The following is a 57,243-nucleotide window of genomic DNA, read 5'->3' on the forward strand; positions in this document are numbered from 1 at the left end:
GTGCTTTTGCTCCGGGCCCGGCGCGTCCTTCCTGGCCCAGTGCCCGGGGCGGGAAAGCATGCGCGGCAGCCGCGTGGCCCAGGTGCCCCGGGCTGAATTGACCTGCGCCTGGGTGAGGAAGAGCGCGCCGGAGAGGTCGGCGTCGTCGAGCCTGGCATCGCGGAGGTCGGCACCCAGCAGGTCCACGTCCGTGAGGTCCGCGCCCCGCAGGTCGGCGGCGATGAGGCAGGCCCCGCGGAGGTCTGCCCCGCACAACTGCCCGCCGCGGAAGTTGGCACCTGCCAGGTCTGCACCGGGCCACAGACCTGTGCCAGTGCTGTCTTCCCCGCCGAAATAGCCGGCCCGGACCTCCTCGCTGACCTCGCGCAACATCCCGCCCGTGCGCTGATGGAGGGACTCGAGGTCAAGGTCCAGCAGGTCCTCCACGGGGCCGTCGGCCGCGGCCTGGAGGATGGAGCGCAGCCTGTGGACCTCGTCCGCCGAGTCCGGGCTGAACGTCCGGGCTTCAGCCTCGGCAAGGTGCCAGAGCATTTCGTGCAGCTGTTTCATGGTTTTGAAGGAAGCGAACATGGTCTGCTTGGACTCCGGCGCCTCCCGCCAGCTGATGCCGTTGAACAGGCGCTGGCTGACCGCCTGGCCGGCACCGAAGCAGTCAAAGACGGTACAGCCGCGGAAGCCCCTGGACAGGAGCCGGTCATGGATGGTGCAGGAAAAGTCCGTGGCCAGGTTGGGGCACGGTGCGGCGGGCGGCTTGTCGATGGCGAAGTCGGCCGAGCGGGTAAATCCAAAGGCGGTGCAGCAGAGCGCGAAGCAGCTGGAGCAGTCAGGGCGCAGCGCATCCTGTTCGAGGATGGGTGCAGCTGTGCCGGGGGTTGGGTGGGCGTTCATGGGGTCTCCCGAAAGTGGTTCCGATGCTGGTGCGGGGAGGAGGGGAACCCGTGGTCGGGTTCCCCTCCTGGGCACGCGGAATCACCGCTCCGGTGGGGAGCGACGGGAACTGCGGAAGGCTGTGGGTCACAGGCAGGATATGAACGTCACTGCCACCAGCGTAGCCTCTTGCGCAGCCGGCCGTCAGGCCTCTTCAGTCTCTTCCGGGGACGTGGTGCGGGGCGGCGGGACACGGCGCGTGCCGGTGGCCTCAAAGGCCGCGGCCAGCTGCAGCAGGTCGGCATCGCTGTAGGCCCTGCCGGCCAGGGTGAGGCCCACGGGCATGGCGATGTCCGCTGCCATTCCCAGGGGAACGGTGACGGTGGGGATGCCCAGGTGGCGGGGAACCAGATTCCCGTTCGCCACCCATACCCCGTTGCGCCACGCGAGGTCTGCGGAGGCCTCGTTGCGGTCCGCGTCGGCGGGCGCCACGTCGGCAACCGCCGGGAACACAACAGCGTCCAGGCCCAGGCCGTCCATCCACTCTTCGAGGTCCACGCGGCGGGTTTCTTCAAGTCCGTTGAGCCCAGCATTGAGATGCGGGATGTCCGTCAGGGACGGGACCCCCTCCCTCCGGATCCAGGCGGGATAGTCGCTGATGTCGTCGTCGAACCCGTGATAGCGGTCCGGCAGCGATCCGTCCGGCGCGGGGAAGATCGCGGCGCCGTCGACGTCGGCCAGGCTGCTCAGGTGCGGATCCCCGTTGGCGTCGAGGAAGTCGTTCCATGCCCAGGCGGACAGGTCCACGATTTCGCGGCGCAGGTACTCCGGTGATACCAGGCCGCGGGTGGCGATGGTGGGCGCGCCGGGACGGTCGCCCTCGTAGTTGGAGACCACCGGGAAATCCACCTCGATGACCTCTGCCCCGGCGGCTTCAAGGTCCTGCCTTGCCGCGTTCCACAGCCCGATGATGGAGTCGCGCGTCCGGATGCGCTGCCCGGTGGGTCCGCCGATGCCGGGACTGCTTGCCGTACCGGCGTCCGGGTCCGCGTTGATATACATCCGCGGAACGCCCACGCGCTTACCGGCCAGCACGCTGACAGCCGCGGCCCGGTCCGGAACCGCCAGTTCCACGTAGGAGTCAGGGCGGATTTCGGATGCCTTGGGGAGCGGGACCCAGGGCTGGACGCGCCAGAAGTCGCCGCGGGTTTCGGCGTCGTCCGCCACCACCACGTCCAGGACTTCCAGCATGTCGTCCATCGTCCGGGTGTGCGGAACCACCACGTCCATGGTGGGGACCAGCGGCCAGTTGCCGCGGACGGAGATCACGCCCCGTGACGGGGTGTAAGCGCAGAGGGCATTGTTCGACGCCGGCGCACGGCCGGATGACCAGGTTTCCTCCGCGAGGCCGAAGGCTGCGAAGCTGGCCGCGGTGGCTGTTCCGGACCCGTTCGAGGACCCTGAGGCGAAGGCGGCCGTGAGGTAGTCGGCGTTGTAGGGACTTTCCGCCCGGCCGTAGACCCCGCGCTGCATGCCGCCGTTGGCCATGGGCGGCATGTTGGTCAGCCCGATGAGGACAGCGCCGCCGGCCCGCAGCCGTTCGATGGTGAAGGCGTCCTTCTGCGCCACGAGGTCCTTGAAGGCGGGGGACCCGGCGGCGACGGTGAGGCCCTTTACCTGGTAGCTGTCCTTGGCCGTGTACGGGATGCCGTCCAGCGGTCCCAGGATGCCGCCCCTGGCCCGGCGCTCATCCGATGCCCTGGCTTCGGCCAGCGCTTCCGGGTTCATCACCACAAGCGCGTTCAGGCATATGCCTGATGAGTCATACTTCTCGATCCGCTGCAGGTAGAGGCGCACCAGCTCCTCACTGGTCACCTCACCTGCCTCAAGGGCTGCACGAAGCCGGGCGATGCCTGCTTCCACGACATTGAACGGGCTCACGCCGGAGCTCCCTTCGGTGCGGGCGCGGGCTGCTGCTGGGTGATGCAGTGGATGCCGCCGCCGAAGGCGAAGATGTCGCGGGCGTCCACCAGCTCCACGGTCCGTCCGGGATAGGCGCGTTCCAGGATGCCGGCGGCGATGGCGTCGTTGGGGTCGTCGAAAGCGCACAGCACCACCGCGTTGTTCGCCACGTAGTGGTTGATGTAGGACCAGTCCACGAAGCCTTCCTCGTCCTGCAGGACGGTGGGTGCGGGGACGTCGATGATCCGCAGGGGACGGCCTTTGGCATCCACCTCGCCGGCAAGGACGGAGCGGAGTTCCAGGTAGACCTCATAGTCCGGGTGGGCCGGGTCATCCTGGCGGTGCAGCAGGACGGTGCCCGGGCCGGCGAAGGCGGCCACGATGTCAACGTGCCCGCGTGTTCCGAACTCGTCGTAGTCCCTCGTCAGGCCCCGCGGCAGCCAGATGGCCTTGGTGGTGCCCAGGGCTGCGTGGATTTCTGCTTCAACCGACTCCTTCGTGGCTCCGGGGTTGCGTCCCGGATCCAGCTGGACCGTCTCGGTGAGCAGGACGGTGCCCTCGCCGTCCACATGGAAGCCGCCGCCTTCATTGACCAGTGAACTTGGCCGCACCGGAACCCCGGCCTCCGCCGATACTGCCCGGGCTACCTCCTGGTCATTGCCCCAGGCGGCCCACTCCTGCGCACCCCAGCCGTTGAAGATCCAGTCGACGGCGGCCAGCGAGCCGTCCGGCCGGTGGACGAACGTGGGTCCACTGTCACGCAGCCAGGCGTCGTCCAGCGGGACTTCCACCACGGTGATCCCGTCACCCAGCCACTCTCGTGCGGCGGTGGCGTCGCGCGGATCGGCCAGGACGGTGACCGGCTCGTAGCGGGCGATGGTGCGGGCAACGGTTGACCAGGCGGCCCGGGCGCGGTCGAGCGTGGGGCTGCCCGCTTCGCCGAAGGTTTCGTTGGGCGGCGGAAAAGCCATCCAGGTGCCGTCATGGGTTTCCCATTCGGCAGGCATGGAGCCGGTGGCAGCCGGATCGAAAGCCGTTGCGGCCTCTGCGGGGGCGGGGGCTGGTTTCATCTGTCTTCCTATGTTCTTTCTGGTTGTTTCCGGCTGCGCTTTATGCGGCTGCGGTGCGGCCGGACGCTGCGGCCGTGCCGGCGTCGTACGCTGTTGTGCCGCCCACTACGGTGAGCCGGGCGTGGTTGGTGAGCAGTTGTGAGGGATCTGCCTGGAGCGGGTTGGTGTCCAGGACGGTGAAGTCGGCAAGGTAGCCGGCCGCGATCCGGCCCTGCTGCTCCTCGGCCCTGCAGGAGAAGGCGGCGTCGCGGGTGGCATGGCACAACGCCTCAGCGAGTTCCACGGCATAGTCCGGCAGGTTCGCTTCAAGGGTGGAGTCCAGTGCCGAACGCCGGGTGGAGGCGACATACATGTTGGGCAGCGGCTGGTGCGGGGCGGTGGGTGCATCGGTGCTGAACGCAAGGGTTGCGCCGGCATCCGTAAACTCCGTCCAGGGAAATGCCCGCTCGACGCGGTGGTCGCCAAGGACATTCCGCCAGTTGTCCTGGATGGCCGGGTCCGCGTGGACCGGCTGCATGGAGGCCACCACCCCGAGGGCGGCCAGCCGCTTCACGTTGGCCTCAATGACCGTTTCCAGGTGCTCGATGCGGTGCCGCCGGTCCCGCGGACCGTTCCGGAGGTAGGCCTCCTCGAGGGCGTCCAGCGCGATGTCGGAGGCCTCGTCACCGATGGCGTGCAGGGCTATCTGTAGACCCGCGGCGTCCGCTGCTGCCACCACGGGGGCCAGGGATTCCCGGTCCCAGATGGGTTCGCAGGTTCTGCCGTCGGCGTACGGTTCCTTCATGGCGGCGGTGCAGCTGTCTATGACGCCGTCCACCATCAGCTTGATGCCGCAGATCTGCAGCCACCCGCCGTCGAGCTCGGCGGCGAGCCATGCTGCCTTCGCCACCTGCGCCAGGTTGTCGGCTTCGGCTTCGTGGCGCTCCACCAGGAGGTGTCCCTTGACCCTGATGGGGAGTGTGCCGTTCCGGCGTTCCATGGCGCGGCGGAAGGCGGCAAGGTCATCGTCCTGCACGGCCATGTCCACTGCCCCGGTGACACCCACGGCAAGGTAGTTCGCGAAGGCCTCTTCCAGCTGGGCGTCGCGGTCCTCGTCCGTGAGGTAGCCGGCCAGGGCGGGCCAGACGATCTGCTGGACTGCGGTCTCGTACAGCATGCCGTCGGCCTTCCCGGTGGCCGGGTCGCGGCCGATCCGGCCGCCGATGGGGTCCGGAGTATTGTCATCGATCCCCAGTTCGGCCAGGGCTGCGCTGTTGACCCAGACCGAGTGCAGGTCGTTGGCATCGAGGTAGACGGGACGGTCCGGCACGGCTTCGTCCAGCAGCTCCCGGGTGGGGCGCTGGCCGTCCAGGGAACTGTAAAGCCATCCTGCGCCCAGGATCCGGGGGGCATCGCCGGCGGCAGCGGCCTCGCGGAGGCGGCGCTGCAGATCTTTCGGATCCGCGGCCTCGCGGAGGGGGACCTTCTTCAGGGCCTGGCCCATCATCAGCAGGTGAGTGTGGGCATCGATGAAGCCGGGCAGGACAAAGCCGCCGGCAAGGTCCACTTCAACGGCTTTTTCGCCGGCAGCTTTCCGGGCATCGGCTGCAGTGCCGACGTAAAGGAACCGCGCGCCTTCCACCACGAAGGCCTCCGCAAGGGAGCCGTCGGCGGTGAAGAAGGTGGCGTTGGTATAGAGCGTGCGTGCAGGCAAGGGAGTGCTTTCTTTCAGGAAGGGGCGGGTCGTCAGGCGATGGCTGCTTTGTTGATGTCCGACGGCGGCGCGGCGGCGGCTTCTTCGGTCCGGACGGAGATCCGGGAGATGAGGAGCAGCGGAACCATCAGGACGAGGGTCATCCCGGCCAGGACATAGCCGAGGACGTCGTACCCTGCGGCAGTGGAAACGAAGGTTCCGAAGAACGGCGCGAAGGAGGATCCGATCAGGTAGACGCCGAGCACCGGCGCGGACCAGCGCCCGGAGGCGTCCAGGGCGGCGGCGGTTGCCACGATATAGATGAAGGCCAGGATATAGATGGTGTTCCAGGCGATGATGACCGCGATGTACAGGTTGGGCTCCGTCACGGTTCCGGAAAGCATCTTGAGTGCGGCTCCGGCAAGGAGTGCCACGGCCAGCGGTGCGGTCCGTCCGAGCCTGCGCCCGGCGAGTCCCACCAGCCCGGAGGCGAGCAGTCCGCCCAGGGTGGAGAGGCTCAGGACCAGGCCCATGCCGGTCTCGTCGAGCTGCGCCTGGTCGGCTCCCATGGTGGCCGCGACGGCCCACAGGGAGTCTTCGCTGAGTGCCCAGAGGGCGAAGCAGGCCAGCAGGCCGATGCCCGCCAGGGTGGTGGGCTTTGAATTTTTGGCCGGAGCGGCGACTGCCAGCGGCGCGGCGTCGGAACTGACGGGACGGTCCGGGAGCCAGGCGGTGGTGAAGAGGGCGGCCAGGGCGAGGCCCGCGAGCAGGCCGAAGGCGCTGCCCATACCTGCGCCCAGCGCGGGAATGATGAACAGGACCACCGAAACGATGGCGCGGTTGGCAAAGCCGCTGATGCCGGAAGCGCGGTCAGGGTTGCGGAGGGCGCCGAGCGCGGCGCCGCCTGCCGAAACAGCGCCGCCCGCTCCGAGGCCGCCAATCAGGACGCCGGCGACGACGACGGGTGCGGACGGGATGAACGCGGCGGCGCCGAAGCCTGCCGCCGTCAGGACGAGTCCGGCGCGGGCCACGGTATACCGCCCGTTCGCGGCAGCCCACTTGGAGGTGAGCAGGCAGGCGACGGCGCAGGCGAGCAGCGAGCCGGTCATCAGCGTGCCCGCCTCTGTATCGGAAAAGCCGAGTTCTCCGGTCAGGGCGACGATCATGACGGGCACCAGGTTGGCGGTCATGAAGCCAACAACACTGATGCCGAATACGGAAACCGCCCTGGTGGCGGTGAGCGGAACGCGCCCTGTGTGGTTATCGTCCGGGGACATGGGCTTCTCCTTGCTGGGATGGAGTGAAGGCCGTCACAAAATGAATGACCTTCATTTATTATGAAGATGCCTTGCCGCCAGCACAAGGGTTTTTGTGAAAGCCTTTCAGAAACTTGCTTTTGTGACCGCCCTTATCCCGGCCAGCAGTGTCTCGAGTCCGAAGGAAAACGCGGTGTCCGAACGCTCCGCCGGGGACCCGAGGTCGGCAATGGCCCCGGACAGTGCCGGGAACTGCCCCGGCGGGGGAGACCAGACGACGTCCGGGGCAGTGAGTTCCAGCGCCGAACCAAGGACCAGGTAGTCCAGCGCGGTGATGGCGGGGACGATCGCAGGGGTTGCCAGGCCGGCCTTGCCCAGGACGATGGCCATTTCCTCGTAGATGCGCATTACACCGAGGTCCTGCACGGTCTGGGTCACGAGCAGCGGCACCAGCCGGGGGTGGTCCACCAGGCAGTCGCGGTATTTGTGGGCGAGGATCCGGAGCGCCTCGTCCCAGGGCAGGTACTGGGCATCGAGGGGGTCCCGGGCGGAAAAAACGCGTCCCCGCATCAGTTCGATGATGTGTTCGCGGTTGTCGATGTAGTTGTACAGGGACGCCTGGCTGACCCCGAGTTCCCTTGCCACTTTGGGAAAGCTGAAGTCGCCGGTGGCGTCCACCAGGGAGAGGGCGGCGCCAACGATGGCGTCGACGGAAAGGAGCGGGGATCGGGGGCGCGGCATATGGACTCCTCGGCAGGTGGTCCGTTCAATCTAGCTGGCTGTTGTCCGCTCCACCGCCGCCAGGATGGCCCGGGCCAGTTCCGCGGGCTTGGTGAACTGGGGCCAGTGGCCGGTGGGCAGGTCCACGTATTCCACATCGCGGACGCGGGCCAGTTCGGCAACAAACGGGTGGCCGGCCGCGATCCATTCCTGAAGCATGGCCGAGGGGAACTCGCACGCGATGATGGTGGCCGGCACCTCGTAGCGGCGTTCGTCGTGGAGGTGCTGCTGGTCGTAGGCAACGCCTTTGGGCTGCGGAATGGCACGCGCCCGGAATGCGTCGCGGAGCCGGTCATCGAGGTCCACCAGGTCGGCGTCCTCGAACCCTTCCCACGGCGGCAGCGGAACGTCGTCCCCGTCCGCCGGCAGTTCATCATTGATGACCCCGCCCTCGCCAAGGGGGCCGCTGTCCACGTAGATGGCCCGTTCCACCTTGTTTGGCCGGGCGTCCACCACGGCGTGGATGATGGCGCCGCCGCCTGAGTGTCCCACCAGGACCACCTTTCCCTCGATGGCGTCCACCGCAGCCGTGACGGCAACAACGTGCTGGTGAAGGCCGATCCCGGCACGGTCGGCATCCACGCTTTCAAGCCCCGGCAGAGTCAGGGGATGCGTGCGGTGTCCTGCGGCCTCGAGCGCCGGCGTCACCTCCTCCCAGGAGGAAGCGTCCAACCAGAAGCCGGGAACCAGGATGATGTCCATGACGGAACCCTACTCCGGCCAGCCCAAGGCCGCCCACGGTCCATCGAATCCGGACTGCGGCAAAGCAGGGGTTCCGCGAGGTGGCGGGCAGCAGTAAAGTCCGGAAGTAGTCCGTGAACTCACCTCCAACGCCAGCTGAGAGACCACCGCATGAGCACTTCCTCCCCGGCCAGCCCGGACACACCGGTCAAACGCGAAACCTTCTCCTCCCGCCGGCTCTTCATCCTGTCCGCTATCGGTTCCGCCGTGGGCCTCGGCAACATCTGGCGCTTCCCGTACATTGCCTACGACAACGGCGGCGGCGCGTTCCTGATCCCCTACCTGGTGGCGCTGTTGTCTGCCGGCATTCCGCTGCTCTTCCTGGACTACGCCGTTGGGCACAAATTCCGCGGTTCCGCCCCGCTGGCCTACCGGCGGCTACACCGTGCGGCGGAGCCGCTGGGCTGGTGGCAGGTGCTGGTCTGTTTCGTGATCGCGGCGTACTACGCGGTGATCATCGCGTGGGCACTGATGTACACCATCTTTTCTTTCACGGAGGCTTGGGGTGATGACGCCGAAGGCTTCTTCTTCGGCAACTTCCTGGCAGTCGCCGAGGCGCCGGGCCTCGGATTCGAGTTCGTCCCGTCAGTGTTCTTTCCGCTGCTGCTGATCTGGGCGGCGGTCATCCTCATCATGGTTGCCGGGATCCGCAAGGGCATTTCCCGTGCAAACGCCGTCCTGCTGCCGCTGCTGGTGGTGATGTTCGTCCTCCTGGTGATCCAGGCGCTGTTTCTTCCAGGGGCAGCCGAAGGCCTCAACGCTTTCTTCACTCCCGACTGGTCCGCGCTCGCCGACCCGGGAGTGTGGGCAGCAGCCTACGGGCACATCTTCTTCTCGCTCTCAGTGGGCTACGGGATCATGGTCACCTATTCGTCCTACCTGAAGCGCAGGACGGACCTCACCGGCTCAGGAATGGTGGTTGCGTTCTCCAATTCCGGATTCGAGATCCTGGCAGGCATCGGTGTCTTTGCCGCCCTTGGTTTTATGGCCCAGGCGGCGGGGACCGGAGTGAACGACGTGGTCACCCAGGGAATCGGCCTGGCCTTCGTCGCCTTCCCCACTATCGTGTCGCAGGCGCCCTTTGGAGCGGTCATGGGCGTGCTGTTCTTCGGATCACTGGTCTTCGCGGGAATCACGTCCCTGATTTCCGTGCTCGAAGTCATCGTGGCCGCCGTGCAGGACAAGCTTGGCTGGGGCCGGGTCAAGGCCTCCCTGGTGGTCAGCATCCTGGTGGCCGCCGTTTCGCTGGCATTCTTTCCGACCTCGACCGGCCTGTACCTGCTGGACACCTCCGACGCGTTCGTCAACAGCTTCGGGATCACCCTCGGCGCCTTGGTCACAGTAGTGGTGCTTGCCTGGTTCCTGCGCAAGCTCCCGCTGCTGTCCGCCCACCTGAACCGGATCTCCACTGTCAAGATGCGCGGGACGTGGATGGTGCTGGTGGCAGCTGTTGTGCCCCTGGCGTTGATCTACATGGTGGCTAACGAGTTCATCAGCAAGATCTCCACCACCTACGAGGGGTATCCGGAGTGGTTTGTGGGCGTGTTTGGCTGGGGTATGTCCGGGGCGCTTGTGCTGGTGGCGCTGGTGCTGACCTTCATCCCCTGGAGCCGCAGGTCCAAGGCGCATGACGATCCCGAGTATGACGCCCTGGTGGAGGAAGACGCAAAGGAGGCAGCGCTGTGACACCCATCGCCATCACCATGATGATCATTGCGATCGTGACCGTCTGGGGCGGGCTCGCACTGGCGCTGCTCAACCTGAAGCGGCACCCGGAGGATGAGGGTGCCCTACCGGAAGAGCCGGCGCGGGAACTCTAGGCAGCGCTGGCAATCAGGAAGTCCGCAGCAGTTGGACGGACAACAGGTCACCCGTGCTGCAGCCGGGCAGGGCGTGGACTGCAAACACGAATCTGCCGTCCCTAGTTTGTCCCTCCCGGGATTCCGGCAGGGCATAGTCCGCCACCACCTGGTCCCCTTCCTGCCACTCGTTGGCCGGCTTATCAAGGAGGACGCCGTCCAGACGCAGCTCATGGCCGCGTCCCGGGACCTGCCGGAAACGCACCCGCAGCACTTGTGCCCGCCGGTCCGGATCCTTGAGCACGTAGGAGAACCAGCCGGTGGCGCTGCGCCAATGAATTCCTTCATCACCGCCCGCCCGGGTCGCCTCGCCGGCAAAACCGTGGTCGGATTCGGGCTGTTGTTCGCCGGCGGCCACTGCATCCAGAACCTGCCCCTGTGCGGCCGCAAGCTGGTCAAGGCCACGAAGCTCAGCGCGCCGCCCTGCGGGGTCTCCGGCGGGCCAGTACACCGTGTACCGCTCATCATGGATACCTGAAAAAGGCTCCAGGACCACCGTCCCTGACTTCCCGGCGGCGTCCACCACCGGGAGCTGGACAGTCAGCGCCGCACGGTCCAGCAGCCGGACCGCAGCCCCGTCCGGCACTACTGGTGTCTGTGCCAGTGGCAGCAGTTCCCCGGCCGCTACATGCGCCATCCGTTCGTCCCTAGCTTCAAAGCCGGGAACCCCTTCCGATCCTGCCCGGGCTGCCAGCACCACGGGTCCATACAGGAACGACACCCAGGGGGAGCCGTCGGGCAACGTCTCGGAGCGAAGCTCCGGAGCGAGGCGTATCCGGACCGTGGCCGTGCCGTGCCAAATACGGCTGATGCTGACGTAGCCGCCGCCATCGTCGGTGACGGAACCGCCTGCTTCACCGCCGCCGTCGACCGCCATGTCAGCCGCCCATCCGGGACGGCGAAGGCGGATGGTGGCCTGAACAGGAGCGCTCGCGGAAATGTGCAGCGTTACCAGGTCCGAGTGCGGAAACGCGGTGTCCAACCGCACCTGAAGGCCCTTCTCTGCCCAGTCCAGCGCCGAGGGAATGTACAGATTGACCAGCAGGCCATCGGCGTCGTGGCTGTAGATGAGCTCGCCGTAGCGCGCGTGGTTCTCCAGCCCGGATCCAACGCAGCACCACATCGATTCCTGGGCCCGGGAGTAGACGCGGTAGTGCCCGGGCCGCATCGGCGTGAAATACACCAGGCCACCGCTGGCGGGATGCTGCGACGACAGGATGTGGTTGTAGGTGGCCCGCTCGTAGAAGTCGAGGGCGGCGGGGTCGCCGAAGGCTTCAAAGCGCAGCTTGGCGAGCTTGAGCATGTTGTAGGTGTTGCAGGTCTCCGGGCCCTGCGCGTCCAGCACCATGGGCGTAAAGTCCGACGACGGGTGGAAGTGCTCCCGCACGCTGTTGCCGCCGATGGAGACGGAACGCCGGGAAACTACGGACTCCCAGAACGTGTTGCTGGCCCGGCTGAAGCCAGGATCGCCCGTTTCGGCCGCAAGGCGGGCGTAGCCCACCACCTTGGGTATCTGTGTATTGGCGTGCAGCCCGTCCAGCTGGTCCCGCCCTGCGGCCAGAGGCTCCAGGACACCGCGGTGCGAAAACCGCCGCGCCTCCCGAAGGTACTCCTCCCTGCCTGTGAGTTGCCACAGGATAGCGAAGGCGTCATTCATTCCACCGAACTCGGTGTGCAGGACAGCCTCGAAAACATCGACGCGCAGGCGTGTCGAGATCCCGAGCCACCAGTCCGCCAAGCCGGCGGCGATGGCCAGGGCCTGGTTGGATCCGGCGAAGACGTGGGCATCCAGCAGCCCCGCCAGCGTCTTGTGCAGGTTGTAGAGCGGGACCCACCTGCCGTTGAGAGTGAACAGGTCCGCGTCAACGTCCCCGGCCTTCAGCTGCCTGCCGAGGTCCCGGCCGCCCGGTACGCCGCCCACAAAACCGTCCCCGCCGGCGTCCTGGCAGGTCCCAAGAATCCCGACGACGGTTTCCATCTGCGCCAGCAGCCCCGCATGGCCGGTGGCTGCGAAGAGCCTCGCGCAGCCTGAAAGGTAGTGGCCGCCGATATGGCCGCCCATGCCGTCGGACTCCCAGCTGCCATAGGGTTTCGCGGCAGACACAAGCCCTGCCTCACCGAGGTAGGGGGCACACAGCCGGTCCACGTCCAGGGACAGGATGTAGCGGAGGGAGGTGTCCTGCGCGTCCTTGAAAGCACCCTCGAGGAGACGGACCGTGTGAAGGGGAAAAGAGACGGGGCCGCTTCGTTTGCTGGCGGTGACTGTCACCGTGCTGGGTTCCCGGCTGAGCCCTTGCCATGGACGGGTGGAACCGCAGCGGTGTCTGTCGCGGCCTTGCCGTGGGCGTTCTGGAACACGGCACGCACCAGCAGGTCCTGCCGTATGCCGTCGCCGGCGGGAAGCTCCAGCGTGGAACGGTAGGTGCCTTCGTCCGTCCGCTTAGTCACCGGCTGGATGCCGGCCCGCTGCCAGGAGGCGCCGCCGTCGGACGAAATTTCCCACACAGCTACCGGGCCGGGTGTGCCTGACGCCGTGGCGGTGACGCTGGCGGATGTGGCGGAGACTGTGGCCTTGGGCTGCTTCAGGACTGCCGGCAGCTCCACCGTCTGGTCGAACTCCGGCCAGCCGTCCACCCAGTCGATTTTCTGGAGGCCCAACGTTGGGAAGTAGGGGAGGTCCTGGTTGGAGCCGTCGTAGTAGTGGAAGGCCAGGTAGTCGCCGAAGACCGACTGCCCGCCCGGTCCGGTCACTGCACCATGCGAGTCCAGCACCACCGACCCGCCGCCGCCGAACATGTCCCGCCCCTCCTTGTCCAGGTAGGGCCCTTTGACGGAGGTGGACCGGCCCACCGCCACCTTGTAGGTGGAATCGCCGCCGCGGCAGCAGGAATCAAACGAGACGAACAGGTAGTAATAGCCGCCGTGCCTGGTGATGTACGGCGCTTCGACGGGGTTGCCGGGCATGAACCGGTCCGCGATATTCACGGTTTTCGACTGCCAGTCGGCCACAGGCTTGCCGCTGGGCCACTCGATGGGGACCAGGAAGATCCCGTACCAGAAGGAGCCGATGGCCATGTAGGGGGTGCCGTCTGTGTCCTCTACGATGCCGGCGTCGATTGCGTTGAAGGTCTTGCCGGGGTTGGCGGGATCCAGACCGGTTGCCGGGGACGAAACCACCAGGCCCTGGTCCACCCACTCATAGTCCGGATCATTGGGGTCGAGGGTGGTATTGGTGGCGAGGGCTGTGAGGGAATTGTTCCCGCCAAAGCGCGACGCCGAGTAGTACAGGTAGTAGGTCCCGTTATGTTCGGTGATCTCCGGCGCCCAAAGGTTGCCCGGCAGCTCGCCGCCGGCGAAGTGTTCATCAATCCAGGCAGGAATCTTGTCCCAGACCGTTCCGGTGTAGCCCCAGGTTGTGCCCTGGTCACGCGACGACCAGATCTGGATGGTGCCGCCGTTCTCCCGGTTGACCAAACCTGTGGAGTAGACGTACCAGGTGCCGTCGTCGGCGACGATCAGCGCCGGGTCATGGATGGGGGACGTCTGGCCCACCACCGTTTTGCCGCCAGGAAGATCGGCCGGGACGTTCTGTTGCGCCGGTTTCTGTCCTGCCTGCTGGCTTGACTGGACATGCTGTGGGACATCAGCGCCGCCGGGGGCAGCGGTCGTGGGGAGGGCTGGCGCCGCCAGAGCGATACCCGCCGCTGCTGCCAATCCTGCGGCGCGCAGCGCCCATGGACGTGACTTCATCATCACGTTGTCCTTCCGAAAAGGTGGATTAGGAAAGGTGATCAGCAGCGGGGATGCGCCCTGCCGGCTCAATGTCTTGCAACGTTGTAACGAGAAATATGGCATGCGCCCCTTGTGGAGTCAAGGAAGCCGTCCGGGAGGGAAAAGAATCTGCTTCCGGACCCTTGACGGCAGCTTGAGGGCTGTGTGATCGTTTCTTACAACGTTGCAAAGGTTCCGCCCCGGATGCCGGTCCGCCACCGCGGACAGTGGGGCTCCAGTACCGCCTCAGCCCATACACTTGTTTGCTCCACCCAACCCGGAAGGACTGCGTGATGATGAAGTCACGTCCCATGGCCGCGACCCTGGCGCTTTTTACCGCCGCCGGCCTCATGCTCGGCGGCTGTTCCGCCCCCACCGCCGAGGACAGCGGGGAAAAAAAGCTCACTTTCATGTTCCGCGGAGGTGAAGACGAAAAGAAGGCCTACGAGAAAGCTGTGGCCCAGTTCGAGGCGGACAACAACGTGGACGTGGACATCATCGTCACCACGGCCGACCAGTACGCCACCAAACTGAAGGCCGCCATCGCCGGCAAGCAGGTTCCTGACGTCTTCTACATCGGCCCCGGGGATGTCCAGGCCTACGTGCAGAACGGCATCGTCAAGGACATCACCGAATACGTGGAAGGCTCGGACACCATCGACCTGGACAACATCTGGGAATACGGCGTGGACAGCTACCGCTACGACGGCAAGCGCGTGGGCGAAGGTGCCATCTACGCCCTCCCCAAGGATGTTGGACCGTTCTCCTTCGGCTACAACAAAACCATGCTGGAAAAGGCCGGCATCCCCCTGCCGGACAAGGACAAGCCGTACACATTTGACGAATTCGTGGCTGCCGCCAAGAAGCTGACCGCCGATACGAACGGTGACGGAACGCTGGACCAGTGGGGAACCGGCCTGAACGTCCAGTGGAACCTGCAGCCCTTCGTCTGGTCCAACGGGGGCGACTGGCTGAACGAGGACCGGACCAAGGTCACCGTGGATACACCCGAATTCGCCGAATCCCTGCAGTGGTTTGCTGACCTGCAGAACGTCCATGGAGTCACTCCGTCCGTTGCCGAGGCCCAGACCCTTGACACCTACCAGCGCTGGATGAAGGGGGAAATCGGCTTCTTCCCCATCGCCCCCTGGGACCTGTCCACCTACCAGAAGCTCGGCTTCGACTGGGATGTCATCCCGTACCCTGCAGGTGAGTCCGGTGAAACCGCCAGCTGGATCGGAACATTGGGCATCGCCGTTTCGGAGAGCACCAAGCACCCGGAGGACGCGGTCAAGCTCGTGGAGTACCTCACCGCCAACAAGGAAGCCCAGCAGAGCCTGGTGGACGCCGGAATCCAGATCCCCAACCTGAAGGACATGGCCGAGGCCTGGGCTGCGGACACCACCACCAAGCCTGCCAACAAGGCAGAGTTCCTGGAAATTGTGAAGGACTACGGCAGGGCGCTTCCGGGCGGCAACACCTTCAACGCCGAGTGGTACGACGAACTCTTCACCAACATCCAGCCGGTGCTCGACGGCAAGCAGACGGCCGCCGACTACCTGAAGGAGGCGCAGCCCCGAATGCAGGAATTCCTGGACGCCGCCAACCAGCAGGCCGGCAACTAGGAGCTGTGATCACCGGTATGACAACCATTACGCGCCTACGACGCTCACGGCTTCACCGGAAGGAACACCAGGCAGCGCTCCTCTTCGTTGCCATACCGGTGATCGGCTTCCTCCTCTTTACGCTCTTCCCGCTCCTCTTTTCGGTCTACGCGTCCTTCACCAACTGGAACGGCATCTCGGCGCCGGTCTTCAAGGGCCTGGACAACTACACCAAGATGTTCGGCGACCGCTACTTCCTGAAGTCGCTGTGGAACACGCTGTACATGATGATCGGAATCCCCATCGGGCTGGTCATCTCCCTGGCACTCGCCCTGGCGATGAACCGCAAGATGCGCGGAACAACCTTTTTCCGCACGGTCTACTACCTGCCCGTGATTTCGTCCATCGCCGCCGTCGCCATCCTGTGGCAGTGGGCCTTCAACGGCGACTTCGGCCTGATCAACCAGGGCCTCGCCCTGGTGGGCATCGACGGCCCCAACTGGCTCCAGGACACCGCAACCGTCAAACCGGCGCTCATCATCATGGCCATCTGGAAAGGCCTGGGCTACTCCATGCTGCTCTACCTGGCAGCCCTGCAGTCCGTGCCCCGCTACCTCTATGAGGCGGCAGCGCTGGACGGCGCCACGGCCTGGCAGCAGTTCCGCCACATCACTATCCCCATGGTCCGCCCGGTCACGTTTTTCCTGATTGTCACCAGCATCATCGGCGGATCCCAGATCTTCGTGGAAATCAACATCATGACCCCCACGGGCGGGCCGGAGTTCGAGTCCGCGTCCATCGTTTGGTACATCTGGCAGAAAGCGTTCGACAACCTGCAGATGGGCTACGCCTCAGCCATGTCGGTGGTCCTGGGACTGCTGGTGTTCATCATTACCTTCATCCAGTTCCGGCTCAACCGCCGCAACCAGTTTTCGATCGATTGAGGCAGGCAGCCATGTCCGCACAGAACGTGATCACCACACCGCCGCTGGAACCCACGGACGCCATTCCCGGTGCCGGGCCGTCCCCCCGGCAGGCCGGTCCCGCCAAGGACCCGGGCGGGCGCTCAATCAAGGACCGCACCCGGCTGGGCAACCTCCTCACCACCGTCATCCTGTCCCTGGGTGCGGTAGTGATGATTGCCCCGCTGGCCTGGACTTTTTCGACGTCCCTGAAAACGAAGGACGGCGTCTTCGAACTTCCGCCGCAGTGGATCCCGGATCCCTTTGTGTGGGAGAACTATGCCCGCATCTGGACAGCCGGCCCCCTTCTGAGCGGCATCCAGAACAGCCTGATCGTGGCCTGCTCGGTGACCATCATCGGGTCGCTGACGTCCGCGCTCGCTGCCTTCGCGTTCGCCAAGATGCGCATGCCGTTCAAGAACGTGCTCTTCCTGGGGCTGCTCTCCGGCCTGATGATCCCGTTCCCCACGCTAATGATTCCGCAGTTCACCATCTTCGCCGGCATCGGCTGGGTGGACACCCTGCTCCCCTTGATCGTGCCGGGGCTGTTCGGCAACATCATCATGATCTTCTTCCTGCGCCAGTTCCTGAACAGCGTGCCGGATTCCATCGTGGAGGCCGCCCGGATCGACGGCGCGTCCTACCTCCAGATCTTCTGGAAGCTGATCATGCCCGCCATCCGGCCGGCGCTCGCAGCACAGTTCATCCTCTGGTTCATGGCCGTGTGGAACGACTACCTGGCGCCCATCATCTACCTCAACTCGCCGGAAACGCAGACCCTCCAGCTGGTCATCGCCAACTTCAACGCGCAATACGCCATCCAGACCGACTACCCGCTGATCATGGCGGCGTCCTTCATTGCGCTGCTTCCGGTGCTGATTGTCTTCATCGTCTTCCAGCGCCAGATCATCGAATCCATTGCGCTCTCCGGATCCAAGGGCTGAACCGTGCCGCATCCGGACCTCGACCAACTGACCGTGCAGCCTGAGCTCCTCCCGGCGGAAACCAACGCCGACCCCGCTTCCTGGGGCGCGCGCCACGCGCATGACCCCACCGTGGTGCGCGACGACGATGGCACCTACTACATGTTTTCCACTGACGCCGTTGCCAATTCCACAGATATTCCTGCTGGGGTACATATCCGCAGGTCGCCTGACCTCGTGCGGTGGACCTACGCAGGAACAGCGTTCGACGGCGTTCCTGCCGCTGCCGCTGAATGGTCCGGCGCGAGCGGGATCTGGGCCCCGGAAGTGGTCCGCTGGCCGGGCGGTGGCTGGCACATGTACTACTCCGCCTCGACTTTCGGCTCCAATACGTCCGCCATCGGACTGGCGGTGGCACCTGCCCCCGAGGGCCCGTGGGAGGACCGCGGCATCGTGGTGGCGACCAAGTCCGGGGAACAGACCCAGAACGCCATTGACGCGGCTGTCACGTTCGGCCGGGACGGGCAGCCCTGGCTGAGCTACGGATCGTTCTTTTCCGGAATTTACACCCTGCCGCTGGACCGCAATTCCGGCATGCCGCTTCAGCGCGGCGACCTGGGCACCTGCATCGCCAGCCGCCCTGCCTCCGTGGACCGGGCCATCGAGGGCGCCTTCATCATCTACCGTCCCCATGAGGACCGCTATGTCCTGTTCTGTTCCTACGACTCCCTCTTCAGCACCTACAACATGCGGGTGGCGGTGGCGGACCACATCACCGGACCCTACCGGGATGTCCGCGGACGGTCCCTGACGGACATGGATGTCCCGCCGTCCACCATCGGCACCAAGGTCCTGGGGAGTTACCGCTTCGACGGCGGCACAGGCTGGCTCGCGCCCGGGCACAACTCGGTCCTCACCCAGGACGGCCCGGACGGTACCGAGGAGTATTTTGTTGTGCACCACGTCCGCTTCGCGGATGATCCGAGCCAGCACGTGGTGCAGGTGCGGCGGATGTACTTCAACGCCGCCGGCTGGCCGGTGGTCTCACCGCAGCCGTACGCGGGCAGGGACAGCGAGGTCCTGCAGGTTCCCGTTCCCGTGAACGGGAGCTGGCAGGTGCTCCGGTTCGCTCCTGAATCCACAAAGGTGGTGGAGGCGGTTCCCCTCCGGGTTGAAAGCCGGCAGGATGCCAATGCCGGCCAGATTGTCCTGGACGGGCCGGAGCGGCTGTTCCTTCTCGTGCAGGATCCGGACGTCGGCACCGTGGAGCTGGACGCCGTCGTGTTTCCCTCGTGGGACTGGGCGGGCAACCGCCCCGCCCTGTCCTTCAGCGGTATCGCCGCTGACGGAGCGGTGTGGAGCGGCACCCGGGAGGACTCATGAACGAGGCTCCCCTGGGATGGGCCGGACGACTCATGGACTGGCTGCGGTTCGCCACCAACCTGGTCCTGGTCAACGTGCTGTTTGCCGCCGGAACGCTGGCCGGCCTGGTGCTCCTGGGTGCGTTCCCGGCGGCTGTCGCTGCCACCACGGTCCTCGCCCGGCTGCGCGCCGGCGAATCCGGACACGTGATGCGCGACTTCGTGGCCGTCTACCGCTCCCGGTTCCGGCACGCCAACCTGGTGGGCATTGTCTTCTGGCTGGCCGCCCTGGTGCTGGGCCTCAACCTGCTCACGGCCTCGGTGCCGTCCGGCGCCCAGGCTTCCCCGATGCACACCGTCCTCCTGCTCCTGTCCACGCTGGCCGGCGGGGCTGCACTCCTCGCGGCAGCCATCGCGGTAACCCTGTGCGGACGGTACCGCGACTCCGTCCGAAGCATCTGGCGGACGGCATTTGTCCTGCCGCTTGTTTCCCCTGTCATGACCCTGTCCCTGCTGGCAACCCTGGCTGCCGCCGTCGTCGTCTTTTCCGCCCTGCCGGTGCTGCTGCCGCTGGTCGGCGCATCGCTTCCGCTGCTGCTGTCCGGTTGGCTGGTGGCGCGCCGGCTGGCTGCGCTTGAAACCGTGGATCCCGCGTCCAACCATCCAGTCACTTCTCCCAGCCCAACCAGGTAGCGCTAACTGCCGTTTTGACACGCCATAACGACACTTAGCGCTACCTAGTTGGTATCTACAACGTTATAAAGAAAAGGAAAACCCGTGACCATCACCTCTCCTGCCGCAGAAGCCACCCTGGCCGTTGTGGCGCCCACTGTCATTACCGTCGAGCGTTCGGCCGTGGTGGCCCCCGTCAGCCGCCGCATCTTCGGTTCCTTCGTGGAGCACCTGGGCCGCTGCGTCTATGACGGCATCTACGAGCCGGGCCACCCGACTGCCAACGAGGACGGCTTCCGCCTGGACGTCATCGAACTCGTCAAGGAACTCGGCTCCAGCACCATCCGCTACCCCGGCGGCAACTTCGTCTCGGGCTACCGCTGGGAGGACGGCGTTGGCCCCCGGGACCAGCGGCCGGTACGCCGCGACCTCGCCTGGCACTCGCTCGAATCCAACCAGGTGGGCCTGGACGAGTTCGTCCGCTGGTGCAAGCTCACCGGCTCGGAGCTCATGATGGCCGTCAACCTGGGAACCCGCGGCATCGAAGCCGCCCTTGACCTGCTGGAATACACCAACCACCCGTCCGGCACCGCGCTGAGCGAGCAGCGCATCGCCAACGGCGCCAAGGATCCCTACAACATCCGGATGTGGTGCCTGGGCAACGAGATGGACGGGCCCTGGCAGATCGGCCACATGTCCGCCGAGGACTACGGAAAGCTTGCCGCCCGCACCGCGTCCGCAATGAAGACAGCGGACAAAAACCTGGAACTGGTGGTCTGCGGCTCGTCCGGATCCTCCATGCCCACGTTCGGCGAGTGGGAGCGCGTGGTCCTGGAGCACAGCTACAACTACGTGGACTACATCTCCTGCCACGCCTACTACCAGGAACGCAACGGGGACCTGGGCTCCTACCTCGCCTCCTCGCTGGACATGCAGTACTTCATCGAAACCGTGGTGGCCACGGCTGACCACGTCAAGCACAAGCTCAAGAGCAAAAAGACGATCCAGCTCTCCTTTGACGAATGGAATATCTGGTACCTGGACGAGCACCAGGCCTCCGACGAGGTCAACGAGGAATGGACCCACGCGCCGCGCCAGCTGGAGGACACCTACTCCGTGGCTGACGCCGTGGTGTTCGGCAACCTCCTCATGACGCTCCTGAAAAACCACGACCGGGTTGCCGCCGCGTCACTCGCACAGCTGGTCAACGTGATCGCGCCCATCATGACCGAACCCGGCGGAGCCACCTGGCGGCAGACCACGTTCTTCCCGTTCTCCGTCACGTCCCGGCTGGCCAAGGGCGAGGTCCTGAGGCCGCGGATCGACGCCGGAACCTACACGACGGCGGTGTACGGCGATGCCCCGCTGGTGGACTCAGTGGCAACCACCGACGCCGCCACGGGAGAATCGGCCATCTTCCTGGTGAACCGCAGCCTGACAGAGTCGATTGACGTGACTGTCAACGTCTCCGAACTCAACGCCGCCGTCATCACCGAGGCTGTGACCCTGCACGACGATGACGTGTACGCCAAGAACACCTTGCAGGACCAGGACCGTGTGGGCCTGAAGCAGCTCGACGGCGCCGTCCTGGAGGAGGGCACGCTCACCGTGACCCTGCCGCCTGTGTCCTGGTCCGCCGTCGCGCTCGGCTGACGTGGTCCGGCCAAACGCGTCTCCCGCCGGCCGCCCTGCTGTCCGACTGACAGTGGTGCGGCTGGCGGCGGTGCTGGCCGCCGTCGTCGTGCTGGTCCTGACTGGATGCGGGGCCGTGCCGCCGGCGTCGGACGTTCGCCCGGCCGCTGAACTCAGTGGTGACTTCTTCACCCACGATCCAGCCCTGGTGAAGGGCGGGAACGGCGAACCGTGGTTCATCTACTCGACGGGGAACGGGCAGGTGGCGGACGGCAACATCCAGGTGCGGCGTTCGGACGACGGCGTGAACTGGGAGTACGCGGGTGAGGTGTGGCAGGAGAAGCCGGCCTGGCTCAAGGAAGCGGTGCCGGGCGTGGACAACCTCTGGGCGCCGGAGCTCTACCAGCATGACGGCGTCTGGTACCTGTACTACTCCGCTTCGACGTTCGGGAAGAACCTTTCCGTGATCGCCCTGGCCACCAACACCACCCTGGACCCGGCAGACCCCGCCTACAAGTGGGTGGACCGGGGGCAGGTGATCTCCTCGAAGGGGGAGCGGTTCAACGCCATCGATCCCGGCATCGCCGAGGACACGGATGGAACGCCGTGGATGTCCTTCGGTTCCTTTTGGAACGGCTTGCAGGTGGTACAGCTGGAGTGGCCCGGAGGGCTCCGCGCCGATGCCGCGGAACCCATGGTGATCGCCGACCGGCAAGAACCGCCGAACGCCATCGAGGCGCCCTGCATCCTGCCGCACGACGGCGCCTACTACCTGTTCTTCTCCCGCGACTTCTGCTGCCAGGGCCTGAAGAGCACGTACAACATTGCCGTGGGCAGGGCGGACAGCATCGCCGGACCGTACGTTGATGCTGACGGAAAAGCACTGCTCGACGGCGGCGGCACGCCTGTGCTGGGCACGGCAGGCAACCGGGTGGGACCGGGCGGGCAGTCAATCTCCGGCGGGACGCTCGCCTACCACTACTACGCAAAGGACCTGGACGGCGCCTTCCGGCTGGGGCTGCTGGACCTGGAGTGGAAGGACGGCTGGCCCTCTGTGTCCCAGGACTGATGCGGGCCGGGCGCGCAGGGTCAGCCGCCCGCGCCTACCGTGGATTCGCGCGGCAGCACCTGGAACGCCGTCTCGATTTCCCGGGGCGGCGTCCCGTCCGGGTCCTTGATCCGTTCCATCAGCATGCGGATGGCGGTTTCGGCGATCTCGGTGCGGCCCGGGTCCACGGTGCTGAGCGTGGGGAGGGAGTAGCGGGTCTCATCCAGGTCGTCGAAACCGATCACCGCAACATCGTCCGGAACCCGGTATCCGGCTTCCTGCAGGACGCGCACGGCACCCTGCGCCAGGGTGTCGTTCAATCCGAAGACGGCATCAAAGTCGGCGCCGCGGTCCAGGAGGTCGTGCATGGCTGCCGCGCCGTTGGACCGGTGCCAGTCCACTACGTAGGCGACAATGCCGTCGTCGTACGGAATGCCTCGCGCTTCCAGCGCCTCACGGTAACCCCGCAGGCGCAGGCCGGCCGAGCCGATGACCTCCCCTTCGTGGGCACCCACCACGGCAATGCGCTTCCGGCCGATGTCCAGCAGGTGCTCGGTGGCTGCCCGGGCGGCGGTGACATTCTGCATGGTGACGTGGTCCGAGGCGCTGCCGAAGATGCGCTCGCCGAGCAGGACGATGGGCACGTCGGCCTTGATCAGGCCGGCGTCCTCCTGGCCGAGCGCCAGCGGGCTGAAGATCAGTCCGTCCGACATTTTCAGCCGCGGGCTGGCCATCACCTCGAGTTCGCGGCTGCGGTCGGCTCCGGTCTGTTCGATGAGGACCACCAGCCCCCGCTTGGCGGCGGCCTCGATCACCGCGTCCGCGAGTTCGGCGAAGTACGGCAGTTTCAACTGGGGCAGGGCCAGCGTGATGGCGCCCGTGTGGCCTGACCGGAGACTGCGGGCGGTGAGGTTGGGCCGGTATCCCAGTTCCTGGATGGCCTGTTCAACCTTGGCGCGGGTGGTATCCCGGACGTGCGGGTGGTTGTTGATGACGTTGGAGACGGTCTTGAAGGACACTCCTGCCACGCGGGCAACGTCGTGCAGCGTAGCCGCCATGGCGGTTCCCCCTTGTGTCGGTCCAGGGCTTAGATACCCATGAGGGTGATTTTACAACGTTGAATCCTTCAGCCGCGGAGCGGTCAGCGCCGTTTCCGGTCCTTGCCGCCGGAGCGTTCCTGCCGTTCGGCCATGCCGCGCTCGGCCCAGCGCTGCGACTTCCCGGCCGCTACCACCTTCTGGTGCCACTCCCGCTGGTAGGCGCGCTGGGCTGCAACATCGCTCCGCCGGGCGAGGGCTGCCAGCTCGCGTTGCAGCTTCAGGTAGCTGTGCCAGCGCCGATCGGTAAGCCTCCCGTCCGCGATGGCGTCCTGGACTGCGCAGCCCGGTTCGCCCTGGTGGGAGCAGTCCGCGAACCGGCAGTTCGCGGCCAGGTCCTCCACATCTGCGAACATTTCGCCCAGGCCGTCCTCGGCGTCGAACAGCCCGAAGCCCCGCACCCCCGGGGTGTCCATGAGGACCGTGCCGTTGGGCAGCGGCACCAGTTCCCGGGACGTGGTGGTGTGCTTGCCCTTGAAGTCACCGGAGCGCACCGCACCCGTGTGCTGGACCTCGTGCCCCACCATCGCGTTGATGAGTGTCGACTTGCCCGCCCCCGAAGGGCCCAGGAGCACGATGGTCCCGCCGGGAGGGATGTGCCACAGCAGTTCGTCGATGCCGTCCCCGCTTTCCGCCGAAGTGGTGACCACCTCCACGCCGGCGGCCTGCAGGATGACTTTCCCGACGACGTCGTCCGCCACCTCGGCCAGGTCCGCCTTGGTAATGATCACCAGGGGAGTGGCGCCGGAGTCCCACGCGGCAACAAGGGTCCGCTCCAGCCGGTTATGCGTGAGGGGCCGGTCCACCGGCACCACCACGCCCACCATGTCCATGTTGGCGGCCAGTAACTGCGCCGCGGAGGAGTCCTCAAATGCCCGCTTGCGGCTGAGCTCGGACCGGCGGGGCAGGACGCCCAGGATCTGGCGCTCCCCCGCCCGGTTGGGTCCGATCCACACCCAGTCGCCGGTCACGGCAGCCTCACCGGTCAGCGGGTACGGCACATGGAGGAGTTCGCCGTCCACGGCCACCAGCAGCAGGTTCCGGTCTACCCGGACCACGCGCCCCCGGCCGCTCGCTTCCGGCATGGGGTGGGCATCGAAATGATGGGCCACCGCGGCTGTGTACCCGTAGCCGGACGGCCCGTCAGTGCGTAAAGGGTTGTTGGTTGTGGTGCTGTCCAGGGCGTTGCCTGAAGAAGTATTCACTGTGGTTACCTCGGGAAGGTCCCCGATGCACCAGGAAGCTCTGGCGGAACCAGGCTGAGGAACGCCGCCGGGAAATTGTCAGGCGGGGCCGGTGCAGTCGAGGGAAATGGTCTGGTTGATGGGTGCAGGGCGCTCGCGGCGCGCGGCAATCGCAGTCATCAAAACCACCTCCATTCCCTCGGGGTCCCGTATTCTGCCAAGCCACGGCAGGGGGACGGGACCTACTCTAGCCGCGGCCTCCGCCGGGGGCCAGACCCCCGGCAGGAAAAGCCGGATCCAGTGCGCGCGGTTGTCAGCCCTGCAGCTCCAGTGCCCTCTTCTGGCGTGCAGAAATGGATGAGACGTACCCGCAGTTGCTGCAGGTGATGAGGTACTTCCGGGACGTCGTGAACACCGGAATGAAGAACAGGGTGAACTTGGTGGCCCGCTCTTCAAGGTGGTGGTGGACAAACGAGCGGCAGTACTGGCAGCTCGCCGCCTTGCCCTGAAGTGCTTTCTGTACCGTCTTGAAGCCAAAGAGAAGGAACATGGCCGGCCTTTCGGGTAGTCCGTATGCTGATGGTACGTATGCTTATGAACCACCCTAGGTGGTCCGTCGCGTATTTCTCATGGTGCGGGTTCTGCTGCTGCCTGGGGGAGTGCGGTGCGATACTGGGGGCAGGCAGCATTTCGGGCGTTTGGGGGACTTCGGAAACATGGCTCTGGACACGGCGACCCTCCGGATCGCATTCGGCCTGATGGCGCTGGTGCTGGTTGTCCTCTTCTACTTTTCCGCCTACCGGGTCACGCGGTCGCCGTACAGCGGCTGGTGGTGCCTGGCGCTGGTGTTTTTCCTGGCCGGTTCAGGATTTTTCCTGCTCGACGGCACTCCCCACCAGATCTGGGCCAACCCGCTCGGGAACGTGCTGCTGGTGCACGGCGGCGTGGCGGTCTGGGCCGGCGCCCGCTCCCTGCGCACGGTGCCGCCGCCGAAGTGGGCGTTTACGGGCATCCCCCTGGTCACGCTGATTGCCTCCGTCCTGGACAACCCGGCCACCAACACGTGGTCCGGCGGCCCGGTGTTCCTGGCCGCCATGACCCTTTCCATCGGCCTGGCGTCGCGGGAGCTGTGGCGTCTTGAACCCGGCTATTCACGCGTCAGGGTTCCCATGGCGGTGGCGGCTGGCGGGTTGGCTGTCTTTTACTTCTTCCGCTGGCTGGTTTTCCTGGCGGAAGGCCAGCACGGGCCCACCTTCGTGACAGTTTTCGGTTCCGCGGTGACCACCCTGGTGACCATGGTCCTGCTGGTGGTGGTTTCCTTCAGCATGGCCGCCCTGAGCAGCGAACAGCAGACCCGTGCCCTCCGGGTGGTGGCGTCCCGTGACGACCTGACCGGGCTGCTCAACCGGAAAGCCTTCCTGGACCTCGCTGCCGAGCAGCTGACGGACCATGACATCACCAAGGGCTCCGGGGCGCTGATCCTGGCCGACCTTGACCACTTCAAAGTGGTCAACGATACCTACGGGCATGCCGCCGGGGACTTTGCCCTGCAGTCCTTCGCGGACGCCTGCACCGCCACCGTCCGGTCCACGGACCTGGTGGGGCGGTACGGCGGGGAAGAGTTCGTCCTCCTTGTCCCGGGGGCCAGCGCGGAACGGGCCGAATTGATCGCCGAGGAAATCAGCCGGCGCCTGGCGTCGGCCCCCACGGTGGACGGGATAGAGATGCCCACCGCCAGTTACGGGATCTCCCTCTACGATTCCCGGACCCCCGACGTGGAGGAGCTCATCGCCTCGGCCGACGCCGCCCTGTACAGGGCCAAGTCACTGGGCAGGAACCGGACTGCCCGCAGCGACCGGCTGACGTAACCGGCCACCACCCTCCCGCAGCCTGCCGGACCCCGTTGTCAAACTGTGGCCTGCAAGGGGGGACATGGACCGGGGCGGCACGGAAGGCGGCTGATAAAATGGCCGGGTTGCAGGGCGGCCTTCATGCTGGTCCAACCAGCGCCGTATTCGAAGTAGGGGACCAGACGACATCATGACGGCAGGCGGGTCACACCTCGGGACTTCGGAGAGCAGGCCTGGCGCGCCCGTCAAGGCCTCCGGCCCGGCAAAAGGCCACGCCTACCTTGCCACCATTGAAGGTTTTGTTGGCTCCCTCATGATGTTTGTCGGTTCGATCGGGACCGGCTGGATAGCCAACGGCTCACCCATGATCCGCCAGCCGGTGGTCATCGCGCTCCGCACCGAAGGCTGGGGCGTCACCGTCTCCACCATCCTGCTGACCGTTGGCGCCATGGTGCTGATGCGGTCCTGGCTGCGGCTGGGGCAACGGCTTGCGGACTGGGGAAAAAATTCGCTGCGTTCCGTGGTGATCGCCATCTCTGCCTGGTCCCTGCCACTGCTCTTCTGCGTGCCGGTGTTCTCCCGGGACGTGTACGCGTACACGGGGCAGGGCCGGCTGGTGATGGAGGGCCAGAATCCCTACGAGGTGGGCATCTCCACGCTCAACAACTGGTTTGCCCTCGGTGCCGATCCGGCCTGGGCGGAAAACCGGACGCCGTACGGCCCGTACTTCCTGTGGCTGGCACGCGGCGTGGTGGGGCTAACGGGAGCCCAGCCGGACGTGTCCGTCCTGCTCTTCCGCCTGCTGGCCGGCGTCGGCGTGCTGCTGTGCGTTATCTACGTGCCGAAGCTTGCGGAGCTGCACGGCATCAATGGCGCGCGGGCGCTGTGGATCGCCGTTGCGAATCCGTTGTTCCTGATCAGCTTCATCGCCAGCGCCCACAACGACGCCCTGATGGTGGGCCTCGCCGTGGCCGGCGCCTATTTCGCCGCCACGCGCCGCTACCTGCTGGGCATCCTCCTGGTCACAGCGTCCATCGGCATCAAGCCGATCACCGTGCTGCTGCTGCCGTTCATAGGAGTGATGTGGGCAGGTGCCTCCGCGTCCTGGCCCCGCAAGTTCCTGATATGGGGCGCGACGGCGGGCATCAGCTTCGGCGTGCTGCTCCTGAGCGGTATCCCCTATAACCTGGGGATCGGCTGGACCTGGGCCATCATGGACCCCACCCCCGGCTACACAGGCTATTCGCCCTCAGGCTTCCTGGGCCAGCAGGTGGAAATGCTCGCCAACGCGCTGGGCCTGCCGGGCGGAACACTCGCCACGTGGCTGCGAACCGGCATGAAGTGGGCCGCCATCGCGCTGGTGCTGCTGCTGATGTTCCGCGGCGACTATTCGCGGGCGGTGCGCCGGATGGCGCTGGCGTTCACCGCCGTCGTGATGCTCTCGCCCATCATCCAGCCCTGGTACATCCTGTGGTTCCTGCCGTTCCTGGCCGTTACCGGGATCCGGGACGACTGGCAGATCCGCTCCCTGTATGTGGGCGTCACGTTCTTTGTGGTGTTCGGCGCGCAGGACCAGCTCTCCGTGTGGTCGTTCGTGGAGCTGCCCATTGATGCGTCGTCCCTGGCGTTCGTGACGGCCCTTGCCTTCACGTTCTACCTTCTATTCCTCGATGTGCATACACGCAAGCTGCTGATCGAGGGCAGGCCGCTGGACCTGGCGAAGCGCGGCTGGCGCTGGATCCTGGAGCGGCGGCACGGCCTGCAGAACGCGGGCAACCGCTAGCTACGCGCCCGCGGCCACCGGCGACGGCGTCTTCCGGCCGAGCTCGGCCGTCCGCTTCACGGACCACCAGAGCAGGACCACCAGGAGCACGTTGCGGGTGGTGAGGATGGCTGCCATCACGGGGTGGGCATGGATGAGCGGCGTGTAGAAGAGCGGGTAGATCACGAAGGTGGTCATGGCGATGCCCATCAGCAGGGCTGCCGGCACTTTCCAGCGCGCCCAGTCGTGCGTGAGGCCAGCGATGATCACCGGCGCCAGCCAGATGATGAACTGCGGCGAGCCCACCTTGTTGAAGACGATGAACGCGGTGACCATCATGAGGGAACCCTCGAGGAACAGTTCCTCACGTTCGGCGCCGCGGTTCATTGCGCGGACCAGCAGGATGGCGGCCCCCACGGCGGCGAGGATGAGCAGCGGCTGCATCAGGAACGCCGCCGTGCCGGCTCCCGGGCCGTAGACCTCGGTGGAATTGATGGCCGTGTTGTCCGCCATTTTGGAGCCGGCGATGTTGAAGACGCTCAGCCAGACCCAGGGCGTGGAGAAGGTGGCCTCCAGCTGCATGCCGCGCTCGCCCTGGTTGGTGAGGAAGTCCATGATGTGCGGCAGGCCGCCGGAAAGCCAGGTGCCCAGGGCTACGACGGCGGTGACGGCGACGCCGGACAGGACAACCTGGATGCGCTTGTGGCTGGCGATCACGATGGGCGCCAGCACCGCTGCCGGCCACACCTTGATCCAGGTGGCGATGCTGAGCAGGATGCCCGCCACCACCGGCCGCTCTGCGGCGTACAGCAGCGCGATCAGGACAATGGGGGCGGTGATGCCTTCCACCCGGGCGAAGCTGAGGTAGCCCATAAAAACGGTGAAAAAGAGCCACCACCAGGCGGGGGCTATCCCGCTGGCCTTCCGCCGTCCGCGGGTGAGGTAGAAAAGCCCGACGGCGTTGAGGGCTGCGATGAGCAGGAACCAGACCAGGAGGTAGAGGCCTGGCCCCGCGATGTTCGCGAGGAAGATGGGAATCTGTGCCAGGACGGGATAGACCCAGGGGCTGATTTTGCCGTCGAGGTCCGCGGGGTTGTACCCGTCCATGGCCCACTGGCGGTACTGCTCGGTGTCACTGAAGGTATCGCCGTGCAGGAAGAAGGACGCCATCCAGCCCAGGAAGTAGAGATGGACGACGGCGAAGCCCCACCACACGCTGGAAGGGCGGGCGAACCAGTCCACCACCTTTGCGGGAAGGACCCTGCTGCGGATGCTGACCAGGCGGTCAAAGAACCTCGTGGAAATGTCAGGACTCCTTGAGCGCGGGGGTTGCCGCCGGTGTCTTCTTGCCCAGCGAATACAGCCGGCGGACGCTCCAGAGGAACAGGACCACCAGGAGGACGTTCCTGATGGTCAGCACCAGGGCCATCCACGGGTTGTTGTGGCTGAGGGCGTCGTAGAACAGCGGGTAGATGAAGTAGGTGGCTACGGCGATGACGATCAGCATGGCGGCCGGGACGCGCCACTCACGCCAGCTGTGCGCCAGTCCGACCGCGACGGCGGGGGCGAGCCACACCATGAACTGCGGGGAGCCCACCTTGTTGAAGACCACAAATGCTGTGGCAAGCGTCAGGGCGCCGGCCAGGAGGAGTTCCGCGCGGTCCACGCCGCCGCTGGCTTTTCCGTTATGCAAGGCCCAGAACGTCAGGCCGGCCACCAGGAGTGCGGCGAGGATCAGGAGGGGCTGCATGAGGACGGACATCACGGCGGTACCGGGGCCGTCCACCTGCATGGAGTTGATGTCCGTGTTCATGTACATCCGTGAATCACCGATGTTCAGGACGGACAGCCAAAGCCACGGGGTGGTGAAGGTGGCTTCGAGCTGCATGCCGCGGTCACCCTGCTGGGTGAGGAAGTTCAGCAGCTTGGTGACACTGCCAACCGCCGCGGCAAGCGCAACGACGCCCGCCGTCGTCGCGATTCCTGCCAGCACCACCTGGAGCCTGTTCTTCAGGACGGCGAACAGGGCCAGCATCACGGCGGCCGGCCAGACCTTCACCCAGGTGCCGATGGCCAGCAAAACAGACGCGATGAAGGGACGGTGCACGCCGTAGGCGAGGGCCACCAGCACCAGCGGGGCGGTGAGGCCGTCCACCCGGGCGAAACCCAGCCAGCCCATCATGAAGGTGAAGACAAGCCACCACCAGCCGGCGGGGATGGCCTCTTTGGTGCGGCCGCGTTCGGTCAGTTTGAGCAAGGCCCAGCCGTTGAGGAAGGTGGTCATCAGGACCCAGAGGAAGAAGAATGGTCCGGGCCCGGCGATGCCGGCGATGGCCATGGGGATGAGCGCGAGGATGGGGTAGACCCAGGGGCTGGGGCCGCCCGTGAGGTTGGCGTCGTCGAAACCGGCCATGGCCCAGTCGCGGTAGATGAAGGTATCGCTGAACGCCTCACCGCGGAGGGAGAGCGAGGCGGCGAAGACGAGGAAAACAAGGTGCACCACGATGAACCCGCCCAGGAGGCCGCGGCCGGTGTTCAGCCGGTCGCGCACCGGTGCCGGGAGGATGACGTTGCGGATCCGGGTGAGATTGCCGAAGAAAGCGTCGGTGGAAATGGCGGAATCCTTGTCAGGTCGTTGCACAGACAGGTCGTTGCGCAGTGGTGCACGGGTCATGCCGGGAGACTTCTCCGGGGCATTGGAGGCGTTCAAAAACAGCTTCCACTCCCCATCAACTCTAAGTGACCACCCCTCGGGGCCCGTAATTGCTGTGCCTGCTGCCAGGAGTACGTGCCGCTGACCTGCGCTTCTTTATTACTTGATTTTTCAAGTTGCTGGCGGCGCCGTGCTAGGGCATTATGAACTGGGCAGTAAGATGCCCTGCCGCGTCGGTAGCTTGGGGGAGCGGAACGGCGCTTGTCCCACCCCTAAAACACTAAGGCTAGACCCATGACCGCCAACTTTCCTCTGACCTTGACCGTCGCAGACCGCGCAAGCATGGACAGCGAGCTCGACGCCGCTGTCACCGCTGCCAAGGCCCACGCCCTCGCTGAGAAGCGCCACGGCATCCTTGTCACGCGGCACGGCGCGGACAAGTTCACGGTGGCCCTGAGCGAGACGGTCCCCTTCGGCCTGACGCGCGAACACCAGGCCTGGTAGCCACCTTTTCCTGTTGAGACGGGTCCGGCGCTGCTAGCTGCCGGGCCCGTTTCCAGTTACACGGCCGCTGCGCTGCTGCAGCCTGTCGATATGCTTGGACGCTTCCGCTTTGCTGAGGTCCGCCGGGAGCTCTTCCCCTGCCTCCCGCGCCAGCGTGTCCAGGTAGCTCCGCTGCGCCGCGGTCATGGGTTCATCTCCCGTCACCCAATCTTCCGGGTCCCGGTTGAGGCCTGCGTCCGGTTCAGGCGTAGAGCTGCCGATGGTTTCCTTGTTTTCGCTCATGCCAGAAAGTCTAGGCTGGGCCCCCGACAGTTTGAACGCCCGGCTGCCCGGAAACCATCATCGAGGCGCTTTGAGCAGGCGTTCGGCGCCCATGATCTTTCCGCTCAATACACCGAGCCCTCGAGCAGCTCGGAAAGCCGACTTGCGGCACGCCGCAGTTCCGGAACTCCGGCCTTCAGTGTTGCTTCGCTGGCTGCCTCGACGGGACTGGTCAGCGAAATCGACTCGCTCGGGGTCCGCCCTGTCCTGTTGCGCACGGCAACCGCCACCGAGAGCACTCCCGTGGCGCGCTCATCAGCGGAGTACGCGTACTCGGCGCCGGGCTCCGGCAGCCTTGAGCGAAGCTCGGCTGCCGTGAGGTTCGGGTCCTCCTGGCCTGCCGCAACAGCCGCCCGTACCACCTGCTGAAGCTCGTCATCGGACCATGAAGCCAGCAGGATTTTTCCCGCGGCCCCCAGCGTGAGGGGCAGGCGCTTGCCCAGCGGAAGGTCATAACGCAGGGGCGCTTCGCCATCCACGCGTGCCACCAGGATCCGCTCGAAGCCCAGCCGCGTGTACAGCGACGCCGTCAGTCCGGTCTGCGAGGCAACCTGCTGCAGGATGGGACGGGCCGCGACCACGAGTGGATCGTTTTCCAGGAAACTCCTCGCGGCCGGCAGGACGGCCGGCCCAATCCGGTAGGACTTGTCCGTCTGGCTGACCATGCCGAAATCCTGAAGCACGCGCAGGATTCTCAGGGTTGTTGGGAGGCTCATGCCGCAGGTCTTGGCAAGATCACTGAGGCGCTGCGGGCGCTCGGCCCGCTGGAGTTCCGCGAAAACCTCCAAGGCCCTGGAAAGGGAGCGCATGTTGGAGGCCTTGGGGCCCTCCTCAGCCGGGGTTTCCGTTGATGTCGTCATCGCCATTCTTTCATTCTATGTAAGTTCCTTGCGCTTGACAGCAGGTGTGTCTGCTGTCACTATTTCTCTGTACGCAATATAGTTTCATTCTGTGAAATACCGCAACGCGGAGTGAAAGCACGCACAGTGAGAAGGAATCCATGACAACGGAGTCAGTCACAGCCAAACCCGAAAGCCCTGCCCGGGTGGCACCGTCTGTGCTGGCCGGCATCGGCGCGTTCGCCGCCGTCGGCGTCTACGTCCTGGTCAGTTCGATTGAGCTCGGCCTGTGGACGTCGCTGGGCCCCGGCCCGGGCCTGTTCCCCTTCGCCATGGGCGCCGTCCTTGCCGCGATGTCCGTCGTCTGGCTGCTCCAGGAGCTCCGGCGGCCGAGCGAAACGGCCGAAGGCGTGGACCGCGCACTGGTCATTGCCGTCGTCGTGAGCCTCGTGATCCTCGCGGCCGTGATGGACCTGCTCGGCTTCCAGCTGAGCATGTTCCTCTTCCTGATGTACCACCTGAAGCTGCGCGGCGGCAGGGCCTGGCCTTCCTCCCTGATCACCTCACTCGCCGGCAGCGTGGGCGCCTTCTACGCCTTCAACTACGGCCTCAACGTGGCACTGCCCGTCTCAGCCTTCCCCCTGCTGAACACGATCGGACTCTGAACGTGGATATCTTCAACGAACTTATGGGCGGCTTTGCGGCCGCCATGACCTGGCAGAACCTGCTCTTCGCCTTCCTCGGCTGCCTCCTGGGCACGATCATCGGCGTCCTGCCCGGCATCGGCCCGGTAGCCGGCGTCGCGCTGCTCATCCCCCTCACCCTGAACCTGGACGCCACCGGAGCGATCATCATGCTCTGCGCCATCTTCTACGGCACGGCCTACGGGGGAACCATCACCAGCGTCCTGCTGAACACCCCCGGTGAGGCTGCCTCTGCCATCACCACCATCGACGGCTACGCCATGACCAGGATCGGCAAGGCCGGCGCCGCACTGACCATCGCCGCCGTCGGATCCTTCGTGGGCGGCACCATCGCCACCCTGGGCCTGGTGGCGGCCGCCAAACCGCTGGGAGAACTGGGTTTGCTCGTAGGCCCGCCCGAGTTCTTCGCGCTGATGGTGGTGGGCATCTCCCTGCTCGTGGCCCTCGCCGGCAAATCCATGGTCAAGGCCGTCATTTCCGGCGCGCTCGGCCTGCTGATCGCCATGGTGGGAATCGACCCCGTAGCCGGCGCGCCCCGGTTCACCTTCGGCATGGACCGGCTCCTGGACGGTGTCAGCTTCGTCGCCGTGATCGTGGGTGTCTTCGGCCTGTCCGAACTGCTGTCCTACCGAAAGGGCAACGCCACCCCCAACGTGCACGCCCCCAACCTGCGTTCCCTGCTTCCCACCGGCAATGAATGGCGCCGCAGTGCCCCGGCCATGGCCCGCGGCACCGGCATCGGGTTTGGCCTGGGACTCATCCCGGGCATGACCGGCTCCGTGTCATCCCTGCTCTCCTACGGCGCCGAGAAGAAGTTCTCCCGCTACCGCAACGAACTCGGCAAGGGCGCCATCGAAGGCGTCGCCGGCCCGGAAACGGCCAACAACTCCCACGCCAACGCCGCCCTGATCCCGCTGTTCACCCTGGGCATCCCGGCATCACCCACCATCGCGGTGCTCATGGGAGCCTTCCTCCAGCAGGGCCTCACCCCGGGACCCACCCTCTTCACCGAACACTCCGACATCGCATGGGCCATCATCGCCAGCCTCTTCATCGGCAACCTGCTCCTGCTGGTCCTGAACGTTCCCCTGGTGGGACTGTGGACCTCCATCCTCCGGGTTCCCACCACCATCCTCACCGCCCTGATCCTGCTCTTTATGGTCATCGGCGCGTACACCATCAACTTCAGCGTCTTCGATGTCTTCGTCATGATCGGGTTCGGACTCCTGGGCCTGGCCCTCCGGCATCTGGACATCCCGCTGGCTCCCATGGTGCTGACCCTGGTGCTCGGGCCCCTGATGGAACGCTCGCTGCGCGAATCCCTCGAAATCTCCCAGGGTGACTTCAGCATCTTCACCAGCCGTCCCATCTCAGCAGTCCTGATCGGCCTTGGACTGCTGATCATCTTCAGCCCGCTCCTCAAGCTCCGCAAGCCGAAGGCGCTCAACGAAGATCCCGAAACCTAAACCACCCCGCACTTACCCCCAACACCCGCTTCAAAGGAGAAGAACCATGAAAACCCGTCCGCGTATCGCCGCCGCCCTCGCGGCTGCATCCCTGATCGCCCTCACCGGCTGCGGCGCCAATGCCGGAGCCACCAACGCCTCCGCCAGCGACTTCCCAAGGAAGGGCAAGACGATCGAGCTGGTCGTGGCCTTCTCCTCCGGCGGTGCCGTGGACACGGCCGCCAGGCTCATCCAGCCCATCCTGGAAAAGGAACTCGGCACGAACGTCGAGGTCATCAACAAGCCCGGAGCCGGCGGCCAGATTGGCTACACCCAGCTGACCAGCGCTGCACCCGACGGCTACACCATCGGTGCCACCGGTTCCCCGTCCGTCGTCGTTTCGCCCCTGGACCCTGCCCGCGGTGCCAAGTACACCCGCGACAGCTTCCAGCCCCTCGCCCGCCAGGTCATCGACCCCACCGTCATCGCAGTCCAGCCGGACAGCCCCTACACAACGCTGAAGGAACTCCTGGACGCCGCCAAGGCAAACCCCAAGTCCATGACCGCCAGCACCACCGGGCTCCAGACCGGTGAACACTTCGCCATGGCGCAGATCCAGGAAGCCACCGGTGCCGAGTTCGCCCCCGTGCACTTCTCTGAAGGCGCTTCCCAGGCCACCACTGCATTCCTGGGCAAGCACGTGGACATCCTCGTGGCCAACGTCAGCGACGTGGTTGACCTGACCAAGCAGGGCAAGGCCCGCGTCCTGGGCGTCATGTCCGCTGAAAAAGCTCCCTCGCTGCCGGACGTTCCCACGTTCAAGGAAGCCGGCTACGACCTCACTGCAGGCACCGCCCGCGGCTACTCAGCACCTGCCGGACTGCCTGACGAGGTGGCGGAGAAGCTTGAAACAGCAATCCAGAAGGCCATCGAAGACCCTGCCGTGGTGCAAAAAATGGACGACCTCGGCCTGCAGACCAGCTACCTCTCCGGCGAGGACTACAAGCAGTTCTGGGCCGGACAGGAAGAGGACTTCAAGAAGGTCCTGCCGCTGGTCCAGAAGACCGACTGACCCTCCCGCAATCACCGGACGGAAGAAACCATCATGACAACCCCAGCCCTTGACACCATCGACGCCGACTTCCCCCGCCCTGACCGGGACGTGGTGGACCGCCTCGCCAAGCTTCCGGCCGCCAACATTGGTGACGCCATGGACCGGCTCGGCGTTGCGGACTCCGGCATCCAGGCCATCTGGCCGGGTGCCGTCCTGGCCGGTCCCGCCTTCACAGTGTGGACCCGGCCCGGCGACAACCAGGGCATCCACAAGGCATTGGAGCTGGCCCGGCCCGGAGACGTCATCGTGGTGGCCGGGGGCGGCGACGCCTCCCGCGCCCTGCTCGGCGAACTCATCGGCGAGCGGGCCATCAACCTCGGCATCGCCGGCTTCGCCCTGGACGGAGCAGCGCGCGACGCCGAGGCGCTGGGTGAGATCGGCATGCCCGTCTTCGCCCGGGCTACTTCCCCCGCCGGCCCCTACAAGAACGGCCCCTTCCGCCTGGGGACACCCCTCGCCTTCGGCGGTGTCCCCGTGCTGCCGGGCGATGTGATTGTCGGTGACTCCGACGGCCTCGTAGTGGTTCCCCGGGACCAGGCGGCCGCCGTCGCAGAGGCTGCAGAAGCAGTTTTCGCCGACGAAACCAACCGCCGGCAGGCCATCGTGGCAGCCCGGTCCTAGAGCAAGAAAGACAGAGAGAACCATGACAGCGGTAACCGTTATTGGCCTCGGCGAAGCCGGCGCCACCTACGCCGCGGCACTTCACGCCGCAGGCCATGACGTCACGGGCTTTGACCCTGTTGCGCCCACCACCCCTGCCGGCGTCGCCCGCGCAGCAACAGCAGCGGAAGCCTGCACCGGGGCCGGCATCGTCCTGGTGATGACCGGCGCCGCCGCGGCGCGCAGCGTGGCCGAGGAGTGCCTTCCGGTCCTGGATGCAGGCAGCTGCTACGCGGACTTCACCTCGTCCTCGCCCGGCGTCATGCAGGAGCTCGGACAGCTGCCCGGCAAAGCCGACTTTGCCGACGTCGCCATCCTGGGTCCCGTCTCCGCGCTGGGGGAGAAGACGCCCCTCATGGTCAGCGGGCCCGGAGCCCAGGCAGTGGCGGACCTCCTCTCCCCGCTGGGTGTCGCCGTCGAAATTGCCGAGGGTGAGCCGGGCGCGGCCATGGCGCACAAGCTCCTTCGCAGCGTCCTGATGAAGGGCCTTGCGTCGGTGGTGGTGGAGGCCGTGACTGCCGGCCGCGCCGCAGGACTGGAAGAGTGGATCCGTGCCCAGATCGCCAGCCAGCTGGCCGGCGACGGCCAGGCCGTCATCGACAGGTTCCTCACCGGCACTGCCAAGCACGCGGTGCGCCGGTCCAAGGAAATGCAGGACACCGCCAGCTACCTGGCGGACCTGGGAGTGCCGGCAGAGATGACCGCGGCCTCCGCCGCTGCGCTGGCACGGATAGCCCAGGAAACGGCACCAGCCTTGCGCTGACCGCAGAGTCGGGCAGAATCAGGAACGGGTATTACGTGAACCACCACCTAACCGGCGTCCCGCCGTCAGGAGCAGCAGCATGATCGGCATCTGGGCACTCGGCGCCTACCTTGCCGTGATCCTGCTGTGGACCACCGTGCTGAAGCGCAGCGTGGGGGAGGCCATGATCCTCGGTTTCCTCGCGGTGCTCCCGTTCACCGGTACGGCAGCGGCCCGGATCGGTTTGGATGCGCTGTACTCCGCCATCACCGACGAGATTGTCTACGCCACCATGGCGTTCGTCTTTATGGGCTACCTGCTGGACAGGACGGGAGTGCTGGACCGGCTGATCGACCTGCTGAACTCACTGATCGGCGGGGTCAAGGGCGGTCCGGCGTGGGTGTCCACGGTGGCGTCGGCGGGATTGGGCAGCGTGGTGCACAACCAGGCCGCCATTGCCGCCACGGTTGGCTCGGTCACCATCCCATGGATGGAGAAATCCAGGCTGGACAAGCCCGCGGCAGCAACCCTGGTGGCCGGCAACGCGGGGATGGGCATCACGTTCCCGTTCAGCGCCTCGATGTTCGTCCTGGTCGGGTCCGCCACCGTCGGGCCCCTCCTGGACATCAACGCACTGGTCCTGCCGCTGCTGTTCGGCGGCCTGTGGTGTTTCCTGCACCGGCTGATCGTCACCTGGCTCCTGATCCGCAAGAGCGGGATGGCGCCGCTCGATGCAGCGCACCGGCTGTCCGTCCCGGCGGCGTTCGGCCGCGGCTGGGCCACGCTGCTGCTGTTCGTTGTGGTGGCCATTCCGCTGGTGATCACCTCCGGCGCCATCGCCAAAGCTCTTTCGGACTGGACCGGGGGAGATGTCACCAAGGCTGTCAGCGTCATTGTGTGGATTCCCGTGGTCCTCATCATCACAGGCCTCCTGCTGGGCCGGAAGAAGCTGCCCGGGGATGGGCGGGCGTGGTGGGCGCTGCTGCAGGACTCGGCGCCGCGCTTCGGGATTGTGGGAGTGACCGTGGTGTTCGCCTTCGCCGGTGCCAACGCGCTGGCAGCCACCGGGCTGCCGCAGCAGATGACGGAACTGCTGAACGGGATGAACCTGCCGCTGTGGCTCCTGGCCATCCTGATCGGGCTGATCGTCATCGCCGTGGCCGCACCGCTGTCCGCCACGGCCACCATGGCCGCCGTCGGAACCGTCGGCGTCGCTGCCCTGGTGGCTGCCGGCGTTCCGGCAACCACGGCCGCTGTGGCCGTCCTGGTCTTCTCCTCCTGCGAAGCGGCGGTCCCGCCCGGGGGCGCCCCGCTGTACGTGGCGTGCGGCATCGCGGATGTGGACCCCATCACAACGTTCCTCCGGCTGCTGACCCACTACGCCCTGCCGCTGCTGGGTATCGGCGTCCTGATCATCCTCGGCATCCTGCCCATCTAAGGACTACCACCATGCACACCATCCGAAGGGCCATCGAAGTCCTCTTCGTCCTCACCCTCGCAGCGCTGCTGCTTGGCGGCATTGTGTTCGTGGCCGGGCAGGCCATCGCGCTGGCGGCCGGCCAGGGGCACTGGCTCACACTGCTCAACGACACCATCAAGGCGCCCATGTGCATCGCGGCGTCCATCTGCGCCATCGCAGGGTTCCTGCTCAGCTACAAGCGCCACGAGAACCAGGAACAGCCACAGGAAGCAGGGGCCCGGTGAGTCCTGCCGCCGAAGACGGACACTACCCGACGTTCGCCGGGCTGCTGGAGCGGGAGGGGGCCCTGGCGGGCACCTCCTGGGGGCTTTTTCCGGACGCAACCCGCGGGACGCCGTCGTTCATTACTCCGCAGGCGATGCTGGAAGCGCGGAACTGCATCCGTACCGGCCGCGCCTTTGGCCTGGACTATCCGGCCGAGGCCTTCGATCCCGGAATGTCCCTCAAGCGCGGCGCTCCCCGGCACACCATCTACTCCGCGCACCCTGCCCACCGCGACGACTTCCTGGACGGGTACTACCTTCAGGGGTCCACGCAGATCGACGGGCTGCGGCACCGCCGCGCGGACGACGTGGGCTTCTACAACGGCACACCGGACCACCGCATCAAGGAGGGCACGCCGGACCTTGGCATCCAGGAATGGGCGGACACCCCCATCGCGGGCAGGGGAGTGCTGCTGGACCTCGCCGGGTACCGGGCCGGTCAGGGTGCTCCCATTGACCATGCCGCAGGCGAACCACTGGGCCTTGACCTGATTGAGGCGGTGCTGGCAGCCCAGTCCGTGAGCCTCCGGCAGGGCGACATCCTGATGCTCCACACCGGCTGGTGCGAGTGGTTCCTTGGCCTGCGGCCGGAGGACAAGCAGCGGATGCGGGAGAGCCGGCGGGCTACGGGCGTTGCCCAGTCGGAGGAGTTTGTCGGGTGGGCCTGGGACCACCGGCTGGCGCTCCTCGCGGCGGACAACTTCGCCTTCGAATGCCTGCCTGCGCTGCCTGCCAGCCCGTACCGCGAATCGGCCCCGAATGACCATGGCATGATGCACCAGCAGCTGCTCGCCAAGCTGGGCATGCCGTTGGGGGAGCTGTGGCGCCTGGGACCGCTGGCCCGGCACATGCGCACTACCGGCCAGTGGGACGCGTTCGTCACCATCAAGCCGCTGAACGTCACCGGCGGGACCGGATCACCCGCGAATGCCACAGCCCTGATGTGACGCTTGCCTGAACGTGTCCCCTGAGCGTGTCCCCTGAACGACGCCGCTACGGCAGCCGGGTAGGCCGCAGGAGGCTCGGAACGCCGGCCTGAGCGCGGTCCAGCGGAACGGGGCTGACGAGCACCGCAGGTCCCCGGTGCAGCAGGCCACTGGACAGTGCCCGGCAGCGGATGCCGCCCCGGCCCCGCATCGCTGCATGGGCGCCCGGTGCCAGCACCTCATTCATCCACGCGCACGGGTGCGCGGGACGGCCACCGTGGAAATGGACCAGCGACCCGTTGGACTCCAGCGCGAAGTCCGCACCCACGAGCGGAGCCAGCTGGGCGCCCCGGAGTATGACGTTCCGCCGGGTGGCCAGCGGGTCAAAGGGTCCGGCGCCCAGTTCAGCGGCGATGGCTTCGAGGGATTCGACGGCGAACAGGGTCACCGCCGCGTCCATGTGGGCGGCCTTGCCGAAGAACCGGTCGCCCACAATCCCCTTGCCCGCCACCACCTCAGCCTGGGCGGCGTCAATGGTGGGAACATCCGCAGGCCCGTCCTTCGCCCGGCCGAAGTAGGCGTGCGAGGGGGACACCAGCAGGTGCAGGATCTCGACGCCGTACCGGTATGTTTGCCCAGGCTCAACCACCGACATAGGCCGCCAAATGCTCGCCGGTCAGTGTGGGCCGCGCCGCCACAAGCTCAGCCGGCGTGCCCTCGAAAACGATCCGGCCGCCGTCGTGCCCTGCTCCCGGCCCCAGGTCGATCAGCCAGTCGGCGTGCGCCATCACCGCCTGGTGGTGCTCGATGACGATCACCGACTTCCCGGAGTCCACCAGCCGGTCCAGCAGGCCGAGCAGGTTCTCGACGTCGGCCAGGTGCAGGCCGGTGGTGGGCTCATCCAGGACGTAGACGTCGCCCTTCTCCGCCATCTGGGTGGCGAGCTTGAGCCGCTGGCGCTCGCCGCCGGACAGCGTGGTCAGCGGCTGGCCCAGGCTGAGGTAGCCCAGGCCGACGTCGTCCAGCCGCTTGAGGATGGTCCGCGCCGGAGGGGTCTTGGCCTCGCCCTCGGCGAAGAAGCCGGCGGCCTCCGTCACGGACATGTCCAGCACCTCGGCGATGTTGCGTCCGCCGAGCGTGTATTCCAGGACGGCGGCCTGGAAGCGGCGGCCCTCGCAGTCCTCGCACGGCGACTCCACTGTTGCCATCACGCCCAGCTCGGTGAAGATGACGCCGGCGCCGTTGCAGGTGGGGCAGGCGCCCTCGGAGTTGGAGCTGAACAGGGCCGGCTTCACGCCGTTGGCCTTGGCAAACGCCTTGCGGATAGGCTCAAGCAGGCCGGTGTAAGTCGCAGGGTTGCTGCGCCGGGACCCCTTGATGGCGCCCTGGTCGATCACCACCACGCCCTCGCGCTTGGCCACTGAGCCGTGGATCAGCGAGCTCTTTCCCGAGCCGGCCACGCCCGTCACCACGCAGAGGACGCCCAGCGGGATGTCGACGTCGACGCCCTGGAGGTTGTGCGTGGAGGCGCCGCGCACCTCGAGTGCCCCGGTCGCCTTCCGGACGGTCTCCTTGAGGGAAGCGCGGTCGCCGAGGTGCCGGCCGGTGATGGTGTCACTGGCCCGGAGGTCCTCCACGCTGCCCTCGAAGCAGACTGTGCCGCCGGCGCTGCCGGCACCCGGCCCGAGGTCGACGACGTGGTCGGCGATGGCGATGGTCTCCGGCTTGTGCTCCACCACCAGGACGGTGTTGCCCTTGTCCCGCAGCTGCAGCAGCAGCTGGTTCATCCGCTCGATGTCGTGCGGGTGGAGCCCGATGGTGGGTTCGTCGAAGACGTAGGTGACGTCGGTGAGCGAGGATCCGAGGTGCCGGATCATCTTGGTGCGCTGCGCCTCGCCGCCGGACAGGGTGCCGGCCGGCCGGTCCAGACTGAGGTAGCCCAGGCCGATGTCGGAGAACGAGTCGAGCAGGTGCTGGAGTCCTTTAAGGAGGGGAGCCACCGAGGCGTCCTTCAGCCCGCGGACCCACTCCGCGAGGTCGCTGATCTGCATCTGGCACAGCTCGGCAATGTTCTTGCCTTTGATTTTCGAGGACAGTGCTTCCTTGGTCAGCCGCGTCCCCTCGCATTCGGGGCACAGCTGGAACGTGACGGCCCGCTCCACGAAGCGGCGGACGTGCGGCTGCATTGCCTCCACGTCCTTGGACAGCATGGACTTCTGGATCTTCGGAATGATGCCCTCGAAGGTGAGGTTGACGCCCTCCACCTTGATCTTGGTGGGCTCCGCGTAGAGCATCGTGTCCAGCTGCTTGGCGGTGAATTTGGCGATGGGCTTGTCCATCGGCAGGCCCATCCCCTCGAACAGCCGGCCGTACCAGCCGTCCATGGAGTAGCCCGGAACTGCCAGCGCGCCCTCGTTCAGTGACTTGCCGTCGTCGTACAGTGCTGTGCGGTCGATGTCGCTGACGTTGCCCATGCCCTCGCACCGCGGGCACATGCCGCCGAGGTAGACCGCCTGGCTGACCACGGCCTTTTCCACCCGGCCGCCCTTGTCCGTGGACATCACGCCGCTGGCTTTGCGGGTGGGCACGTTGAAGGAGTAGGCCGTGGGTGGGCCGACGTACGGGGTGCCGAGGCGGCTGAAGAGAATGCGCAGCATCGCGTTGGCGTCGGTGGCGGTGCCCACGGTGGATCGCGGATTGGCACCCATCCGTTCCTGGTCGACGATGATGGCCGTCGTCAGGCCTTCGAGGAAGTCCACCTCGGGCCGGGCGAGGCTCGGCATGAAGCCCTGCACGAAGGCGCTGTAGGTTTCGTTGATCATCCGCTGCGATTCCGCGGCGATGGTGGCGAACACCAGGGAACTCTTCCCGGACCCGGAGACACCCGTGAACACGGTCAGCCGGCGTTTGGGCAGTTCGACGCTGATGTCCTTGAGATTGTTTTCCCGCGCACCCTGCACGCGGATCAGGTCGTGGGTGTCGGCGACATGTGTGCCGTCCGAGGACCTGCTGGTGCTGGTGGCCGTATCCGTGTCCGTGCTCATCGGGTCTCCATCTGTCGTGCGGCGCGAAGGGGAGGCTGCGCTCGCAGCCTCCTTCGGCGTCGCTGGTTATCAGCCTAAGGCTGCTGGTTGATGCGGACGGTGTTGCCGGCAGGGTCCCGGAAGGCGCAGTCGCGGATTCCGTAGGGCTGGTCGATGGGTTCCTGGACGACGTCGGCCCCGCTCGCCTCAACCTGGGCGAAGGCGGCGTCCACGTCGGGGGAGGAGAGGACCACCGTTGCGTAGGTGCCCTTGGCCATCATTTCGGCGATGGTGCGGCGTTCGTCATCGGTGACGCCGGGGTCCGCGGCCGGCGGGTACAGGACGATGGAGACGTCCTTCTGGCCGGCCGGGCCCACGGTGATCCAGCGCATGGTGCCGCGCCCCACGTCATTGCGGACTTCGAAGCCGAGGGCGTCGCGGTAGAACGCCATGGAGGCGTCCGGATCGGTGTGCGGAAGGAAACTTGAGCTGATGGAGATGTCCATGGCAGTCATGCTAGTTGCGGCTCCGGGGCGGGTGCTTCTCGATTCCTGACCGGTCTTGACACCTGCTTTTCGACGCAAGCGGGGATTCCCGCCGTCGCGCGTTCCGCCTCCTGTTTATAGGCGCTGGGCGGCATGCCGACCAGTTCGCTGAAGCGGGTGCTGAAGGTTCCCAGCGAGGAACAGCCGACGGCGAAGCACACCTCCGTGACGGAAAGGTCGCCTTTGCGGAGCAGTGCCATGGCCCGCTCGATCCGCCGGGTCATGAGGTAGCTGTAGGGCGATTCGCCGTAGGCGAGCTTGAATCGGCGGCTGAAGTGGCCCGCGGACATGTGGATGTCCTTGGCGAGGGATTCGACGTCCAGGGGCTGCGCGTACTCCCGGTCCATCCTGTCCTTGACGCGGCGGAGCTGGGTCAGTTCGCGCAGGTAGGGGTCTGTGGGGGTCACACCTCAGATCGTGCTACCTGGCCGGGGAGATGTCCAGATGCACGGCTTTTTTGGCCTCTTTATCCCGCTGTTTGCGCATGGTAATTTGACCGTCTCACCCCGCTTATAAGGAAGCGATCCAAGGAGGAGGCCAAGTCATGAGTGATACCCATTCTGCCGGCGCGAACGTGGACGTCGTGGACATCCTGACCGCTGATCACCGGGAGATGATCGGACTGATCGCGCAGATCCACGCCGCGCCGGATGGAACCCAGCGCCGGGACCTGGCGGATACCCTGATCGCGGAAGTGATGCGCCATGCCGTGGCGGAGGAGATGTTCGTGTACCCCGCCATCGAGGACCACGTGCCCAACGGTAAAGAGGAAGTGGAGCACGACAAGAAGGAGCACGACGACATCGTCAAGCTGATGAAGCAGCTGGAGAAAGCCGAGCCTTCAGAGCCGGCCTTCATGGACCTGGTACGTGAGCTTGAGGGACAGCTGACGCACCACGCGGGCGACGAGGAGTCCGAACAGTTCCCGAAGCTGCGCCAGCACATTCCCCGGGAGAAGCTCGTGGAGATGGGCGAGAAGGTGGAGAAGGCGAAAAAGCTGGCGCCCACCCGGCCGCACCCCAGCGCGCCGCATTCGGAGCTTTTCCACAAGACGGTGGGAGCGGGTGTGGGCATGGTGGACCGGCTGCTGGACAAGCTCACCGGCCGGAAGACAGGCTCCTAGGACCGGCGGATGGAGTGCGTTGTCCTGTACAGCCTGGCCGAGGGCATTGACCGCTCGCGCGTTTTCGAGACGTACCCGCGCCATCAGGCCTACTTCGAAGCGTTCCATGCCGACGGCGGCGGGCTGATCGCACTGGGCCCGTTCCAGGCGGACGATCCGGCCGGCGCCTCGATGGGGATCTTTTCTTCGCGGGCGGAAGCGGAGCGGTTTATTGGCGGGGATCCGTTTGTGGTGGAGGGCCTGGCCCAGCCGCGGGTGCTGGAGTGGGACGCTGTGCGGTTCGACTAAGGGTTGTTGCTCCGTGGCTTTGTCAGGGTGAGGGCTATGACCTTCCCGCGGGTTTGTCGGGAAATGGTGGTTTCGGCCCTATTCTGACGGGTTTTTGGTGGTTCCCTGACGTCAGGTTGGGATGTGCCTCAAGATGACCCCGGTGCTCTCACCGTTCCCCGGCAGCAGCGCTAACCCTCCTATGCGCTGGGGGAGCATCGAAGATCAAAGCTCGTCCGTCAGATCATCAACATCGACCCAGAGCGGACAGGGCCCTCACCTGCGGAAACTCAGTTTTTTCTCTGTGTTTCTTTGCAGCGAATTTCCTCATCCAAGATTACGATTACGTCGTTGATAACACTAAATTGGGGGGAAATTGCTAGTTAGAAAAGCATGCGCGCAAGCAACTTGTATTGCCCTTGCGGCAGGGGCGTTCACCGTTGCATCAGCCTTCAGCACCGAAGCGCGGCCGGCAGAAGCATCGACGCTTCAGCAAACAGTAAGCAATTTGCAGGTGCAACGAAATACTCTCGTAGACCCAAGTGCGCATTCTGTGGCTACGAGCAAGAAGCATTGGGCCAGTGGTTCACTGGAAGCAGTGATCGTAGAAGCCGCGGACAACTACGCTATCGCTGCAGCTGGGCCGCTTGCACGCTTGAAAGGCATTCCGCTACTGCTTGCTTCTGCAGATGATCCGGCAAACGTGCAGGATGAGCTCAGGCGGCTTGGAGCGACGAACGCCATCTTGATTGGGCCTGGATTCAACCCGCGTACATTGCTGCGGCAGGCGATAAATGCTGTTGTCACATCGCAGACCTGGACGTCCGGGCCCGGACCCGACGAGATGGACAGCCCAGTTGCTTCGCTATTCCCAGGCACTGTCGAGGAAATCTACATTACAGACGCTCTGGATCCGTCGGACCTAGCTACGGCATCAGCGGCATCAAGCTTCCAAAAAGTACCTCTCTTCACCGTTGGGAGTGCGCTGACCGATTGGGAAAAGGGAGAACTGGCGCGGCTAAAGCCAAAGAGGGCCCACTTCATCGGCACAACTAGTTCGGCGACGCAGACGGTTGCGGACATTGAGGTCCTTGGAATACCTGTTAGCCCTGTCAGCGGAGACTCTGCCGCTTCTAGAAACGAAACGGTAGTGCGGAGTTTGCGTGGGAGGAACCTAGACGACCGTACGCTCGTAGTGGGTTCCCAATTGGGATCCACTCAGCTACTCGTCTCTTCCTTCGGCGCAGCGATGGAGGGTACGGTTCCCTGACTCACGCCCGATTCCAACTCTCTTTTGGGACCAATCAAAGAGGAAGCCTCATCATGGGGACCGGAACTGCAGTCGGCAGTAGTAGTTGGTCCTCCGTCCGTTATCTCCGACACGTATCTAAACCAACTGCAGGTAGCAGTGCGCACCCCGCGAGCAGCGGCTGGTGCATTCCATGTAACAGGAACGACCACCAGTCCCGACGGCAGCGGGTGGTTTGAACTTTCAGCGCAGCCTAATGCTGCACGATACAAATTGGTGGACTTAGCCGGCACCACCGTATACAGCGGAACTTCACCACGCTTTCCTGTTCCTTCTGATGGAACCACGTTCAAAGCTTCGGCTCTCGATTCAGCCGGCGCCATCTTGGCGGAGCGCGACGTGCGGGTGGCAATCAACCCTGACGAACCGGATAGGAAGACAAAAGTTGTCAGCAACATCTGATGGCAGCGTCACGAAGCTTGAATGGTCCGAGGGAAGCGCTGGCGCCAGGGCGCGTCACGTGACCCGCCATGAAATGGTCCGGGACGCTCAGGGGCAACTTGCCATAGCTGGTACCACTCAACTCGGGGGCACATGTGCGACAAGTTTCACCGACGCATCTCGCCCATCAGGAAAAGAAGTTATCTACGAGGTTTCTCAATACGGCACGAACACGGGCAATTTTTGCTCAGTGGCCACACCTGCAACTTCAATTCGAGAGCCTCAAGTTGATTTGACTGCCCTGCGCATCCCTGCCGTATCCTCTACGGCTACGATTCAGTCTGAATCCGCTACAAGCCCGGGTGCACCGACCCCCACAATGGCCGAAAAGAGCTTGATGGCGCTAAAGGCTAAGTCAGCTTCAGGGGGTATTTCCACAGAATCATTTGGAACCAGCGCCTGGACCTTTCGCTATCAGACGTTTATCGCTGACCGCTACGCGCGCCCGGCTTGGTACGACACGCAAACCTTCGGCGGAGATAATCGGGGATTCGGAGCTTGGCATGACTCGTTCAGAACACGCGCTGACATGACGTTCTACTTTGACTCGCGCTATTCAATCCAGTCCATGCACTTTGGTAAAGCCACGGGAATTACCAAGGAGTACCACTGCACGCTTCATAGCTTTAATAACTGCTCTTACGTGAAGCAAGCCCAAGAGTCCACGGATGGTATCAGGATCATGGACAAACGGGCCTATGGCTCTTATCGTGTTGCACGAATCGAACACGACTCCGCCATCCCAATCCGACCTCACGGAGCAATGTGGGGTGTGACACCCACGCCAGGTATCACTTACACCATGGATGTCCTCTACTGGCCCAACGGGTTTAGCGTAACGGGTTTCCACGATGGCGCCCCATCTCATGAGCTATGGGGAGGATGGGTTCCGGGAGAGTATATTCCAATCATGACGCATAACAGAGCATGCGATTTCGGCCTCGGACTCGGTGGATTTTGCAGAGTGAATTTCAACATCAAGATATGAGTTCGCTACATGGCAAGGAAGCAATGCATAGCGAAACCAGAAGTAAGACCTGGCTGCAGCCGTGGATTTACGCTGCAGCTGCTGCCCAGGCCCTTCTATTCAACTCGCTGCAGAGTGTCCTGGCTGCAGACACAACCGATAACTTGGTTTCCACTGTCGTGACCGCGTCAGCGGCCTTACCCGCGCTTTTGCTCATATTTGGATTTAGGCCGGGTATCCGAAGGGCAGCCACCGGAGGAGCGCTTGTCACGGCTGCATTGGTAGTGGGTCTAACGGGAGGTTTGACTACTTACATCTATGTTTCGATGCTCCTCATCCCAGTCCTGACGGCAGTCCTCCTTCCGAGTACAAGACTGCGCCCTTGGAAAAAGGTTGCTCGTCGCCTACTTCTTGCAGCGGCAGTCGCCGCCCTGTTTTTCGCCACCATGATTTTTGTCCCCTACCCGCTAGGTTGGATTGTTGCACTGGCACCGTGGCTCGGACTAGCAGGAGAAGAGGCTCGTTCAAGGCATCAGCTGTTACTTCCAATAGGAATCGGTATCTTATACGGCTTCTCCCTTGTAGCCTTGGGTCCATTCTCATCCGGAGCTATCGTGTCTGGATGTATCGGGTTCATAGGTCTTTCCGCGCTGCTACTTCTTGGGAGATCGGAATCTGGCACCAACCCATCCCCGTACAGTATCTGAGGAAAAAGCACGTTCACTAATAGGGCAGATACGAGGCTCATGTTGCCGATGCGGCTTCATGGGACCTCGTACGTCTAGGTTCCTATGCTAGGGAAATGCGCGAAAACACCAACCTGAAGGGTCTCGTTTCATCTGTTTTTACTCGTCCCACTCAAGAACCGATAACGGATATTCGGTCAAGTAGCTATCGGGTAATGCCAGGAAGCAGGAGCCGTGTGAGGGTTCCCCGCACGCCTTGCTCATTAAGGTTTCTCGGGGGTCGCCTCGCCTTAAAGCAGCGTTGGACAGGGTGGCGGGGAGCGCGGGCAACTTGGGGTGCCGGTCTGGCGTCAGAATAGCGCGAAATTCCGCATTGTTGACGGTGGTTCATGATGTTCTCAGATCCCACTTTGACAGTTGGGGGGGGGCAGGAAACCGAGCTGCGGTAGCCCGAAAACCACAAAAATAGTCCGAAGAATCGGGTCTTGATGGAAGTCGCTTAGCCAAGGGGCGGGCGATCTCACCTCCTGCGGTTCGTCAGGTGTCTGAGAACCAGACCGGAGCTCCACCAACGGGCAAGTCTTCCCACGTCAGGCGCCCCGACGTCATGTTGGGGTGTAATTGAACCGATGCAGATGCTGTTACATGCGTCGTCCTCGTATTGGCGTCAGTGCGTGAACAACACCTATAGCGGTGGTGTTTTGCGACTGCGGACTAGACCAGAATTTGAGGCTCTGGCGCTTAGGCCGGCGCCCAGGAAGCGCCGCCGAGCAGCCCGCCCGGCGGCGCTTCGTGTTGCCGATTGGAGTCGGCGTTACATGTCAGCCGAACACTGCAACGGGTGCGCCGAAAAGTGTTTCGTCTGGCTCGATTCCCAGGCCCGGGCCTTGCGGGAGACGGATGTGACCGCTTTCGATGGTGATCCCGCCGCGCGGGTCGTAGTGGCCTTCTATGTAGGGTTGGGCGATCCAGACGCCTTCTTGGAGTGATGGTCGTACGGTGGCTCCAAGATGGGCGCAGGCGGCGGCAAGGATGTCGCCGCCCCAGGAGTCGTCGGACGTGTGGGGTGTGGAGTACGCCTCGCACACATCGCGGATGACCGAAGCGGGGTGCAGGCCGCCGACGCGCGTGACCTTCAGGCCGAGTCCATCGCACTGGCTCTTGGCCACAGGACCGACCGCCTTCACGAGGTCCGTGGTGATCTCATCAAGGTAGATTGCGTGGTTCGTGCGCTCACGCACCGAGAGTACCTCTTCCATCGTGTTGCAGGGCTGCTCCATGATGAACGGGATGTCGGGGCACTCCCGGCTAAGCCGCAACGCATCACGGACCGTGAGTCCACGGTTCGCGTCGACGGCGAGGCTGATACCTCTACTTCCCACGCGTTCCCAGACTTTGCGGATCGTCTCAATGTCGAGCTCGATGGGGCGCCCTCCGACTTTGAGCTGCAGGCGCGGATATCCCTCAGCGGCCTTCTCAGCCGCACGCTCTGCGACGATGTTCGGTTCATCGACGGCCAACGCGTAATACGAGGGGATGACTTCGGTTTCTGCTCCGCCGAGCAGGTCAGCGACACGGACGCCGTAGTGCCGGCCGGTAACGTCATGCGCTGCAATGTCGATCGCAGCCTTGGCGTAGCGGTGCCCGTTGAGCAGTTCGTCCATGCGCCGGTGGAGCCGCACGATGTTCGTCGGATCCTGGCCGATGAGTCCTTGTGCCATTTCGGAAAGCGCGGCGCGGTTGCCCGCGGCGTGGTGCTGTTCGTATACGGGACCCACGGGGCAAGCCTCACCCCATCCGACCAGGCCGGTGTCGGTAGTGATGCGCACCAGGGTGGTGTCGAGCGAGAAGACCTCGCCGTGCGACATGCGGTACGGGCCGTTTTTTACCGGAAGGTCGTGCGCGTAGACCGCGATCTCTGTGATTTTCACCGGGTTCTTGTCTCCTAATGTCTTAACTTCTTGTGTGGTGCTGGCGTCGGCTAGGACTCGACGGGCGGTGGCACGAGCACGAGCTTGCCGGGGAATTTTTTGGAGATGAAGTCCTCCTGTGCGCGGTGGATTTCGCTCAAGGGGTAGGTCTGGGAAACAACAGGGTGGAGCTGACCGCTGTTGATATAGCGCACCACATTTTCGAAGACTTCGTCCTCTTGAAAGGTGCAGCCGAACAGCGACAGATCGTTCAGGTAGAGGGTGCGCAGGTCGATCTCCGAGAGCGGACCGCCGATGGCCCCTGCAATGGCATATCGGCCACCGCGGCGCAGCAGGCTTAGTAATTCGGACACGCCCGCGCCACCAACCACGTCGACCGCCACGTCTATCGAACGCGGACCGAGTGCTGCGAGCAGGTTCTCAGTGCGGTCGATCACCTGGTCCGCGCCGGCAGCGCGGACGACATCGGCTTTGGTCGTTGAGCAGATCGCGATAACTTCGGCACCCCGCAGCTTCGCCAGTTGCACGGCTGCAAGGCCAACACCGCCGGAGGCGCCTGTGATGAGGACCTTCTCTGCACCCAGTCGGACGCGATGGAGCATCCCCTCCGCCGTTGAGTAGGCAATCGAGACCGCCCCAAGCTCTACCGGAGAGAGATCCGAGTCAATTCTGTAGGCCTCGGTGGATGGAGCCACCGCGAACTGGGCGAAACCGCCGTCACAGTCACTCCCATAGGTCCAGCACTCGTAGGGGCGGCGGTCGACGTAGTGGCGCATTAAATTGCGCACGATGACGCGATTCTCTAGGCGACCCTCGTCGACGTTTTCGCCTACGGACACGATCCTTCCGTACACGTCTCCGCCCTGAATTCGCGGAAACGTCAGCGGCACCCCTGACCACGAGGCATCGTCGGCATCGGCGCTGGTGGCGTCTTGTGTCGCGGTCGAATTGGTGTCGCCACTGACGGCCTTCGAATACCAGCCGATACGCGTATTGATGTCCGTGTTATTGATTCCAGCGGCTTCAACCTGGATCAGTACCTCGTCGGCACCCGGCAGGGGTACGGGCACATCAGTGCGGTATTCGAGCTTCTCCGGGCCGCCATGGCCGGTCAATAGCACGGCGGCCATCGTCGTGGGCAGGGTCATCATTGATCCTTTCGCAGCTTTTCAAGGGTGTGCCCGTTGCTTCGGACGTCGGCGGTTCAAAATCATGCAACCAGGCGGGAATTTACTCTCCGTACATCAACGCGGTGAGGAAACTCCCAAGCCCTGGGCCAGAGGGAGATGGTACGTCTTCTCCCTCTGCTTTTGCCGGGTTAAGGTACTTAGCGCTGACATTTGTGGACGAATGCAGCCGACTCTCCCGTTGAACAGCCGTGGCTGTTGCGGAGATTGCCCCCATATTCCAAGACATAGGGATAGAGGCGTGTAGTGGGCTGTCAGTGTCAGATGCACCGGCCACGGTGCCGTGTGTTGTGCTCATCGCTACTTCTTTGCGCTGGTGACCGTCGAAGCTATTTTCCGGGCAGTATCTGGGCAAGAAATCGATCCAGTTCTTCATCCAGGGACGACGCGGCTTCATTTTCTGAAGACCATGATTGTCCCTGATCGAGGTATATGCCTTCCCAGGGGGAGCACGTAATCTGCCCTGAAAAGCCAAGGTCGTGCGCTGGCGGGGACTGATGCAGCGAGCTTTCCCCAGCCTGCTTTCGATGGGGCCGAGTAAGGGCGCTTGTGAGGGAGCGGTAGGTCAGAGACATCGTGTCTTCCTTTCGAGATCTTGGCTCGGACAGCATCGTCACCACTTAGGTGCGTTCATAAACTGAATAGATCGTTCATTGAATGAACAACAGCAGTATGACACGGCTCACGTGCGGAAGCAAGGGAATATGCTCCGCATGGAGTCCGGACGACGGGGTCATCCATGATTGAGAAACGGGCCGAAGCGCAGCCGGCCGATTGCTCTTGCCGGGGAGTGCGACATGAGGACGGAATCTGGCTTCTCAAGGCCGAAGTTCATTAAAAGTGACGAGCCAAAATTGACGATATGGCCGGCGCCACCCTACCTTGGTGTTCAACCGATAAATGAATTGTTCATAGGGTGAACGCACGACAAGCCGGAACGACTAGGCAGAATGTGTGTTCGACGTCCCCATCGACGCGCCCCATGCCGCAAATTCCCGTCGCGTCTGCTTGTTCGTCAACCAGCAAGGTAAGATCAACCGCTTTGAAGGCGCGGCCGGAACCTCGCGATCGTTTTGGCTCCTGAGTATTGGGTCGCGAAGCCCAGTTCACAAAGAGGTATTGATGGGTCTCCCGGAGCAGCTGGGCGTGGAAGTCCGTGTTCCGGGAGAATTCGTGAGCCCCTGCAATAAGGGGGTGCATGCCCCCCGCAAGCGGGCGGTATTTTTTGTTGGAGCGGCCGACTTGTCCCTAAGCCTGGGATTGACGAGGCAGCTTCTTGGACACCCTCGCGTATAAAATGAACACTGTGTTCGGAGTCGCCAGCAGGGTGGCTCTTTCAGAAAGGAAAACGAGTCCGGCATGGTAGGCGTAAGCAGCTTGAGGGGCTTCCATCCGATGGCAGCGCGGCGTTGAATTCGCAGACATCGCTTCCGGTGTGGGCAATGCAGCGCGTGGCGACAGTTCTCGAATTGGAGCACCGAAACCGAACACTCCGAATTGACGCCGTTAACTTGGCGAGGCGGACCGGTTTAAGCAAGAGTCTTGCGCGCCGATGCCTTAGGCAGCTGGAAAAGCAGAAGATGGCCTCCGATCGCTGATATCGCCCGGAGCGAACCGCGCAGGTAGGCTACCCCAGGCTAGGCCAGAACTTTGGCAACCTCTTCCGCCCCTTGCCTCAGCTCACGCTCAAAGTCAGGCAGCCGTTCGGTTTTCAGTCGCTGGACTGGTCCATTGATGACGAAAACGCCAATGAGGGTCCCTGCGGTGTCGCGCACGGCGCGGCCCATTGCGAATAGGCCTACTTCCAGTTCCTCATCAGTGACTGCGTAACCCTGTTCACGGACGCTCCGAAGTTCCTTAAGGAGTGCTCCCCTGCCGGTAATCGTGTTGGCGGTGAACGACTCCAGCTTTTCAGGGAGTGTGGTCTTGATTTCCTCATCATCGTGTTCGGCAAGGATGAGTTTTCCCGTGGCGCTGGCGTGAAGTGGGTACGTTCCACCCAGATACGTCTGCGTGGCGAGGTAGCGTGAGCCGGAGGCCTCGGCGATTACCTCGTGGTCCCAATCGCCGCGCATGATGACGAAGCTGAACGTCTCGTTGAGCCGACCGGCATATTCGTCCAGAACGGGTTGAACCCTGGCTACTGCTCCGGCATACGGATCAGCCAGCCTGCCCAAATGCGCCAGTTGCCACCCGAGCTTGTAGCGGTTGTCCTCGCGTTCGACAAAGCCCGTCTGTTCAAGGCTCAGGAGGAGTCGGAATGCGGTTGGGCGCGACATCTTCACGCTCTGTGCCAGTTCAGTGACGTTAATACCGCCGCGGTGGCGTCCGAGTTCGCGGAGAAGCACTGTCGCCTTCACCACGGACTTATTGATGAGGTCGAAAGGCTCGGGCGTGGTCTCCGCCCCTGAATCCTCCGGCAGTGCTTTCTGTTCCGTTGCCATTCCGGCTCCCATTCCGCCTCCGCTTGGCCCTAGGGGCCTCAATCCGATTGCTTCATCCATCCTAGGCCCTAATCACTTCTCGAACCGTTCGTTCAAACCAGAAGAGCCTATCTGTCGGAGGCGTGGTGAATCCGGAACAGCTCCCTCTTGACAGTGAGCCACGCAACATCTAAATTGAACGTAGTGTTCAATTTTTTGAACTTGTCAGTACGATGCCCCGCCGCGAGGCACAGTCCAAGGAAGTACCGTTGCCATGAAAAATGAACCCCTGAGTCTTTTTGCCTTCGACGTTTTCGCTCCGGCGCACCTCACTTCCGGATCCTGGCGCAACGAGGCGGACCAAGGCCACCGCTACACCGACCTCCAGTACTGGACAGGTGTGGCAAAGATGCTTGAGGATGCCAGCTTCGATGGGATCTTTTTCGCCGACAACGTCGGCTACCACGACGTCTACGCGGGTTCCGGTGACGAGGCCCTTCGCGATGCGGCCCAGTTCCCCATCAACGATCCCACCGTGCTCATCAGTGGCATGGCCGCGGTCACGAAGCACCTGAGCTTCGGGGTCACCTGCTCGGCAACCTACGAGCCGCCCTACCTGCTGGCCCGCCGCTTCAGCACACTGGATCACCTCACGTCCGGCCGCGTCGGGTGGAATATCGTGACCTCCTACTCGGAAGCCGCTGCCCGGAACCTGGGCAAGGAGCAGCAGCTCAGCCCCGAAGAGCGCTACGACATGGCCGACGAGTACATGGACGTGGTCTACAAGCTCTGGGAAAGCTCCTTCGAAGAGGACGCAGTGGTCCACGACGCCCAGGCCGGCACGTACGTGGACCCCGCCAAGGTCCACCCGATCAACCATGCCGGTACGCACTTCAACGTTCCCGGTTTCCACCTGTGCGAGCCCTCCCCGCAGCGCACTCCCGTGCTGTTCCAGGCCGGCTCCTCCTCCAGGGGCATGGCCTTCGGCGGCAAGCACGCCGAAGCAATCTTTATCCAGAGCACCTCAGTGGAAGGTGCCAAGCGCACGGTCGCCAAGGTCCGTCAGTCCGTAGCAGACGCAGGCCGGGATCCCCGCGACATCAAGGTCGTTGTCCTGCTGACCGTCGTCGTGGCTCCCACCGACGAAGAGGCACAGGCAAAGTATGACCAGGCCGTGGCCAACGCACCCATCGAGGGATGCCTGGCGCGCTTCAGCGGCTGGACCGGCATCGACATGTCCAGCTACGACCTGGACGCTCCGCTCAAATCCGTCGGAACAAAGGCTGCCCAGTCCATGGTGGACATGTTCTCCAAGGCCGATCCCGACCGGGACTGGACCCCGCGCCAGATCGCTGAGTTCCTCGCCGTGGGCGGCAGCGGCTGCACCATCATCGGCTCCCCGAAGACGGTCGCCGCTGAACTGCTCCGCTGGCGCGACGAAGCGGATGTGGACGGCATCAACCTCAGTTACACCACCAAGCCGGGCAGCTGGGAAGACTTCATCGAACTGGCCCTGCCTGAACTCCGTAACCAGGGCATCGTTTCCCCGGCACGCGCGCAGGACCAGGAACCCACAACACTTCGCGAAAAGCTCTTCCCGGGCCACCGGTACACCTTGGATGGTCACCCCGCCACCAAGCTCCGCACAGAGCGGCTCACGGGCGCCAACCACTGATTATTCCCCGCTGCACTGCACCAAAGAGGAGAGTTGCACATGGCTGAACACGCCGACGTGGTCGTCATTGGAGCCGGTCTGGCCGGCCTTATCACTGCCCGTGAGCTGAGTAACCGCGGCCACGGCGTGATCGTCCTGGAAGCACGGGACCGTCTTGGCGGCCGCCTGTACACCGAGCAGCGTCTTGGCAGGACGCTGGAACTTGGCGGGAACTGGCTGCACTGGACCCAGCCCCATGTCTGGGCCGAGGTCACCCGGTACGGCCTGGAGGTCTCCCGCGGCCCACGCTCAGAGGAAACCTACTGGCTGGCCGGCAACGAGGTGCGCCGCGGCAACCTGGATGATTTCATGAAGCTCATCGACCCGGGCATGACCCGGCTGCTCGAAGACACCATGAAGTGGCTGCCCCGCCCCGACGCACCGCTGACGGTGGAGAACCTGGCCGAGGTGGACCAGTACAACCTGCAGGAGATGCTGGACAAGCTGGACCTGTCCGAGGACGAGCGGAACGCGAACGAGGCTGCTTGGGTTGGCCACTTCAACGCACCGCTGGATCAGTGCGCGTACGTCAATGCGCTGCGCTGGACGGCCGGGTCCTCCGGGCACTGGCACCTGATGCACGAGGCCTCAGCGATTTACCGCCTCAAGGACGGCAACGACACCCTGGTAAACGCGATCGCGGACGACACGACTGCGGACATCCGCCTCAACACCCCGGTGACCAGCATCCGCCACGACAGCGAGGGCGCCACCGTCACCTACGGCGACGGCCGGGAAATCCGGGCCAAAAAGGTCGTCATCACCCTGCCGCAGAACATCCTGCACAAGCTCGATGTCCAGCCCGCGTTGTCCGAGGGCAAACTGGCCCCCAGCCGGGAAAAGACTGCCTCCCAGGGCGTCAAGGCCTGGATCCGGGTCAAGGGCCCCATCAAGCCCTTCTTCGCCTACTCGGCCCAGGACAAGCCGCTGTCCGTGATCCGCACCGAATTCATCGGCGACAACGACGCCGTACTGGTCGGCTTCGGAGCCGACGCAAACCGCATCGACGTCACCGATCCAGCACAGATCCAGGACGCCATCAAGGTATGGCGCGACGACCTGGAAGTCCTCGAAGTCACCGGGCACAAATGGGGCGAAGACCCCTACGCCGAGGAAACCTGGCAGATCCAGCGCCCCGGCCAGCTCACCAAGTACCACGCCGCCCAGCAGGCCAGCGAAGGCGCACTTCACTTCGCCAGCAGCGACACCGCCAACATCTGGGCCGGCTTCTTCGACGGCGCCATCGAAAGCGGCCTGCGCACCTCCCGCAACGTCCACGCAGAACTCAAGGAACAGCCATGACCGCCCCCCTGCTTGAAGCCCGCAGAATCGATTCGGACACCTACCGTTCCGTCATGCGCCACCTGCCTACCGGGGTCGCAGCGATCTGTGCCACAGACCCCGTCACGCGTGCGCAGAACGGGATGATTGTTGGCACCTTCGCCTCGTTGTCGATGGACCCGCCCCTGGTCACGTTCAGCGTCACGCATACTTCCACAAGCTGGCCGAAGATCTTGGAAGCGGACATCTTCAGTGTGAGCCTGCTTGCCGAAGACCAGCAGCAGGTCTGCCGTGCGCTATCCAGCAAGGGTGAGGACAAGTTCAGCAGCGTTTCGTGGTCCGAATCCCTGTGGGGAACGCCGCACATTCGCGGCTCCATCGCCTGGTTCGACTGCCGCATCGAACAGCAGTTCACCGCCGGAGACCACGCCGTCGTCATCGCCAGCGTGCTGGAAATGACCTCAGGTGAGGGTGCGCCCCTGATCTTCCACGGCGGCACCTTCGGGACTTTCTCAGAAAGCCGTCCCACCCCCCACTCCTAGACGGGCAAAGCCGCCCACAGTCGAGCCAATGAAAGAACCTGACATGGATATCACTCCTGCAACAGAAAAAACCCCGGACA

51 protein-coding genes (1 of these 51 only partly in view) are annotated in these 57,243 nt (G+C 64.7%); 28 read left to right on the forward strand and 23 right to left on the reverse strand.

The window, feature by feature from the left end:
* The 7 genes from P2Q66_RS18125 to P2Q66_RS18155 form a co-directional block, all read right to left on the reverse strand.
* A partial coding sequence (locus P2Q66_RS18125) for a pentapeptide repeat-containing protein (RefSeq protein WP_275730376.1) occupies positions 1-888 on the reverse strand: 888 nt, incomplete at its 3' end.
* Positions 889-1,071: 183 nt separating this feature from the next.
* On the reverse strand, positions 1,072-2,808 hold the full coding sequence (locus P2Q66_RS18130) for an amidase (RefSeq protein ID WP_275730378.1): 1,737 nt from the start codon (positions 2,806-2,808) through the stop codon (positions 1,072-1,074).
* A complete protein-coding gene (locus P2Q66_RS18135) occupies positions 2,805-3,899 on the reverse strand; it encodes an agmatine deiminase family protein (protein ID WP_275730379.1) in 1,095 nt (364 codons plus the stop codon). Before P2Q66_RS18135 ends, P2Q66_RS18130 begins: the two co-directional genes overlap by 4 nt.
* Before the next feature lie 40 nt (positions 3,900-3,939).
* Entirely contained in the window at positions 3,940-5,592 is a 1,653-nt protein-coding gene (locus P2Q66_RS18140; protein ID WP_275730381.1) for an amidohydrolase, read from the reverse strand.
* A gap of 32 nt (positions 5,593-5,624) precedes the next feature.
* Entirely contained in the window at positions 5,625-6,848 is a 1,224-nt protein-coding gene (locus tag P2Q66_RS18145) for an MFS transporter (protein ID WP_275730384.1), read from the reverse strand.
* A 105-nt stretch (positions 6,849-6,953) separates the two neighbouring features.
* Entirely contained in the window at positions 6,954-7,568 is a 615-nt protein-coding gene (locus P2Q66_RS18150; RefSeq protein ID WP_275730385.1) for a TetR/AcrR family transcriptional regulator, read from the reverse strand.
* Positions 7,569-7,598: 30 nt separating this feature from the next.
* Entirely contained in the window at positions 7,599-8,309 is a 711-nt protein-coding gene (locus tag P2Q66_RS18155) for an alpha/beta hydrolase (RefSeq protein ID WP_275730387.1), read from the reverse strand.
* A 150-nt stretch (positions 8,310-8,459) separates the two neighbouring features.
* On the opposite strand from P2Q66_RS18155, the gene P2Q66_RS18160 reads away from it, so the two are divergent.
* A complete protein-coding gene (locus P2Q66_RS18160) occupies positions 8,460-10,034 on the forward strand; it encodes a sodium-dependent transporter (protein WP_079599047.1) in 1,575 nt (524 codons plus the stop codon).
* On the forward strand, positions 10,031-10,168 hold the full coding sequence (locus P2Q66_RS18165) for a methionine/alanine import family NSS transporter small subunit (protein ID WP_079599046.1): 138 nt from the start codon (positions 10,031-10,033) through the stop codon (positions 10,166-10,168). The genes P2Q66_RS18160 and P2Q66_RS18165 overlap by 4 nt, the downstream gene beginning before the upstream one ends.
* A 13-nt stretch (positions 10,169-10,181) precedes the next feature.
* On the opposite strand, the gene P2Q66_RS18170 is transcribed toward P2Q66_RS18165, so the two are convergent.
* Together P2Q66_RS18170 and P2Q66_RS18175 are read right to left on the reverse strand one after the other, a co-directional pair.
* On the reverse strand, positions 10,182-12,476 hold the full coding sequence (locus P2Q66_RS18170; RefSeq protein WP_275730388.1) for a beta-L-arabinofuranosidase domain-containing protein: 2,295 nt from the start codon (positions 12,474-12,476) through the stop codon (positions 10,182-10,184).
* Positions 12,473-13,960 (reverse strand): arabinan endo-1,5-alpha-L-arabinosidase, encoded by a 1,488-nt coding sequence (locus tag P2Q66_RS18175; RefSeq protein ID WP_275730390.1) that lies wholly within the window; start codon positions 13,958-13,960, stop codon positions 12,473-12,475. Before P2Q66_RS18175 ends, P2Q66_RS18170 begins: the two co-directional genes overlap by 4 nt.
* Positions 13,961-14,271: 311 nt before the next feature.
* Here P2Q66_RS18175 and P2Q66_RS18180 point away from each other — a divergent pair, with 311 nt between their 5' ends.
* The 7 genes from P2Q66_RS18180 to P2Q66_RS18210 all read left to right on the forward strand — a co-directional run bounded on the left by P2Q66_RS18180 (position 14,272) and on the right by P2Q66_RS18210 (position 22,201).
* Positions 14,272-15,603, forward strand: coding sequence for a sugar ABC transporter substrate-binding protein (locus P2Q66_RS18180; protein ID WP_275730391.1), 1,332 nt, complete (start codon positions 14,272-14,274; stop codon positions 15,601-15,603).
* A gap of 17 nt (positions 15,604-15,620) precedes the next feature.
* A complete protein-coding gene (locus P2Q66_RS18185; RefSeq protein ID WP_275730392.1) occupies positions 15,621-16,526 on the forward strand; it encodes a sugar ABC transporter permease in 906 nt (301 codons plus the stop codon).
* Positions 16,527-16,537: 11 nt separating this feature from the next.
* Positions 16,538-17,488 carry a carbohydrate ABC transporter permease gene (locus P2Q66_RS18190; RefSeq protein ID WP_275730393.1) on the forward strand — a complete coding sequence of 317 codons (951 nt, stop codon included), beginning with the start codon at positions 16,538-16,540 and terminating at the stop codon, positions 17,486-17,488.
* A gap of 3 nt (positions 17,489-17,491) precedes the next feature.
* Positions 17,492-18,850, forward strand: coding sequence for an arabinan endo-1,5-alpha-L-arabinosidase (locus P2Q66_RS18195; RefSeq protein ID WP_275730394.1), 1,359 nt, complete (start codon positions 17,492-17,494; stop codon positions 18,848-18,850).
* The gene (locus P2Q66_RS18200) at positions 18,847-19,521 is read left to right on the forward strand and encodes a DUF624 domain-containing protein (RefSeq protein ID WP_275730395.1); all 675 of its coding nucleotides are present in this window, start codon (positions 18,847-18,849) and stop codon (positions 19,519-19,521) included. Before P2Q66_RS18195 ends, P2Q66_RS18200 begins: the two co-directional genes overlap by 4 nt.
* 126 nt (positions 19,522-19,647) lie before the next feature.
* On the forward strand, positions 19,648-21,153 hold the full coding sequence (locus P2Q66_RS18205) for an alpha-N-arabinofuranosidase (RefSeq protein WP_275730448.1): 1,506 nt from the start codon (positions 19,648-19,650) through the stop codon (positions 21,151-21,153).
* 1 nt (position 21,154) lies between these two features.
* Complete coding sequence (locus tag P2Q66_RS18210; protein WP_275730397.1) at positions 21,155-22,201, forward strand: arabinan endo-1,5-alpha-L-arabinosidase; 1,047 nt, start codon at positions 21,155-21,157, stop codon at positions 22,199-22,201.
* Between the two features lie 20 nt (positions 22,202-22,221).
* Here the strand turns inward: P2Q66_RS18210 and P2Q66_RS18215 are convergent, their stop codons facing one another.
* From P2Q66_RS18215 to P2Q66_RS18225, 3 genes are all read right to left on the reverse strand, one after another.
* The gene (locus tag P2Q66_RS18215; protein WP_275730398.1) at positions 22,222-23,238 is read right to left on the reverse strand and encodes a LacI family DNA-binding transcriptional regulator; all 1,017 of its coding nucleotides are present in this window, start codon (positions 23,236-23,238) and stop codon (positions 22,222-22,224) included.
* Between the two features lie 83 nt (positions 23,239-23,321).
* Positions 23,322-24,482, reverse strand: coding sequence for a ribosome small subunit-dependent GTPase A (rsgA, locus tag P2Q66_RS18220; RefSeq protein ID WP_275730399.1), 1,161 nt, complete (start codon positions 24,480-24,482; stop codon positions 23,322-23,324).
* A gap of 292 nt (positions 24,483-24,774) precedes the next feature.
* A complete protein-coding gene (locus P2Q66_RS18225; protein ID WP_275730402.1) occupies positions 24,775-25,011 on the reverse strand; it encodes a zinc-ribbon domain-containing protein in 237 nt (78 codons plus the stop codon).
* 166 nt (positions 25,012-25,177) lie between these two features.
* Between P2Q66_RS18225 and P2Q66_RS18230 the strand changes: the two genes are divergently transcribed.
* Together P2Q66_RS18230 and mptB are read left to right on the forward strand one after the other, a co-directional pair.
* Positions 25,178-26,329 (forward strand): GGDEF domain-containing protein, encoded by a 1,152-nt coding sequence (locus P2Q66_RS18230; RefSeq protein WP_275730404.1) that lies wholly within the window; start codon positions 25,178-25,180, stop codon positions 26,327-26,329.
* A gap of 172 nt (positions 26,330-26,501) precedes the next feature.
* Complete coding sequence (gene mptB / locus P2Q66_RS18235; protein ID WP_275730406.1) at positions 26,502-28,094, forward strand: polyprenol phosphomannose-dependent alpha 1,6 mannosyltransferase MptB; 1,593 nt, start codon at positions 26,502-26,504, stop codon at positions 28,092-28,094.
* Here the strand turns inward: mptB and P2Q66_RS18240 are convergent, their stop codons facing one another.
* Positions 28,095-29,318: a glycosyltransferase 87 family protein gene (locus tag P2Q66_RS18240; RefSeq protein WP_275730409.1), complete on the reverse strand. Its 1,224-nt coding sequence runs from the start codon at positions 29,316-29,318 to the stop codon at positions 28,095-28,097. It lies immediately after the preceding gene.
* 61 nt (positions 29,319-29,379) lie between these two features.
* On the reverse strand, positions 29,380-30,747 hold the full coding sequence (locus P2Q66_RS18245) for a glycosyltransferase family 87 protein (RefSeq protein WP_275730410.1): 1,368 nt from the start codon (positions 30,745-30,747) through the stop codon (positions 29,380-29,382).
* A gap of 273 nt (positions 30,748-31,020) precedes the next feature.
* Between P2Q66_RS18245 and P2Q66_RS18250 the strand changes: the two genes are divergently transcribed.
* The gene (locus P2Q66_RS18250) at positions 31,021-31,230 is read left to right on the forward strand and encodes a hypothetical protein (RefSeq protein WP_079599040.1); all 210 of its coding nucleotides are present in this window, start codon (positions 31,021-31,023) and stop codon (positions 31,228-31,230) included.
* Between the two features lie 33 nt (positions 31,231-31,263).
* Here P2Q66_RS18250 and P2Q66_RS18255 read toward each other — a convergent pair whose 3' ends face one another.
* On the reverse strand, positions 31,264-31,512 hold the full coding sequence (locus tag P2Q66_RS18255) for a DUF3072 domain-containing protein (RefSeq protein ID WP_079599039.1): 249 nt from the start codon (positions 31,510-31,512) through the stop codon (positions 31,264-31,266).
* A gap of 104 nt (positions 31,513-31,616) precedes the next feature.
* Positions 31,617-32,411 carry an IclR family transcriptional regulator gene (locus tag P2Q66_RS18260; RefSeq protein ID WP_275730450.1) on the reverse strand — a complete coding sequence of 265 codons (795 nt, stop codon included), beginning with the start codon at positions 32,409-32,411 and terminating at the stop codon, positions 31,617-31,619.
* Positions 32,412-32,551: 140 nt separating this feature from the next.
* On the opposite strand from P2Q66_RS18260, the gene P2Q66_RS18265 reads away from it, so the two are divergent.
* The 8 genes from P2Q66_RS18265 to P2Q66_RS18300 all read left to right on the forward strand — a co-directional run bounded on the left by P2Q66_RS18265 (position 32,552) and on the right by P2Q66_RS18300 (position 39,745).
* Entirely contained in the window at positions 32,552-33,055 is a 504-nt protein-coding gene (locus tag P2Q66_RS18265; RefSeq protein ID WP_079599037.1) for a tripartite tricarboxylate transporter TctB family protein, read from the forward strand.
* Between the two features lie 2 nt (positions 33,056-33,057).
* A complete protein-coding gene (locus tag P2Q66_RS18270; protein ID WP_275730412.1) occupies positions 33,058-34,560 on the forward strand; it encodes a tripartite tricarboxylate transporter permease in 1,503 nt (500 codons plus the stop codon).
* 46 nt (positions 34,561-34,606) lie between these two features.
* Positions 34,607-35,611, forward strand: a complete 1,005-nt coding sequence (locus tag P2Q66_RS18275) for a tripartite tricarboxylate transporter substrate binding protein (protein ID WP_275730413.1) — start codon at positions 34,607-34,609, stop codon at positions 35,609-35,611.
* A gap of 33 nt (positions 35,612-35,644) precedes the next feature.
* Complete coding sequence (locus P2Q66_RS18280; RefSeq protein ID WP_275730414.1) at positions 35,645-36,274, forward strand: methyltransferase; 630 nt, start codon at positions 35,645-35,647, stop codon at positions 36,272-36,274.
* A gap of 22 nt (positions 36,275-36,296) precedes the next feature.
* Positions 36,297-37,076 (forward strand): DUF1932 domain-containing protein, encoded by a 780-nt coding sequence (locus tag P2Q66_RS18285; RefSeq protein ID WP_115524904.1) that lies wholly within the window; start codon positions 36,297-36,299, stop codon positions 37,074-37,076.
* Positions 37,077-37,155: 79 nt separating this feature from the next.
* Positions 37,156-38,493, forward strand: coding sequence for a TRAP transporter large permease subunit (locus P2Q66_RS18290; RefSeq protein ID WP_275730416.1), 1,338 nt, complete (start codon positions 37,156-37,158; stop codon positions 38,491-38,493).
* A gap of 11 nt (positions 38,494-38,504) precedes the next feature.
* Positions 38,505-38,759, forward strand: a complete 255-nt coding sequence (locus P2Q66_RS18295) for a hypothetical protein (RefSeq protein ID WP_275730417.1) — start codon at positions 38,505-38,507, stop codon at positions 38,757-38,759.
* Complete coding sequence (locus tag P2Q66_RS18300; protein WP_275730420.1) at positions 38,756-39,745, forward strand: cyclase family protein; 990 nt, start codon at positions 38,756-38,758, stop codon at positions 39,743-39,745. The genes P2Q66_RS18295 and P2Q66_RS18300 overlap by 4 nt, the downstream gene beginning before the upstream one ends.
* Before the next feature lie 46 nt (positions 39,746-39,791).
* On the opposite strand, the gene P2Q66_RS18305 is transcribed toward P2Q66_RS18300, so the two are convergent.
* From P2Q66_RS18305 to P2Q66_RS18320, 4 genes are all read right to left on the reverse strand, one after another.
* Positions 39,792-40,373, reverse strand: a complete 582-nt coding sequence (locus tag P2Q66_RS18305) for an MOSC domain-containing protein (RefSeq protein WP_275730421.1) — start codon at positions 40,371-40,373, stop codon at positions 39,792-39,794.
* The gene (locus P2Q66_RS18310) at positions 40,366-42,768 is read right to left on the reverse strand and encodes an excinuclease ABC subunit UvrA (protein WP_275730423.1); all 2,403 of its coding nucleotides are present in this window, start codon (positions 42,766-42,768) and stop codon (positions 40,366-40,368) included. Before P2Q66_RS18310 ends, P2Q66_RS18305 begins: the two co-directional genes overlap by 8 nt.
* A 74-nt stretch (positions 42,769-42,842) precedes the next feature.
* Complete coding sequence (locus P2Q66_RS18315; RefSeq protein WP_275730426.1) at positions 42,843-43,262, reverse strand: VOC family protein; 420 nt, start codon at positions 43,260-43,262, stop codon at positions 42,843-42,845.
* A complete protein-coding gene (locus tag P2Q66_RS18320; RefSeq protein WP_275730451.1) occupies positions 43,259-43,639 on the reverse strand; it encodes a helix-turn-helix transcriptional regulator in 381 nt (126 codons plus the stop codon). The genes P2Q66_RS18315 and P2Q66_RS18320 overlap by 4 nt, the downstream gene beginning before the upstream one ends.
* Before the next feature lie 197 nt (positions 43,640-43,836).
* Between P2Q66_RS18320 and P2Q66_RS18325 the strand changes: the two genes are divergently transcribed.
* The 4 genes from P2Q66_RS18325 to P2Q66_RS18340 all read left to right on the forward strand — a co-directional run bounded on the left by P2Q66_RS18325 (position 43,837) and on the right by P2Q66_RS18340 (position 47,420).
* Positions 43,837-44,415, forward strand: coding sequence for a hemerythrin domain-containing protein (locus P2Q66_RS18325; protein ID WP_275730428.1), 579 nt, complete (start codon positions 43,837-43,839; stop codon positions 44,413-44,415).
* A gap of 9 nt (positions 44,416-44,424) precedes the next feature.
* The gene (locus P2Q66_RS18330; RefSeq protein WP_115524911.1) at positions 44,425-44,703 is read left to right on the forward strand and encodes a YciI family protein; all 279 of its coding nucleotides are present in this window, start codon (positions 44,425-44,427) and stop codon (positions 44,701-44,703) included.
* 577 nt (positions 44,704-45,280) lie between these two features.
* Positions 45,281-45,952: a hypothetical protein gene (locus P2Q66_RS18335; protein ID WP_275730429.1), complete on the forward strand. Its 672-nt coding sequence runs from the start codon at positions 45,281-45,283 to the stop codon at positions 45,950-45,952.
* A gap of 799 nt (positions 45,953-46,751) precedes the next feature.
* Positions 46,752-47,420: a hypothetical protein gene (locus tag P2Q66_RS18340; protein ID WP_275730430.1), complete on the forward strand. Its 669-nt coding sequence runs from the start codon at positions 46,752-46,754 to the stop codon at positions 47,418-47,420.
* 1,486 nt (positions 47,421-48,906) lie between these two features.
* Here the strand turns inward: P2Q66_RS18340 and P2Q66_RS18345 are convergent.
* From P2Q66_RS18345 to P2Q66_RS18355, 3 genes are all read right to left on the reverse strand, one after another.
* Positions 48,907-50,016: a mandelate racemase/muconate lactonizing enzyme family protein gene (locus P2Q66_RS18345; protein ID WP_275730431.1), complete on the reverse strand. Its 1,110-nt coding sequence runs from the start codon at positions 50,014-50,016 to the stop codon at positions 48,907-48,909.
* Positions 50,017-50,066: 50 nt separating this feature from the next.
* Positions 50,067-51,167 (reverse strand): alcohol dehydrogenase family protein, encoded by a 1,101-nt coding sequence (locus P2Q66_RS18350; RefSeq protein WP_275730434.1) that lies wholly within the window; start codon positions 51,165-51,167, stop codon positions 50,067-50,069.
* Positions 51,168-52,840: 1,673 nt separating this feature from the next.
* The gene (locus P2Q66_RS18355; RefSeq protein WP_275730436.1) at positions 52,841-53,647 is read right to left on the reverse strand and encodes an IclR family transcriptional regulator; all 807 of its coding nucleotides are present in this window, start codon (positions 53,645-53,647) and stop codon (positions 52,841-52,843) included.
* Positions 53,648-53,900: 253 nt separating this feature from the next.
* On the opposite strand from P2Q66_RS18355, the gene P2Q66_RS18360 reads away from it, so the two are divergent.
* The 4 genes in view from P2Q66_RS18360 to P2Q66_RS18375 are tightly spaced (at most 43 nt apart) and all read left to right on the forward strand, a layout consistent with a single transcriptional unit that may run on beyond the window.
* Positions 53,901-55,301, forward strand: a complete 1,401-nt coding sequence (locus P2Q66_RS18360) for an LLM class flavin-dependent oxidoreductase (protein ID WP_275730439.1) — start codon at positions 53,901-53,903, stop codon at positions 55,299-55,301.
* 39 nt (positions 55,302-55,340) lie between these two features.
* On the forward strand, positions 55,341-56,642 hold the full coding sequence (locus tag P2Q66_RS18365) for an NAD(P)/FAD-dependent oxidoreductase (protein WP_275730441.1): 1,302 nt from the start codon (positions 55,341-55,343) through the stop codon (positions 56,640-56,642).
* Positions 56,639-57,163, forward strand: a complete 525-nt coding sequence (locus P2Q66_RS18370; protein WP_275730442.1) for a flavin reductase family protein — start codon at positions 56,639-56,641, stop codon at positions 57,161-57,163. The genes P2Q66_RS18365 and P2Q66_RS18370 overlap by 4 nt, the downstream gene beginning before the upstream one ends.
* A 43-nt stretch (positions 57,164-57,206) precedes the next feature.
* Positions 57,207-57,243, forward strand: partial view of a flavin reductase family protein gene (locus P2Q66_RS18375; RefSeq protein ID WP_275730444.1) — the 5' end (the start) only. Its footprint extends 512 nt past the window's final position; the window shows 37 of its 549 coding nt (coding positions 1-37); the start codon lies at positions 57,207-57,209; its stop codon lies off the right edge, out of view.

Origin of the sequence: Arthrobacter sp. Cr_A7 (assembly GCF_029222765.1) — a bacterium.
Classification (GTDB): domain Bacteria; phylum Actinomycetota; class Actinomycetes; order Actinomycetales; family Micrococcaceae; genus Arthrobacter.

What these genes read in the sequence shown, in the direction of transcription:
- P2Q66_RS18135 (WP_275730379.1), bottom strand. Translation starts at nt 3,899, where the DNA reads ATGAAACCAGCCCCCGCCCCCGCAGAGGCCGCAACGGCTTTCGATCCG.
- P2Q66_RS18145 (WP_275730384.1), bottom strand. Translation starts at nt 6,848, where the DNA reads ATGTCCCCGGACGATAACCACACAGGGCGCGTTCCGCTCACCGCCACC.
- P2Q66_RS18150 (WP_275730385.1), bottom strand. Translation starts at nt 7,568, where the DNA reads ATGCCGCGCCCCCGATCCCCGCTCCTTTCCGTCGACGCCATCGTTGGC.
- P2Q66_RS18155 (WP_275730387.1), bottom strand. Translation starts at nt 8,309, where the DNA reads ATGGACATCATCCTGGTTCCCGGCTTCTGGTTGGACGCTTCCTCCTGG.
- P2Q66_RS18160 (WP_079599047.1), top strand. Translation starts at nt 8,460, where the DNA reads ATGAGCACTTCCTCCCCGGCCAGCCCGGACACACCGGTCAAACGCGAA.
- P2Q66_RS18175 (WP_275730390.1), bottom strand. Translation starts at nt 13,960, where the DNA reads ATGATGAAGTCACGTCCATGGGCGCTGCGCGCCGCAGGATTGGCAGCA.
- P2Q66_RS18180 (WP_275730391.1), top strand. Translation starts at nt 14,272, where the DNA reads ATGATGAAGTCACGTCCCATGGCCGCGACCCTGGCGCTTTTTACCGCC.
- P2Q66_RS18185 (WP_275730392.1), top strand. Translation starts at nt 15,621, where the DNA reads ATGACAACCATTACGCGCCTACGACGCTCACGGCTTCACCGGAAGGAA.
- P2Q66_RS18190 (WP_275730393.1), top strand. Translation starts at nt 16,538, where the DNA reads ATGTCCGCACAGAACGTGATCACCACACCGCCGCTGGAACCCACGGAC.
- P2Q66_RS18200 (WP_275730395.1), top strand. Translation starts at nt 18,847, where the DNA reads ATGAACGAGGCTCCCCTGGGATGGGCCGGACGACTCATGGACTGGCTG.
- P2Q66_RS18215 (WP_275730398.1), bottom strand. Translation starts at nt 23,238, where the DNA reads ATGGCGGCTACGCTGCACGACGTTGCCCGCGTGGCAGGAGTGTCCTTC.
- P2Q66_RS18225 (WP_275730402.1), bottom strand. Translation starts at nt 25,011, where the DNA reads ATGTTCCTTCTCTTTGGCTTCAAGACGGTACAGAAAGCACTTCAGGGC.
- P2Q66_RS18230 (WP_275730404.1), top strand. Translation starts at nt 25,178, where the DNA reads ATGGCTCTGGACACGGCGACCCTCCGGATCGCATTCGGCCTGATGGCG.
- mptB (WP_275730406.1), top strand. Translation starts at nt 26,502, where the DNA reads ATGACGGCAGGCGGGTCACACCTCGGGACTTCGGAGAGCAGGCCTGGC.
- P2Q66_RS18245 (WP_275730410.1), bottom strand. Translation starts at nt 30,747, where the DNA reads ATGACCCGTGCACCACTGCGCAACGACCTGTCTGTGCAACGACCTGAC.
- P2Q66_RS18250 (WP_079599040.1), top strand. Translation starts at nt 31,021, where the DNA reads ATGACCGCCAACTTTCCTCTGACCTTGACCGTCGCAGACCGCGCAAGC.
- P2Q66_RS18255 (WP_079599039.1), bottom strand. Translation starts at nt 31,512, where the DNA reads ATGAGCGAAAACAAGGAAACCATCGGCAGCTCTACGCCTGAACCGGAC.
- P2Q66_RS18260 (WP_275730450.1), bottom strand. Translation starts at nt 32,411, where the DNA reads ATGACGACATCAACGGAAACCCCGGCTGAGGAGGGCCCCAAGGCCTCC.
- P2Q66_RS18265 (WP_079599037.1), top strand. Translation starts at nt 32,552, where the DNA reads ATGACAACGGAGTCAGTCACAGCCAAACCCGAAAGCCCTGCCCGGGTG.
- P2Q66_RS18275 (WP_275730413.1), top strand. Translation starts at nt 34,607, where the DNA reads ATGAAAACCCGTCCGCGTATCGCCGCCGCCCTCGCGGCTGCATCCCTG.
- P2Q66_RS18280 (WP_275730414.1), top strand. Translation starts at nt 35,645, where the DNA reads ATGACAACCCCAGCCCTTGACACCATCGACGCCGACTTCCCCCGCCCT.
- P2Q66_RS18285 (WP_115524904.1), top strand. Translation starts at nt 36,297, where the DNA reads ATGACAGCGGTAACCGTTATTGGCCTCGGCGAAGCCGGCGCCACCTAC.
- P2Q66_RS18290 (WP_275730416.1), top strand. Translation starts at nt 37,156, where the DNA reads ATGATCGGCATCTGGGCACTCGGCGCCTACCTTGCCGTGATCCTGCTG.
- P2Q66_RS18295 (WP_275730417.1), top strand. Translation starts at nt 38,505, where the DNA reads ATGCACACCATCCGAAGGGCCATCGAAGTCCTCTTCGTCCTCACCCTC.
- P2Q66_RS18310 (WP_275730423.1), bottom strand. Translation starts at nt 42,768, where the DNA reads ATGAGCACGGACACGGATACGGCCACCAGCACCAGCAGGTCCTCGGAC.
- P2Q66_RS18315 (WP_275730426.1), bottom strand. Translation starts at nt 43,262, where the DNA reads ATGACTGCCATGGACATCTCCATCAGCTCAAGTTTCCTTCCGCACACC.
- P2Q66_RS18320 (WP_275730451.1), bottom strand. Translation starts at nt 43,639, where the DNA reads ATGGACCGGGAGTACGCGCAGCCCCTGGACGTCGAATCCCTCGCCAAG.
- P2Q66_RS18325 (WP_275730428.1), top strand. Translation starts at nt 43,837, where the DNA reads ATGAGTGATACCCATTCTGCCGGCGCGAACGTGGACGTCGTGGACATC.
- P2Q66_RS18330 (WP_115524911.1), top strand. Translation starts at nt 44,425, where the DNA reads ATGGAGTGCGTTGTCCTGTACAGCCTGGCCGAGGGCATTGACCGCTCG.
- P2Q66_RS18340 (WP_275730430.1), top strand. Translation starts at nt 46,752, where the DNA reads ATGGCCGAAAAGAGCTTGATGGCGCTAAAGGCTAAGTCAGCTTCAGGG.
- P2Q66_RS18350 (WP_275730434.1), bottom strand. Translation starts at nt 51,167, where the DNA reads ATGATGACCCTGCCCACGACGATGGCCGCCGTGCTATTGACCGGCCAT.
- P2Q66_RS18355 (WP_275730436.1), bottom strand. Translation starts at nt 53,647, where the DNA reads ATGGCAACGGAACAGAAAGCACTGCCGGAGGATTCAGGGGCGGAGACC.
- P2Q66_RS18360 (WP_275730439.1), top strand. Translation starts at nt 53,901, where the DNA reads ATGAAAAATGAACCCCTGAGTCTTTTTGCCTTCGACGTTTTCGCTCCG.
- P2Q66_RS18365 (WP_275730441.1), top strand. Translation starts at nt 55,341, where the DNA reads ATGGCTGAACACGCCGACGTGGTCGTCATTGGAGCCGGTCTGGCCGGC.
- P2Q66_RS18370 (WP_275730442.1), top strand. Translation starts at nt 56,639, where the DNA reads ATGACCGCCCCCCTGCTTGAAGCCCGCAGAATCGATTCGGACACCTAC.